The 57,535-nt window shown below is 63.9% G+C and carries 48 protein-coding genes and 4 pseudogenes (2 of these 52 running past the window's edge); 26 read left to right on the top strand and 26 right to left on the bottom strand.

Annotation, left to right across the window (positions count from 1 at the left end; genetic code table 11):
* Together ACG873_RS19065 and odc2 are read right to left on the bottom strand one after the other, a co-directional pair.
* A pseudogene (locus tag ACG873_RS19065) lies at positions 1–515 on the bottom strand (GNAT family N-acetyltransferase) (it extends 153 nt beyond the left edge of the window).
* 95 nt (positions 516–610) lie between these two features.
* Positions 611–1,744, bottom strand: coding sequence for an ornithine/lysine decarboxylase (gene odc2, locus ACG873_RS19070; RefSeq protein WP_394886723.1), 1,134 nt, complete (start codon positions 1,742–1,744; stop codon positions 611–613).
* A 544-nt stretch (positions 1,745–2,288) separates the two neighbouring features.
* On the opposite strand from odc2, the pseudogene ACG873_RS19075 reads away from it, so the two are divergent.
* The 4 genes and pseudogenes from ACG873_RS19075 to ACG873_RS19090 all read left to right on the top strand — a co-directional run bounded on the left by ACG873_RS19075 (position 2,289) and on the right by ACG873_RS19090 (position 6,405).
* A pseudogene (locus ACG873_RS19075) lies at positions 2,289–3,607 on the top strand (amidase family protein).
* A gap of 2 nt (positions 3,608–3,609) precedes the next feature.
* Complete coding sequence (locus tag ACG873_RS19080) at positions 3,610–4,509, top strand: LysR family transcriptional regulator (protein WP_394886725.1); 900 nt, start codon at positions 3,610–3,612, stop codon at positions 4,507–4,509.
* Positions 4,510–4,586: 77 nt separating this feature from the next.
* The gene (locus tag ACG873_RS19085; protein WP_394886726.1) at positions 4,587–5,252 is read left to right on the top strand and encodes a DUF1007 family protein; all 666 of its coding nucleotides are present in this window, start codon (positions 4,587–4,589) and stop codon (positions 5,250–5,252) included.
* Between the two features lie 4 nt (positions 5,253–5,256).
* A complete protein-coding gene (locus ACG873_RS19090; protein ID WP_394886727.1) occupies positions 5,257–6,405 on the top strand; it encodes a nickel/cobalt transporter in 1,149 nt (382 codons plus the stop codon).
* A gap of 656 nt (positions 6,406–7,061) precedes the next feature.
* Here the strand turns inward: ACG873_RS19090 and denD are convergent.
* From denD to ACG873_RS19110, 4 genes are read right to left on the bottom strand one after another with little or no spacing between them, the layout of a single operon-like run.
* Positions 7,062–8,027: a D-erythronate dehydrogenase gene (gene denD / locus ACG873_RS19095; protein WP_394886729.1), complete on the bottom strand. Its 966-nt coding sequence runs from the start codon at positions 8,025–8,027 to the stop codon at positions 7,062–7,064.
* Positions 8,028–8,234, bottom strand: a complete 207-nt coding sequence (locus tag ACG873_RS19100; RefSeq protein WP_394886731.1) for a hypothetical protein — start codon at positions 8,232–8,234, stop codon at positions 8,028–8,030.
* Positions 8,231–9,214: a cation diffusion facilitator family transporter gene (locus ACG873_RS19105; protein ID WP_394886732.1), complete on the bottom strand. Its 984-nt coding sequence runs from the start codon at positions 9,212–9,214 to the stop codon at positions 8,231–8,233. The genes ACG873_RS19100 and ACG873_RS19105 overlap by 4 nt, the downstream gene beginning before the upstream one ends.
* A 12-nt stretch (positions 9,215–9,226) precedes the next feature.
* Positions 9,227–9,925, bottom strand: coding sequence for a GNAT family N-acetyltransferase (locus ACG873_RS19110; protein ID WP_394886734.1), 699 nt, complete (start codon positions 9,923–9,925; stop codon positions 9,227–9,229).
* A gap of 70 nt (positions 9,926–9,995) precedes the next feature.
* On the opposite strand from ACG873_RS19110, the gene ACG873_RS19115 reads away from it, so the two are divergent.
* A complete protein-coding gene (locus tag ACG873_RS19115) occupies positions 9,996–11,195 on the top strand; it encodes a pyridoxal phosphate-dependent aminotransferase (RefSeq protein ID WP_394886736.1) in 1,200 nt (399 codons plus the stop codon).
* Between the two features lie 2 nt (positions 11,196–11,197).
* Here ACG873_RS19115 and ACG873_RS19120 read toward each other — a convergent pair whose 3' ends face one another.
* The 10 genes and pseudogenes from ACG873_RS19120 to ACG873_RS19165 all read right to left on the bottom strand — a co-directional run bounded on the left by ACG873_RS19120 (position 11,198) and on the right by ACG873_RS19165 (position 20,165).
* A complete protein-coding gene (locus ACG873_RS19120) occupies positions 11,198–11,608 on the bottom strand; it encodes a RidA family protein (RefSeq protein ID WP_394886737.1) in 411 nt (136 codons plus the stop codon).
* Between the two features lie 27 nt (positions 11,609–11,635).
* Positions 11,636–12,323, bottom strand: a pseudogene (locus tag ACG873_RS19125) (ABC transporter ATP-binding protein).
* Complete coding sequence (locus ACG873_RS19130) at positions 12,320–13,069, bottom strand: ABC transporter ATP-binding protein (RefSeq protein WP_394886739.1); 750 nt, start codon at positions 13,067–13,069, stop codon at positions 12,320–12,322. Before ACG873_RS19130 ends, ACG873_RS19125 begins: the two are co-directional and overlap by 4 nt.
* A complete protein-coding gene (locus ACG873_RS19135; RefSeq protein WP_394886741.1) occupies positions 13,062–14,042 on the bottom strand; it encodes a branched-chain amino acid ABC transporter permease in 981 nt (326 codons plus the stop codon). Before ACG873_RS19135 ends, ACG873_RS19130 begins: the two co-directional genes overlap by 8 nt.
* 8 nt (positions 14,043–14,050) lie before the next feature.
* Positions 14,051–14,971, bottom strand: a complete 921-nt coding sequence (locus tag ACG873_RS19140) for a branched-chain amino acid ABC transporter permease (protein ID WP_394886743.1) — start codon at positions 14,969–14,971, stop codon at positions 14,051–14,053.
* Between the two features lie 196 nt (positions 14,972–15,167).
* On the bottom strand, positions 15,168–16,307 hold the full coding sequence (locus ACG873_RS19145; RefSeq protein WP_394886744.1) for an ABC transporter substrate-binding protein: 1,140 nt from the start codon (positions 16,305–16,307) through the stop codon (positions 15,168–15,170).
* Positions 16,308–16,350: 43 nt separating this feature from the next.
* Positions 16,351–17,190, bottom strand: a complete 840-nt coding sequence (kynA, locus tag ACG873_RS19150; protein ID WP_394886746.1) for a tryptophan 2,3-dioxygenase — start codon at positions 17,188–17,190, stop codon at positions 16,351–16,353.
* Between the two features lie 267 nt (positions 17,191–17,457).
* A complete protein-coding gene (locus ACG873_RS19155) occupies positions 17,458–18,213 on the bottom strand; it encodes an SDR family oxidoreductase (protein ID WP_394886748.1) in 756 nt (251 codons plus the stop codon).
* 182 nt (positions 18,214–18,395) lie between these two features.
* Positions 18,396–19,130: a tellurite resistance TerB family protein gene (locus ACG873_RS19160; RefSeq protein ID WP_394886749.1), complete on the bottom strand. Its 735-nt coding sequence runs from the start codon at positions 19,128–19,130 to the stop codon at positions 18,396–18,398.
* 108 nt (positions 19,131–19,238) lie between these two features.
* Positions 19,239–20,165, bottom strand: coding sequence for a rhodanese-related sulfurtransferase (locus ACG873_RS19165; RefSeq protein ID WP_394886751.1), 927 nt, complete (start codon positions 20,163–20,165; stop codon positions 19,239–19,241).
* A gap of 165 nt (positions 20,166–20,330) precedes the next feature.
* On the opposite strand from ACG873_RS19165, the gene ACG873_RS19170 reads away from it, so the two are divergent.
* Complete coding sequence (locus tag ACG873_RS19170) at positions 20,331–21,092, top strand: N-acetylmuramidase family protein (RefSeq protein WP_394886752.1); 762 nt, start codon at positions 20,331–20,333, stop codon at positions 21,090–21,092.
* A gap of 72 nt (positions 21,093–21,164) precedes the next feature.
* Positions 21,165–21,806 carry a 2-dehydro-3-deoxy-phosphogluconate aldolase gene (locus ACG873_RS19175; RefSeq protein WP_394886754.1) on the top strand — a complete coding sequence of 214 codons (642 nt, stop codon included), beginning with the start codon at positions 21,165–21,167 and terminating at the stop codon, positions 21,804–21,806.
* Between the two features lie 66 nt (positions 21,807–21,872).
* Here ACG873_RS19175 and ACG873_RS19180 read toward each other — a convergent pair whose 3' ends face one another.
* Positions 21,873–23,627, bottom strand: coding sequence for a DUF882 domain-containing protein (locus ACG873_RS19180; RefSeq protein WP_394893613.1), 1,755 nt, complete (start codon positions 23,625–23,627; stop codon positions 21,873–21,875).
* 490 nt (positions 23,628–24,117) lie between these two features.
* Between ACG873_RS19180 and ACG873_RS19185 the strand changes: the two genes are divergently transcribed.
* Complete coding sequence (locus ACG873_RS19185; protein ID WP_394886756.1) at positions 24,118–24,348, top strand: hypothetical protein; 231 nt, start codon at positions 24,118–24,120, stop codon at positions 24,346–24,348.
* A 4-nt stretch (positions 24,349–24,352) separates the two neighbouring features.
* Positions 24,353–24,955, top strand: a complete 603-nt coding sequence (locus ACG873_RS19190; protein WP_394886758.1) for an alpha/beta fold hydrolase — start codon at positions 24,353–24,355, stop codon at positions 24,953–24,955.
* Between the two features lie 153 nt (positions 24,956–25,108).
* Here ACG873_RS19190 and ACG873_RS19195 read toward each other — a convergent pair whose 3' ends face one another.
* Complete coding sequence (locus ACG873_RS19195; RefSeq protein WP_394886759.1) at positions 25,109–25,663, bottom strand: TetR/AcrR family transcriptional regulator; 555 nt, start codon at positions 25,661–25,663, stop codon at positions 25,109–25,111.
* A 197-nt stretch (positions 25,664–25,860) separates the two neighbouring features.
* Here ACG873_RS19195 and ACG873_RS19200 point away from each other — a divergent pair, with 197 nt between their 5' ends.
* Positions 25,861–26,628 carry an oxidoreductase gene (locus tag ACG873_RS19200; protein WP_394886761.1) on the top strand — a complete coding sequence of 256 codons (768 nt, stop codon included), beginning with the start codon at positions 25,861–25,863 and terminating at the stop codon, positions 26,626–26,628.
* Positions 26,629–26,718: 90 nt separating this feature from the next.
* Here ACG873_RS19200 and ACG873_RS19205 read toward each other — a convergent pair whose 3' ends face one another.
* A complete protein-coding gene (locus ACG873_RS19205) occupies positions 26,719–28,239 on the bottom strand; it encodes a sigma-54-dependent transcriptional regulator (protein ID WP_394886762.1) in 1,521 nt (506 codons plus the stop codon).
* Between the two features lie 129 nt (positions 28,240–28,368).
* Between ACG873_RS19205 and ACG873_RS19210 the strand changes: the two genes are divergently transcribed.
* The 12 genes from ACG873_RS19210 to ACG873_RS19265 all read left to right on the top strand — a co-directional run bounded on the left by ACG873_RS19210 (position 28,369) and on the right by ACG873_RS19265 (position 41,975).
* Complete coding sequence (locus tag ACG873_RS19210; RefSeq protein ID WP_394886764.1) at positions 28,369–30,204, top strand: M3 family oligoendopeptidase; 1,836 nt, start codon at positions 28,369–28,371, stop codon at positions 30,202–30,204.
* A gap of 25 nt (positions 30,205–30,229) precedes the next feature.
* Positions 30,230–31,387 (top strand): aminodeoxychorismate synthase component I, encoded by a 1,158-nt coding sequence (locus ACG873_RS19215; protein ID WP_394886765.1) that lies wholly within the window; start codon positions 30,230–30,232, stop codon positions 31,385–31,387.
* Entirely contained in the window at positions 31,336–31,995 is a 660-nt protein-coding gene (locus ACG873_RS19220; RefSeq protein WP_394886767.1) for an aminotransferase class IV family protein, read from the top strand. The genes ACG873_RS19215 and ACG873_RS19220 overlap by 52 nt, the downstream gene beginning before the upstream one ends.
* A gap of 67 nt (positions 31,996–32,062) precedes the next feature.
* The gene (locus ACG873_RS19225; RefSeq protein ID WP_394886768.1) at positions 32,063–33,013 is read left to right on the top strand and encodes a heme-dependent oxidative N-demethylase family protein; all 951 of its coding nucleotides are present in this window, start codon (positions 32,063–32,065) and stop codon (positions 33,011–33,013) included.
* Between the two features lie 103 nt (positions 33,014–33,116).
* Positions 33,117–34,562 (top strand): homospermidine synthase, encoded by a 1,446-nt coding sequence (locus ACG873_RS19230; RefSeq protein ID WP_394886769.1) that lies wholly within the window; start codon positions 33,117–33,119, stop codon positions 34,560–34,562.
* Between the two features lie 91 nt (positions 34,563–34,653).
* Entirely contained in the window at positions 34,654–35,040 is a 387-nt protein-coding gene (locus tag ACG873_RS19235) for a hypothetical protein (protein WP_394886771.1), read from the top strand.
* Positions 35,041–35,067: 27 nt separating this feature from the next.
* Positions 35,068–35,745 (top strand): zinc metallopeptidase, encoded by a 678-nt coding sequence (locus ACG873_RS19240; protein ID WP_394886772.1) that lies wholly within the window; start codon positions 35,068–35,070, stop codon positions 35,743–35,745.
* A gap of 25 nt (positions 35,746–35,770) precedes the next feature.
* Entirely contained in the window at positions 35,771–37,024 is a 1,254-nt protein-coding gene (locus ACG873_RS19245; RefSeq protein ID WP_394886773.1) for a phenylacetate--CoA ligase family protein, read from the top strand.
* A gap of 143 nt (positions 37,025–37,167) precedes the next feature.
* A complete protein-coding gene (locus ACG873_RS19250) occupies positions 37,168–39,204 on the top strand; it encodes a 5'-nucleotidase C-terminal domain-containing protein (protein ID WP_394886774.1) in 2,037 nt (678 codons plus the stop codon).
* Between the two features lie 135 nt (positions 39,205–39,339).
* Positions 39,340–40,404: a ferrochelatase gene (gene hemH, locus ACG873_RS19255; RefSeq protein ID WP_394886776.1), complete on the top strand. Its 1,065-nt coding sequence runs from the start codon at positions 39,340–39,342 to the stop codon at positions 40,402–40,404.
* Positions 40,405–40,539: 135 nt separating this feature from the next.
* The gene (locus tag ACG873_RS19260) at positions 40,540–41,490 is read left to right on the top strand and encodes an SPFH domain-containing protein (protein WP_394886778.1); all 951 of its coding nucleotides are present in this window, start codon (positions 40,540–40,542) and stop codon (positions 41,488–41,490) included.
* A gap of 26 nt (positions 41,491–41,516) precedes the next feature.
* Complete coding sequence (locus ACG873_RS19265) at positions 41,517–41,975, top strand: NfeD family protein (RefSeq protein WP_394886780.1); 459 nt, start codon at positions 41,517–41,519, stop codon at positions 41,973–41,975.
* Positions 41,976–41,982: 7 nt separating this feature from the next.
* Here the strand turns inward: ACG873_RS19265 and ACG873_RS19270 are convergent, their stop codons facing one another.
* Complete coding sequence (locus ACG873_RS19270; RefSeq protein WP_394886782.1) at positions 41,983–42,981, bottom strand: KpsF/GutQ family sugar-phosphate isomerase; 999 nt, start codon at positions 42,979–42,981, stop codon at positions 41,983–41,985.
* 174 nt (positions 42,982–43,155) lie between these two features.
* Between ACG873_RS19270 and ACG873_RS19275 the strand changes: the two genes are divergently transcribed.
* A complete protein-coding gene (locus ACG873_RS19275) occupies positions 43,156–44,856 on the top strand; it encodes an outer membrane beta-barrel protein (RefSeq protein ID WP_394886783.1) in 1,701 nt (566 codons plus the stop codon).
* 22 nt (positions 44,857–44,878) lie between these two features.
* On the opposite strand, the gene galU is transcribed toward ACG873_RS19275, so the two are convergent.
* On the bottom strand, positions 44,879–45,784 hold the full coding sequence (galU, locus tag ACG873_RS19280; RefSeq protein WP_394886784.1) for a UTP--glucose-1-phosphate uridylyltransferase GalU: 906 nt from the start codon (positions 45,782–45,784) through the stop codon (positions 44,879–44,881).
* Positions 45,785–45,992: 208 nt separating this feature from the next.
* Here galU and ACG873_RS19285 point away from each other — a divergent pair, with 208 nt between their 5' ends.
* Positions 45,993–47,219, top strand: a complete 1,227-nt coding sequence (locus tag ACG873_RS19285; RefSeq protein WP_394886785.1) for a lytic murein transglycosylase — start codon at positions 45,993–45,995, stop codon at positions 47,217–47,219.
* Between the two features lie 126 nt (positions 47,220–47,345).
* Positions 47,346–48,623 (top strand): DUF459 domain-containing protein, encoded by a 1,278-nt coding sequence (locus tag ACG873_RS19290; RefSeq protein WP_394886787.1) that lies wholly within the window; start codon positions 47,346–47,348, stop codon positions 48,621–48,623.
* Positions 48,624–48,645: 22 nt separating this feature from the next.
* Here ACG873_RS19290 and ACG873_RS19295 read toward each other — a convergent pair whose 3' ends face one another.
* From ACG873_RS19295 to gltB, 4 genes and pseudogenes are all read right to left on the bottom strand, one after another.
* Positions 48,646–50,100 carry a glutamate synthase subunit beta gene (locus ACG873_RS19295; RefSeq protein WP_394886789.1) on the bottom strand — a complete coding sequence of 485 codons (1,455 nt, stop codon included), beginning with the start codon at positions 50,098–50,100 and terminating at the stop codon, positions 48,646–48,648.
* Between the two features lie 24 nt (positions 50,101–50,124).
* Positions 50,125–50,520, bottom strand: a complete 396-nt coding sequence (locus ACG873_RS19300; protein WP_394886790.1) for a type II toxin-antitoxin system VapC family toxin — start codon at positions 50,518–50,520, stop codon at positions 50,125–50,127.
* A complete protein-coding gene (locus tag ACG873_RS19305) occupies positions 50,517–50,798 on the bottom strand; it encodes an antitoxin (protein ID WP_394886791.1) in 282 nt (93 codons plus the stop codon). The genes ACG873_RS19300 and ACG873_RS19305 overlap by 4 nt, the downstream gene beginning before the upstream one ends.
* Before the next feature lie 65 nt (positions 50,799–50,863).
* Positions 50,864–55,566, bottom strand: a pseudogene (gene gltB, locus ACG873_RS19310) (glutamate synthase large subunit).
* A gap of 572 nt (positions 55,567–56,138) precedes the next feature.
* Here gltB and ACG873_RS19315 point away from each other — a divergent pair.
* Positions 56,139–57,188, top strand: a complete 1,050-nt coding sequence (locus ACG873_RS19315; protein WP_394886793.1) for a threonine aldolase family protein — start codon at positions 56,139–56,141, stop codon at positions 57,186–57,188.
* Between the two features lie 147 nt (positions 57,189–57,335).
* Here ACG873_RS19315 and ACG873_RS19320 read toward each other — a convergent pair whose 3' ends face one another.
* Positions 57,336–57,535, bottom strand: partial view of an Hsp20 family protein gene (locus tag ACG873_RS19320; RefSeq protein WP_394886794.1) — the end only. Its footprint extends 271 nt past the window's final position; only the last 200 of its 471 coding nucleotides appear in the window; its start codon lies beyond the right edge, outside the window; the stop codon is at positions 57,336–57,338.

Raw genomic sequence — 57,535 nt, forward strand, 5'->3', positions numbered from 1 at the left:
CGCCGAAAAGCCGAACCTTCCGTAATAAGGCGCGTCGCCGACCAGAAGGATGGCGCCATGACCGAGACGCCGGGCCTCGGCGATCGCGTGCCGCACCAGCGCCGAGCCGATTCCGGCGCTTTTTTGCGACGGATCGACCGCAAGCGGTCCGAGCAGCAGCGCGGAGGATTCCCTCCCCTTGGGGAGAGGGTGGCGGCGAAGCGGCCGCGTGAGATCGCCGCGGCAGTGCTCGGCACCGCCACATCCCACAGCCGGGCCGTGCCGACCACGGTTCCAGCCGCATCGCGCGCGACAAAGGCCAGCCCTTCCGACGGCCTGCGGCCGCGACGCAGCTTTTCTGACGATTTTTTCCGACGCTTCGGACCCATGGCGCGATCAAGCAGCGCCTCGCGCGCAGGGACGTCGACGGAGGTCTCGGCAATGATGGTGAAAGCCAAGGCGCCGCCAATCTCCTCCCTTGAGGGGGAGACTGGGAAATCGCCGAGACCGGCTTCAACAAAAGGAGAAAAGTCCATTTCCGTAATCCTTCACAAGCGGAAATCTGTTCCACAAGCAAACCGTTTCAGGCGTGTGTCGCCGTCTGGAACGGATGATCCGACGGCTGAAGCCGTCAGATCACGTAGGATCGGAGAGGCTCGAAGCCGTTGAAGGCGACCGAGGCGTAGGTCGTGGTGTATGCGCCCGTCCCCTCGATCAGCACCTCGTCGCCGATGGTCAGCGACAGCGGCAGCGGATAGGGCGTCTTCTCGTACATCACGTCGGCCGAATCGCAGGTCGGGCCGGCAAGCACGCAAGGCGCCGTCTCGCCGCCATCGTGCGCCGTCACGATTGGATAGCGGATCGCCTCATCCATCGTCTCGGCGAGGCCGCCGAACTTGCCGATGTCGAGAAACACCCAGCGCACATTGTCGTTGTCGGCCTTCTTCGAAATCAGCACGACTTCCGACTTGATGACGCCGGCATTGCCCACCATGCCGCGGCCCGGCTCGATGATGGTTTCCGGGATGTTGTTGCCGAAATGCTTGCGCAGCGCGGAAAAGATCGCTTCGCCATAGGCACGGGCGGCCGGCACGTCCTTCAGGTAACGGGTCGGGAAACCGCCGCCCATATTGACCATCTTCAAGACGATGCCTTCGGCGGCAAGCGTCGCGAACACTTGCTTGGCGTCGCCCAGCGCACGGTCCCAGGCCGACAGATCCGTCTGCTGCGAGCCGACATGGAACGACACGCCATAAGCGTCGAGTCCGAGCGACTTGGCGCGGCGCAGCACGTCGACAGCCATCGCCGGCACGCAGCCGAATTTTCGCGACAGCGGCCACTCGGCGCCTTCGCCGTCGGTCAGCACGCGGCAGAACACGCGCGCGCCAGGGGCGACGCGGGCGATCTTCTCGACCTCCTCGACGCAGTCCACGGCGAACAGCCGGATGCCCAGCTCATAGGCGCGCAGGATATCGCGCTCCTTCTTGATGGTGTTGCCGAAGGAGATGCGGTCCGCTGGAGCCCCCGCGTCCATGGCCATCTCGACCTCGGCAACTGACGCGGTGTCGAAGGACGAGCCCATCGAGGCAAGCAGGCGCAGGATCTCCGGCGCCGGGTTTGCCTTCACCGCGTAATAAATCTTGGAATCCGGAAGCGCCTTCTCGAAGGCGCGGAAATTGTCGCGCACGACGTCGAGGTCGACGACGAGGCAGGGGCCGTTCGGACGTCGGGTGGCGAGAAAGTCGAGGATGCGCTGCGTGGCCATAAGTCTCTCCAATCGCGCCTTCCGGCGCGTGCAAGGGCTGCGGGGACGCGGGCCGGCGGCCCAGCGAACACGCTGGTCAAACAAAGGCGGGACGGAAATTCATGGGACCAGCCGGTGGAGACCCCGGAACCATGAAGCGCCGTCTCGCGGCGGTGAACCTTGGCCTTGCCCGGCCTCGGTTCGCTTTGTCTGCCTTGGCTTGGATTGGGGAGACCCGTTCCGCACTGCCGGCAATGAAGGTGTGCCTCTTCAGTAACCCCGGTCTTTGGACAACCGGAAGAGAACCAGAAAGGCCCGCACCGTCGTTGCTTCAAGGTGTCCTCGGTTTGGCGGTTGGCCGCTGAACCGACTGGAGGGGTTAGCTCCAGTTACCTTACCGATATCCCTCGCCATTCGAGGATCGGCGGACACCCACAGGCACGTGCGACTTTGGGCAAGCGCGATATATGAAACGTGTCCGTCACAATCAATAAAAATCGTACCCCTGCTTGAAAAAATCGCTGTGTCGAACAATGCTGAACGGATTGTATTCCCACGGTGAACGATGTCTCTTCAGCACGATCCCTTCAACGCTTTCCTCGATTTGCCGCAAGTGCCTGTTCCGCATGCAAAATCCGGCCCCTTGGCGGGATTTCGGCTGGCGGTGAAGGATATTTTCGACGTCGCCGGCTACAGGACAGGCTGCGGCAACCCTCAGCGGTATCAGGAGGCGGCGCCGGCGGAAAAACCGCGCCCGCCGTGCAGGTGATTTTAGACGCCGGCGCGGAGTTCGTCGGCAAGACCCAGACCGACGAACTCGCCTTTTCACTGATGGGCCAGAATGCGCATTTTCCACATCCGGTGAACCCGGCCGCGCCCGATCGCGTCACCGGCGGCTCGTCCTCGGGCTCCGCGGCCGCGGTCGCCGGCGGCCTCGCCGACATCGCGACAGGCTCCGACACGGGCGGCTCGATCCGCGCGCCGGCGAGCTTTTGCGGGCTGGTCGGGCTGCGCACCACGCATGGACGGATTCCGCTTGAAGGCACGATGCCGCTGGCGCCGAGCCTCGACACGTTCGGCTGGTTCGCGCGCGACATCGGGATTTATGAGAAGGTGGCGGAGGTGGTGCTGGGCGCAGCGCCAATAAGTGACGCTGGCTCTGCCCCTCACCCTTACCCTCTCCCCGTGAAAAACGGGGAGAGGGAGTCGCCGACGTTGAAGCCCCCCTCTCCCCGTTTTTCACGGGGAGAGGGTAAGGGTGAGGGGCAATTTGCAGGGCTTATCCATCCCCTCCGCCTCTCCACCCTCGACGCTCTCCTCCTCGGCCCGGCCGAAGCCGCCGAATACCGTCGCATGGTCGGCGTCATCTCCACCGTCACCGGCGAGCCGGCAACCGCCCCTGTCCTCTCCCACTCCGTCGACGACCTCTACTGGTGCTTCCGCAAGCTGCAGGCTTATGAAGCCTGGGCCGTCCATGGAGACTGGATTTCGCAAAAGGATCGCGGTCTCGGTCCCGGCGTCAGGGACCGTTTCGAGTTCGGCGCAACGCTGGACGGCGAAGTCGCCGCTGCCGAGGCCCGGCGGCGAAATGCATTCAGCGCCGAACTGGCCAGCCTGCTCGGCAACGATGGCTTTCTGGTCATGCCCACCGTCCCCGGCGCGGCACCCCTCAAAACCTCCTCTCAGGAGGATTTGCAGGCTTATCGCGAACGCGCGCTGAGGCTGCTCTGCCTTTCCGGCCTGTCCGGCTTCCCGCAGATCACGCTGCCGCTGGGCGAGGTGCATGGCGCGCCGTTCGGCATTTCTCTGCTCGGGCCTGCAGGAAGCGACCTTGCGCTTATCAGGCTCGGCCGCGAAGTCCTCGCCGCCGCGGGAAAGGCCTGAGCATGGACACACTGACCCGTATGCGCGCCTTTATCGACGTCGTCGAGGCGGAAGGCTTTTCCGCCGCCGGCCGCAAGATCGGCCGCTCCAAGGCGCTGCTGTCGAAATATGTCCGCGAACTGGAAGACGAACTCGGCGCGCTGCTGCTCAACCGCACGACCAGGCAGTTTTCCCTGACCGAAGCCGGCCACACCTATTACAAGCGCGCCTCCGAAATCGTCCGCGAGATCGACAATCTGGCCGACGTGGTGCGCGAATCGTCCGGCGACGTGCGCGGCCGCATAAAGCTGTCCGCGCCCCGCTCCTTCGCCGATGCGCCGGTCGGCCAGTCGCTCATCGACTTCGCCAAAGAGCATCCGGACATCGTGCTGGATATCAATCTCGACGACCGTTTCGTCGATCTGGTGGAGGAAGGCTTCGACCTGGCGGTCCGCATCACGCGGCTGGAAAGCTCGTCACTGATCGCGCGCCGGCTCGCGCCTTTTTCAGTATGCCTGTGCGCCTCGCCCGAACTGATTGAAATGCATGGCGAGCCGAAACGGCCGCAGGATCTGGCCGGCCTGCCCTGCATCATCGACACCAACGGCCGCTGGCTATCGAACTGGCCGTTCCTGGGTGACGGCGGCGAGATGATCAGTGTCTCCGTCTCCGGTCCGATCGAGGTCAACAGCCCGATGGCCGCGCGCGCCGCGGCCGTCGCCGGGCTCGGTTTCGCGATCCTGCCCGACTTCATCGCCGCGCCCGACATCGCCGACGGCAAGCTGGTCGCCATGCTCGACGACCGGATCCTGCCCGGCGGCGGCATTTTCGCCGTCTATCCGCACCGCCGCTATCTCCCGGCCAAGGTCCGCGTCTTTGTCGATTTCCTGGTGCAGTGGTTCAAGGTAAGGGATCGCGACTGAGGATTGTGCCGGCGCCGGTCCCAATTTCGCCGGGTTTATGATAACTCTCCGTGGCTCTATCTTCACAGGAACCGGCAATGCATCTCACAAGGCGAGCAGCGATTCTGGCTTCGGCGCTTGCCATGGTTCTCGGCTCTTCAGCGCCCGTCCGCGTCCATCCTCATGTCCTGGCCGAAGCGCGGCTGGATGTAGTGGTCAACCCGGATCAGACGGTCAAGTCGCTGCGCCACCTCTGGCGCTTCGACGATCTGTTCTCCTCGACCGTGCTGATGGAGTTCGACAAGAACGCCGATCTGAAGCTCGATGATGCCGAGTTGCAGGATGTTTCCAACACCGTCTACGCCTCGCTGGCCGAATACGATTATTTTCAGCTCGTCACCGCCAACGGCAAGGACGTGTCGATGAAGCCGCCGCCGACGCTGATTGCCAATTACGAGGCCGATCAGCTCATTGTCCTTTTCGAATCCGAGCCGAAAGAGCCGCTTAAGCTAGCCGGCAAGGTCGATTTCGGGGTTTACGACCCGACCTTCTACACCGCGATCGACTTCGTCGAGGACGAGAACATGGCCGTGAAGGACCTACCCTCGACCTGCAAGCGAAGCGTCATCCGCCCCGACCCTGACGAGGCGATCGCGCAGAACCAAAGCAATCTAACCGACGCTTTCTTCAACGACCCTTCCGGCACCGATCTGAGCAAGATCTTCGCCACCCGGCTTGAACTCAATTGTCAGGCGCAAGGATGATCTCGTGAACAAAACCGCCACGCGCATCGTTTTCGCAATCCTCGCCATTACCTATGTTCTCACCCATTTCCTCGGCCATGCCCACGCACAAAGCTCGCTCGGCATCGGCGCCAACGAAGCAGTTGCGCCCTCCACCGGCCTGTTCGCCGGCTGGATGAACTGGATCAACGTCCAGCAGCAGGGCTTTTACCGCTCGCTGACCGGCGCGCTGAAGGGAATGCGCGAGGATGGCGGCCAGGTCTGGCTGCTTGTCGGGCTGTCCTTCGCCTACGGCATTTTTCACGCCGCCGGTCCCGGCCACGGCAAGGCGGTGATCTCGTCTTACATGCTGGCCAATGAAGTGGCGCTCAGGCGCGGCATCATGCTGTCCTTCGTGTCGGCCTTCCTGCAGGCGCTGACCGCCATCGTGGTGATGGCGCTGGTGTTTTTGGTGCTTCGCGGCACGGCGGTCTCGATGACCGACGCGACATGGTTCCTGGAGGTCGCCAGCTACGCGCTGATCACGCTCTTCGGCGCATGGCTCCTGTGGCGGAAAGCCGGGCCGCGGATTGTCGGCCTGTTCCGCGGCAATCCGGTGCGCAGCCTTTCGGCGGCGCAAGCGAATTCGCATGCCGGGCACGATCATCACGTCCACGATGACAATTGTTCGCACGACCATGCGCATCACGACCATGGTCACGCCCATTCCCACGCCGCCCATTCCCACGACCACGCCGCGCACGCGGCGCACACCCATGATCACGCTGCGCATTCGCATACCCATGCGGCGGGCGAGGTCTGCGCCACCTGCGGTCACTCGCACGCGCCCGACCCGGCGATGATCTCGGGCGACCGCTTCAACTGGAAAACCGCGTGGTCGGCAGTCGCAGCGGTCGGCCTGCGTCCCTGCTCTGGCGCTCTGATCGTGCTCTCCTTCGCCTTCCTGAACGGGCTATGGGCCGGCGGCGTGCTGTCGGTGTTCGCCATGGCGCTCGGCACGGCCATCACCGTCTCCGTGCTCGCCACCATCGCGGTCACCGCCAAGAACTGGGCTGTCGCCATCGCCGGAGACGGCCGCGCCGGAAATCGCGTCCACGCCACGATCGAAATCGCCGGCGCGGCCATGGTCTTCCTGCTCGGCCTTGCCCTGCTCGGCGCCAGCCTTAACGCTTGATTTTCCTCCCAATCGGCGCTTCGAACCTTCTTGGCGCTGAGGATTTGCAGCCGACGCCAGCAACCCTCGAATCTGGATTCGAAGTTCAGGAATGGGTCCCGGCTAAGATTGACGGTATCATCAACTAGTCCGGTCCAGACTGTGGATAGGATTCGCTTCCCTTTCGGCCCGATCGAAGAAATCCGCCTTTCAGATCAGGAAGATAAAAGATTTTCGAAGAAATCTGGAGCGGCGTTTTATCCACACATCCCCGCTCCTCGCGCATAATCTCCTCACCGTTCTGGCGGGACCTGGTGCGCACCGGGTATCAGGCAGAACGGCGGTGACCTCCCGCCATGGGATCGGAACCCATGGCTCCGAGGGCGTCCGACGGGCCGGCATTCCGAGCGAAGCGCCAATGCTTCGTGAACGGAAGGCGGATCATCCGCGCGTCATTGTCCATGGAAAGAACATGGAGCGGGGCGCGTGACCGGCCGACTGGGGCGACAGACACCGGCGGGGCGCGGAAGCTGCGCCACGTATATAAGTTTCGGTAGGCAAGGCCAAGCGCCCCGCTTCCCGATTTCTCCCTGCAAAGGGAGCGTTCTTTGACAATGGCCAGACGGTGAAAACCGGGCGTGGCGATGATGAAGCGCGCCAGCGACCCCACTTTGATCTCAGCCGCCCAGCTCGTCCTCGATATGCGCGCGGATGATCTCGTCGAAACTCTGCTCAGCCGTAAACCCAAGCTCGCGCGCACGCCGCGCCTCGAAGCGCGTCGGCCAGTTCTGGACGATCGCCCAGGTCGCCGCGTCCGGCACTTCGCGGATGAGCTTCACGACATCTGCACCGGCAATGCGCTCCAGCGCTTCGATCTGCTCGCCGACCGTCACGCCGACGCCCGGCATGGTTAGATTGCGGCGCGGGCCGACCAGCGCGCCGTCGATGCCGGCCGCGCGGATCAGGAAACCGACCGCCGAGCGCGGGCTGGCATGTGTATGCACGACCGAGCGCGGCACGGGCAACACCGCCTCCTGGCCGGCGAGCGGCTCGCGGATGATGCTGGAAAAGAAGCCGGAAGCGGCCTTGTTAGGCTTGCCCGGGCGTACGCAGATCGTCGGCAGCCGGATGCCGATGCCGTCGAAGAAGCCGCGCCGCGTATAGTCGGAGAGCAGCGCCTCGGCCATCAGCTTCTGCGTCCCGTAGGAGGTCATCGGCGTCGGGTGGAACTCGTCGGGAATCACCTCCGGGAACGGCGCGCCAAAAACCGCGATCGACGAGGTGAAGACCAGGCGCGGCTTGTAGCCGGCCAGCCGGACGGCGTCGAACAGGACCCGCGAGCCGTCCAGATTGACGCGGTAGCCGAGATCGAAATTCGTCTCCGCCTCGCCCGAAACGACGCCCGCCAGATGGAAGATCATGTCCGGACGGTCGGCGATCAAAGCCTCCGAGGCGCCTGCCGCAGCAAGGTCGCCAGTGAAGGCGCGGATGGAAATCCCGCCCGCTTGCGGCGTCTCCGGTGCAACGATGTCGTGAAGGTCGAGCGCGGTGATCGTCCGCCCCGCCAGTTGCCGGTCCTGCAGCAATCGCGCAACGAGCTTGCGTCCGACCATGCCGGCCGCTCCGGTAATCAGTATGCGCATTCAGTCCTCTTTTCCCTGCTGGCTGCGTGCGCGCAGCCAGAACACGATGAACAAAGCGGCGATGAAGAGCAGCGCGACGCCGCCTGCCGCGATCGGCGACACCTCGCCCACCGCCAGCATTATGGCCGGCAGGTAGAACGCCGTCAGGCCGAAGGCGAGCATGATGACTGCCGCTGCCGCCAGCGCGTTGCGGTCCTTGCGGATCATCGGACGGCCGTCTTGCCGGGGCGATGCTTGTGCCCAGCATGATCATGACCGTGGTCGTTGCCATGCTCGTGCGCATCGGCGCAGTGGCCGTATTCCGGCTCGACGGTCGCATGGCTGATGCCGTGGTTGGCGGCAAGGCGCTGCTTGACGGCGCTCACCGCGGCATGGGCGTCGACGCCGTCATCCAGGCAGGCGTGAAGCGTCGCCATGTTCTTCGAGCCGTCGAGCGACCATACATGCATATGATGGATTTCGCGGACCCCCGGGACATGCGCCGCGATATCCTTGGCGATGCCGTCCCGGTCGAGGCTCGCCGGAACGCCTTCGAGCAGCAGATGCCCGGCCTCGCGCACCAGCGACCCGGCGCTCCGGAACAGGATCAGCGCGACCAGAACCGAAAGGATCGGGTCGATCGTGTACCAGCCCGTGGTCAGGATGACGAGCGCGGCCACAAGTGCCGCTACCGAGCCGAGCAGGTCGCCGACAACATGCAGTATGGCGCCGCGCATATTGAGGCTTTCACGATCGCCGCCATGCAGCACGAAGAAAGCGGCGATGTTGACCGCCAGCCCGATCAGCGCGACCAGCAGCATCGGGCCGCCGAGCACAGGCGAGGGTTCGTTCAGCCGATGCCAGGCTTCGTAGACGATCCACAGCGCGATCACGAACACGGTCAGCCCGTTGGTATAAGCGACGAGCGTCTTCACCCGGTCGAAGCCGTAGGTCATGCGCGCGGTCGCGGCGCGGGTGGCGAGGTGGAAGGCGTACCAGGCCAGCACCAGCGACACCGAATCGGTGAGCATGTGGCCGGCATCGGCGAGCAGCGCCAACGAACCGGTGAGCACGCCGCCGATCGCTTCGGCCACCATGAAGCCGGCCGTCAGGATGGCGGCGATCAGCACCCGCGACTTGTTCGCGTCGTGCGCATGAGCGCCGGCGTGGCTGTGGCCGCCGTGGCCGTGATCGTGATTGCCGCTCATCTATTCCGTCTGCTATGCGACCGCTTTGGCGCGGAGCTCTTCGAGCCGCCGCTTCTGCCGGCCTTCGCTGTCGAAATTAGCCGGATCGAGCCATTCCCGATAGGCGCGTTTCAGCGCAGGCCATTCCTTGTCGATGATGGAATACCACGCCGTGTCCCGGTTCTGCCCTTTCACTACCAGATTCTGCCGGAAAACGCCCTCGAACTGGAAGCCGAAGCGTTTGGCCGCCCGCTTCGACGGCTCGTTGGCGTTGTTGCATTTCCATTCGTAGCGCCGATAGCCGAGGTCGTCGAACGCGTATTTCATGAACAGGAACTGCGCCTCCGTCGCTGCGGGTCTGCGCGAGATGAGCGGTCCCCAGTAGATGTTGCCGATCTCGATCACGCCATGGGCAGGCTCGATGCGCATCAGCGTTTGCCGCCCGGCGACCTTGCCGCTGGCCTTGTCGATGACTGCGAAGAACAGCGGATCCTCGCTCGCCGCCGCTTTTTCCAGCCAGGGCTGAAAGGCGGCGCGCCTTTCCGGCGGATAGTCGAACAGCCAGCGGAATCGATCTCCCGCATCCGGCACCGACGAAGCTTCGTAGAGGCCGTCGCCGTGCCTTGCCACGTCGAGCGGCTCAAGCCGGACATAGCGACCCTCCAACACCTTGCGCTCGGGACGCGGCCGCGGCTGCCAATTCTTCAGATCGTCCGACAAGCGTTGCTCCATTGCGTTGACATTTCCGGCGGGACGTTCACAAAAGCCCATTCGCGGCATAAGCACCAGATGGATGTGAAACATGCTCCAAACAATCGCGGCCTTCGACCGTCTCGGCGAAGAAAATGCATTTGCCGTATTGGCGCGAGCGACGGCGCTGGCGCAACAGGGCCGCGACATCGTCAATCTCGGCATCGGCCAGCCGGACTTCCGTACCCCGGAGCATATCGTCGAGGCGGCGATCAAGGCGTTGCGCGACGGGCATCACGGCTACACGCCCGCCAACGGGCTGCTGGCGACGCGCGAAGCCGTGGTTCGCCGCACCCTGGCGATGACCGGCGTCGAGGTCTCGCCGGAATCGGTGATGATCCTGCCCGGCGGCAAGCCGACCATGTTCGCGGCGATCATGATGTTCGGAGAACCGGGCGCCGACATTCTCTATCCGGATCCCGGATTTCCGATCTACCGCTCGATGATCGAATTCACCGGCGCGACCCCCATTCCGGTGCCGATGCGCGAAGCCAATGGTTTTGCATTCTCGGCCGAGGAGACGCTGGCGCTGATCACGCCGCGGACGCGGCTGCTGATCCTCAACTCGCCGGCCAACCCGACAGGCGGCGTGACGCCGCGCGCCGAGATCGAGAAGCTGGTCGCCGGGCTGGCCGCGCATCCGAACGTCGCCATCCTCTCCGACGAGATCTACGACGTCATGACCTATGACGGCGAGAAGCACTGCTCGCTGCTGCAATTTCCGGAAATCCGCGATCGGCTGATCGTGCTCAACGGCTGGTCGAAGACCTGGGCGATGACCGGTTGGCGCATGGGATGGTCGATCTGGCCGAATTCGGCCGAGAGCAATCATCTCTACGACAAGGTGCGCAAGCTCGCGGTGAATTGTTGGTCCTGCGTCAACGCGCCGAGCCAGTATGCCGGCATCGCCGCGATCGACGGCCCGCAGGACGAGGTCGATAACATGATGCGCGCCTTCGACCGGCGGCGAAAGGTCGTCGTCGAAGGGCTGAACCTGCTGCCTGGCGTCTCGTGCATCACGCCGAAAGGCGCGTTCTATGCGTTTCCGAATATCTCGGCGACCGGCTGGAAGGCCAAGAAGCTCGCCTCGGCGCTGCTCGATGAAGCCGGCGTGGCGCTGATCGGCGGGCCGGATTTCGGCGTGCTCGGCGAAGGCTATGTCCGCTTGTCCTACGCCAATTCGGAAGAGAACATCCTGCGCGCTCTGGACAGGATGGCGGATTTCCTGAAGGCGCGGCCAGCGGCAGCTTAGAGCTATTTGGGCAGAACCGCCGTCGCCTCGATCTCAACCTTGGCGGCGTCTTCCATCAGCGCCACTACCTGCACCATCGCCATCGCCGGATAGTGCTTGCCCATCACCGAGCGATAAGCCTCGCCGATCTCGCGCAGATTGGCGAGATATTCCGTCTTGCTGGTCACGTACCAGGTCATCTTGACGATGTGCTCCGGCCGCCCACCGGCCTCCGCGACGATGTCGACGATGTTTTGCAGCGTCTGCCGCGTCTGGCCGGCGAGATCATGGGCCTCGAATATCTGGTAGCCGGTCCAGCCGATCTGGCCGCCGAGATAGACGGTGCGGCCCTCGGCGACGATGCCGTTTGCATAGCCCTTGGCGGTTTTCCAGTTCGCCGGGTGCAGCACCTGGTGGACGGGATCGGCGGTCATTTTTCTTCTCCAACATCAGCTCGGGCGTCAGACGCCGAGATACCGGTCCTGCAGTTCCGGCGTAAGCTCGTCCGGCTTGCCGGAAAACACGGTCCGGCCCTTTTCCAGCACGAAGCAGCGGTCGGCCACGGGCAAAAGTTCGGCGAGCGTCTTGTCGACAACCAGGATCGACTGGCCATCCGCCTTCAGCCGCCGGATCGCCGCCCAGATGTCCTGCCGAATGACCGGCGCCAGGCCTTCCGTGGCTTCGTCGAGGATGAGCAGTTGCGGATTGGTCATCAGCGCACGGCCGATCGCCAGCATCTGCTGCTCGCCTCCGGAAAGCGAATGCGCATACTGGTCCTGCCGTTCCTCGAGCTCGCGGGAAAAGGGCGTTGATGCGCGCCAGCGTCCACGGTCCCCGCCGAGCCGCCGCGACCAGGTTCTCGCGCACCGTCAGGTTGGGAAAGCAGCGCCGCCCCTCCGGCACTAGTCCGATCCCGAGCCGCGCGATCCGATAGGACTGCATGCCGGCAATGTCCTTGCCGATGAAGCGGATTCTTCCGCCGCGCGGGCGGATTAGTCCGAGCACCGAACTGATCGCCGTGGTCTTGCCCATGCCGTTGCGCCCCATCAGCGCGACGACCTCGCTCTGGCCGACCGAAAACTCGACGCCGAACAGCGCCTGCGACGCGCCGTAAAAACTTTCCAGCCCGCTGACCTGAAGCAACGTCACGGCCGCTCTCCGAGATAGGCGCGGCGTACTTCGGCATCGCCGCGGATTTCGTCGACCGTGCCGGTGGCAATGATGCGGCCATAGACCAGCACCGAGATGCGGTCGGCGAGCGCGAAGACCGCATCCATGTCGTGCTCGACCAGAAGGATCGGCGCCTCGTGCCGCAGTCCGTTAAGAAAACCCGTTAGCGCACGGGAGCCTTCCGGTCCCATGCCGGCCATCGGCTCGTCGAGCAGGAACGCCCTCGGCCCGAGCGCAAGCGCGATGGCGATCTCCAACTGCCGGCGCTCGCCATGCGAAAGCTCGGCCGCAGGCACATTGGCGCGGGCCGTCAGGCCGGTGCGCTCCAGCATCGCCATTGCCGGCTCGGTCAAGCTCCGGTCGTTCATCACCGGGCGGAAGAAGCGGAAGCTCGATCCTTGCCGCGACTGGACAGCGAGCATGACATTGCGCAGCGCCGAAAATTCCGGCGCCAGCGAGGAAATCTGGAAGCTGCGGCCGAGGCCGCGGCGGGCGCGGGCTGCGACGCCCAGCGCGCCGATATTTTCGCCGAGGAAAATGATCTCGCCGCTGTCGGGCGTAATGCCGCCCGCGATCTGATGGATCAGCGTCGTCTTGCCGGCGCCGTTGGGGCCGATCAGCGCGTGGATCTCGCCCGGCCGCAGATCCAGGCCGACGCCGTCGGTCGCCTTCAGCGCGCCGAAGGATTTCCTGAGATCGCGTATGGACAGGACCGGCTCAACCATGGCGAGCCTTTCCGGCGAGCACGCCGATCAAGCCGCCGCGCGCGAACAGCACCACGCCGAGCAGGATGAGACCTAGGAAGAACTGCCAGCGCTCAGTCAACCCGCCGAGCACGAATTCGAACAGCACGAACAGCATCGCGCCGGCGACGGGTCCGAACAGGCGCCCCGTGCCGCCTAGGATGATCAGCACGATCAGTTCGCCCGACATCTGCCAGGACAGCATTGACGGGCTGACGAAGCGGTTCAAATCGGCCAGCAGCGCGCCGGCAAGCCCGGTAATCGCAGCCGAGATGGTGAAGGCCGCGAGCCTTATCCGGAACGGCGCGATGCCGACGGCGGCCAGCCGAACCTCGTTCTGCCGCCCCGCCTGCAGCGCCGCACCGAAGCGCGAGTCGCGTACGACCGCGAACAGCGCGAGCGCCGCCAGCAGAAGGATATAGCAGATCAGGAAGAAGGTCAGCGGAACGGCGGTATTCACGCCCGGAAAGCCGTTGCGGACAACGATCGAAAGCCCGTCCTCGCCGCCATAGGCCGGCCAGGAGATCGCGAAATAGTAGATCATCTGCGCGAAGGCGAGCGTGATCATGATGAAATAGACGCCGGCGGTCCGGAGGCTGATCGCGCCGATCGGCAGCGCTATCAGCGCGGAAACCAGCATCGCCGCTAGCCAGATTATGGGCATCTGATCGCTGCCGAAAAACTCGAACGGCCAGGAGAAAAGCGGCGTCTGGTTGAAGGCGTGGCTGGAAAATATGCCGGCGACATAGCCGCCGATGCCGAAAAATGCGGCGTGGCCGAACGAGACCAGGCCGCCGAGGCCGAGCGCGAAATTGAGGCCGACGGCGGCGAGCGCCAGTATCGCCATGCGGGTCGCGAGCGTGATGTAGAACGGCTCGCCAATCGCCATCGCAACCAGCGGTGCGGCGTGCAGGAGCACTGCCAGCAGCAGATTGATCGCCCGTTCGCGGCTCATCCGGCTGCTCATGCTGTCGCCGGGAACAGGCCCTTCGGCCTGAACGCCAGGATGAGCGCCATGACGATATAGATCAGCATCGAGGCAAGCGCCGCGCCCACCGTCGCGCCCTCGGAGGGACCGAGAAAGGCCGCGAAAAGTTTGGGCAGCAGAAACCGCCCGAGTGTGTCGGTCAGGCCGACCAGCACCGCGCCGACCAGCGCACCCTTGATCGAGCCGATGCCGCCGATGACGATGACCACGAAGGCGAGGATCAGCACGGGTTCGCCCATGCCGACCTGCACCGACTGGAGCGCGCCGACCAGCGCGCCAGCGAGACCCGCAAGGGCTGCGCCGAGCGCGAAAACCACCGTGTAGAGCGTACCGATGTCGACGCCGAGCGCGGCGATCATCTCGCGGTCCGACTGGCCGGCGCGGATGCGCATGCCGAGCCGGGTCCGGGCGATCAGGTAATAAAGCCCAACCGCCACCAGCACGCCGACGCCGATGATCGCCAGCCGGTACAGTTGGTAGCGCGCGCCGCCGGGCAGATCGACCGCGCCTGAAAGCGCCGGCGGAATATCGAGATAGAGCGGGAACGACCCGAACAGCCAGCGCGTGCCTTCCGAGAAGATCAGGATCAGCGCGAAGGTGGCGAGCACCTGGTCGAGATGGTCGCGATCGTAGAGCCGCCGGATGACGACGAGTTCGGCCAGCGCTCCGGCGGCAGCGGCGGCAGCGAGGCTGGCGGCCAGCCCAAGCCAGAAGGAGCCGGTCGCCGCGGCCACCGCCGCGCAGGCGAAGGCGCCGATCATGTAGAACGAGCCGTGCGCCAGATTGATCAGCCCCATCACGCCGAAGATAAGCGTCAGCCCCGCCGCCATCAGGAACAGCATCACGCCGAACTGAAGTCCGTTCAGCAGTTGCTCGATGATGAGTGCCGTGGACAAGGAGACGTTGGTCCTGTTCAGCTTTTCACTGGGAAATTCCGCAATGCCGATCCCTCCTTCATCCGCCTGCCGGCACCTTCTCCCCGCAAGTGACGGGGAGAAGAGAGAGAGCGGCTGCGTTGACGCCCCCCTCTCCCCGTCCTGAGCCTGTCGAAGGATCGCGGGGAGAGGGTAAGGGTGAGGGGCAGCGCCCGCCTTACATCTTGCAGTCTTTGGCGTAGGCGTCCTGATGGTCCTCGAGGCTGATGCCGATGATCTTGTTGGTCAGCACGTCACCTTCCTTCACCACTTCGCGGACGTAGATGTCCTGGATCGGATGGTTGTTGTTGCCGAACTTGAAGTCGCCGCGGGTCGATCTGAACTTGGCGGCCTTGAGCGCCGCACGGAACGCGTCAGCGTCCTTGACGCTTGCCGTCGTCGCCGCCGACAGGATCAGGTTCGCCGTATCGTAGCCCTGGCTGGCATAGAGCGAGGGCAGCCGGTTGTACTCGGCCTGGAAGCCCTCGACGAACTTCTTGTTCGCCGCATTGTCGAGTTCCTTCGACCATTGCGAGGTGTTCTTGACGCCGAGCGCCGCGTCGCCGATTGCGCCGAGAACATCCTGGTCGAAGGAAAAGCCAGGACCGGTGACCGGGATCTCGATGCCCGATTGGGCATACTGCTTCATGAAGGCGATGCCCATGCCGCCGGGCAGGAAGATGTAGACGGAATCCGCTCCGGAATCGCGGATTTGGGCGATCTCAGCGGCATAATCGGTCTGGCCGAGCTTGGTGTAGATCTCGCCCGCGAGTTCGCCCTTGTAGAAGCGCTTGTAGCCGGTGAGCGCGTCGGTGCCGGCCGGATAATTCGGCGCGAGGATGAAGGCATTCTTGTAGCCGGCGGTATTGGCGTAGTTGCCCATTGCTTCATGCAGATTGTCGTTCTGCCAGGCGACGTTGAAGTAGTTCTTGTCGCACTTCGCGCCCGCGAGCGCCGACGGCCCAGCGTTTGGCGAAAGATAGAATTTGCCCTGCGCGACCGCGTTCGGCACCACAGCCATTGCGAGGTTGGAGAAGATGATGCCGGTCAGGATATCGACCTTGTCGCTCTGGATCATCTTGTCGGCGATCTGCACCGCCGTCTCCGGCTTCTGCGCATCGTCCTCGACGACGACGTCGATCTCGGTGTTGCCGGCCTGCTTCAGCGCCAGCATAAAGCCGTCGCGCACGTCGACGCCGAGACCTGCTCCCCCGCCTGAAAGCGTCGTAATCATGCCGATCTTGATCGGCTCGGCGTAAGCAAGGCCGGAGGTTGCGAGCGACAAGCCCAAGACACCGGATGCGATAATCTTCTTCATTCTCTTCTCCCGTTGATTGTTGTTTTCGTTCCCAGATTTTCGATCAAAGCTCGGTGCGAACTTTCCAGAGTTCCGGAAACAGTTCAACCTCCAGCATCTTGCGCAGGTAGGAAACGCCCAACGTTCCGCCTGTCCCGCGTTTCAACCCGATGATCCGCTCCACCGTGGTGACGTGGTTGAAGCGCCAGCGACGGAAATAGTCCTCGAAATCGACCAGTTTCTCGGCCAGTTCGTAGAGCATCCAATGCTTCTCGGGCGCGAGATAGACCTGCCGCCAGGCGGCAAGGACGGCATCGTTCGGCTTCCGGGTCGCGCGCCAGTCGGTCCTGCCGGCGTCGTCGCCAATGTCGAAGCCCTGCCGCGAAAGCAGGAGCAGCGCCTCGTCGTAGAGGCTCGGGGTGGCGAGGATTTCCTCGAGTTCGGCGATCACCTCCGGCCGGTGCGCATGCGGCTTGAGCATCGCCTCGTTGCGGTTTCCGGCCAGGAATTCGATCGCCCGGTACTGATATGACTGAAAGCCCGACGACTGCCCCAGCGAACCGCGAAACTGCGTGTATTCGGACGGCGTCATGGTCCTGAGCACATCCCAGGCGCCGGTCAGCTGCTCGAATATCCGCGCCACGCGCGACAGCATCTTGAAGGCAGGCTGCAGCCTGTCCTCATGGATCGCCCTGGACGCCGAGCGTATCTCGTGGATGGCAAGCTTCATCCACAGTTCCGAGGTCTGGTGCTGGATGATGAACAGCAACTCGTCATGCGCGGCGGAAAGCGGCGACTGCGCATCGAGTATCTTTTCGAGGTGAAGATAGTCGCCGTAGGACATGCGCCCACGGAACTCCATCTGGGCGCCTTCGGCGGGATGGGGAGAGCCAGTCTGCGTCATGCGACGTGTCCCAAATCGGCGGGCGGCGTCAGCCCTGCGTCAGTCCTCCGCCGCAGAATTGCAGAACCACCAGGAAGTTTCAAGCATGAAATTTTATGATTAAAATATCTCGGTAGCTTTATGGAAGGTGTGTTGAGATTCAGGTCAGGCCGAGGCGAGAATGGTGGCTTTCGAGAAGCGGAACGGAGCCGTCCATTCAGGTACGCTAGTACCGGAAGCGCAGAAAGCCGCCATTCGCAGGCCGGCATCACCTGAATATCGACACGCCTAGCCGCGGCCGATATACGGCATCTTGGTCGCCATCACGGTCATGAACAGCACATTGGCGTCGAGCGGCAGGCTGGCCATGTGAACGACCGCGTCCGCGACGCGGTCCACATCCATCACCGGTTCCGGCGCCATGGTGCCGTTCGCCTGCGGCACGCCGACCGTCATCGGCCTGGCCATGTCGGTCAGCGCGTTGCCGATGTCGATCTGTCCGCAGGCTATGTCGAATGGTCTGCCGTCCAGCGCGAGCGTCTTCGTCAGTCCGGTGATGGCGTGCTTGGTCGCCGTATAGGGGACCGAACCGGGGCGCGGCGCATAAGCCGAGACGGATCCGTTGTTGATGATGCGCCCGCCCATCGGCCGCTGCCGGCGCATCGCGCCGAAGGCCGCCCGGGCGCAGAGGAACGAGCCGGTCAGATTGACGCCGACGACATCATTCCACACCTCGACCGGGATCTCGTCGATGGTCGTCGATTTGTAGCCCATTCCGGCATTGTTGAAGAGCAGGTCGACCCGACCGAAGGTCTTGGTGACCATCGCGAACAATTGATCGACCTGTTCCGGCACGGCGATGTCGCAGGAGACGGCGAGCGCCTTTGCCTCTGTCGGACCCGCGTCCGCCACGGCCGCATCGAGTACGTCCTTGCGGCGGCCGCAAAATACCGTGTTCCAGCCGTTCTTGAGCAGCGCCGTCGCTACCGATTTGCCGATGCCGGTGCCTGCACCGGTGACGATCGCGGTCTTGCCGTTCTGCATACGATGATCCTCCCTGAGAGAGAACACGGAATCGCAGATGGAAGTGGATGTGGCAAGCCGCGCGGCAAAAAAGGGCGGCCATTGGCGACCGCCCCGGTTCGAACCGAGCTTGGGAGGAGGAGAAGCCGGTCCGACTGTCTAAAATGATGCGCTTGATCGGTTAACGAAAAGTTAACGCCGAATCATGCACCCCAGATGGCTCCGGTCGCTGGCTTGGCCGGAGTTTCGCTCACCGCTGTAACAGTGGCTTCGACATGGTCGACCAGCGCGTCCGGGAGCTTCATGCGGCCGGCAAGCATGTCGAGATAGCCGCGTTCCGCGCGCGAATCCGGATCGATCGCGAGGCGCGAGGCGGTGTAGATCTCGACCTTCTGCGCGTCCGTCTTGGCGGCTTCCACCAGCGCGTCGAGGTCGAGCGGCGCATCGAGTTCGGCGAGCAGGAACTGCTCGGCCTCGCTGCCGATGCCCGACAGGCTTAGCTTGTCGGCGATTTTCTTGCGCTCTTCGTCATCGATATGGCCATCGGATTTCGCCGCCGCGATCATGGCGCGCACCAGTGTGAGGGCGAATTCCTGCTCGCCCTGCGGCGCCTGCGAGGGATGGAAGCTCGTATCCTCGGGCGGCGGCAGCAGTTCGGGTTCGGCGGCCGCTTCCGCGGGCTGCTTGCCCTTCTGGTAGTTCTGATAGGCTTTGTAGGCGAGCCCGCCGATCGCCGCGAGGCCGCCGAGCTTGAGTGCCGATCCCGTCACCGCGCGGCCTGTACCCGTGCCGAGCAGCACCGCCACCAGCGCGCCGGCCGCCAGCGGATTGTCCTTGGCCATTTGCGTCGCCCTGCCGGCATGGTCGCGGACGGTGGATTCCGTACCCGGAACTTTCGAGCCGAGCAGATCGTCGAGCAGCTTCTTGGGATCGAACATCAAGGCCTCCAGCAAAGAGATTTCCGGCGCATGTCCGGGCCGGTTTCCGGTGCGGCGGAAGTAGGCAGCAGAACGCGACATTACAATGACGCGGCGTGCGACCGCCCCTCAACTGCCTATGTGCCGAACGCCGCGCTTCTCGGCAATTTCCACCTGGCGCTGGCGCTCGGCATAGCGGGCGCGGTCCTCGTCGGAACGCTGGTCGTAACAATGCGGACAGGAGACGCCGGCGATGAATTTCGGCGAGAGACATTCCTCGGCGGTCAGCGGATGGCGGCAGGCGCGGCAGAGTTCCGACTGCCCTTCCGCCAGCCCATGCGAAACCGAAACGCGCTCGTCGAAGACGAAGCACTCGCCTTGCCAGAGGCTCTCCTCCGCCGGAACCTCTTCGAGGTATTTCAGGATACCACCCTTGAGGTGAAAAACATCGTCGAGGCCGAGCGATTTCACATAGGCGGTGGCCTTCTCGCAGCGTATGCCGCCGGTGCAGAACATGGCTATCTTGCGGCCTTCGAGCTGGTCGCGATGGCTGGCAACCCATTGAGGAAACTCGCGAAAGCTCTTCGTCTGAGGATCGACCGCGCCTTGAAAAGTTCCGATCGACACTTCGTAATCGTTGCGCGTGTCGATGACGATCGTCTCGGGATCGGCGATCAGCGCGTTCCACTCGGCGGGCGCGACATAGGCCCCTGCCCCGTGCCGCGGGTCGATACCCTCGACGCCCATGGTGACGATCTCGCGCTTCAGCCTGACTTTCATGCGGTGGAACGGCATTTCGGCCGCAGCGCTGTATTTCACTTCGAGCCCGGCGAGTTCGGGCATCGCCTCCAGCCACGCGAGGAGTTCGGCGATCGCCTGTTCCCTGCCCGCCACGGTGCCGTTGATGCCTTCCGAGGCAAGCAGCAGCGTGCCCTTGATGCCGCGGCCGCAGCAGAAAGCGGCGAGCGGCGCGCGCAGTTCCTCGTATCGCTCAAGCCGGCAGAACCGGTAGAGGGCGGCGACGCGGAAGCCGGTAGTTGCAGGCGAAGTGTCCATGGGTGTGGATAAATCTCCGGTACGGGTAATTCAAGGCACGGATTTATTCGTATGAAATCAGCGATTTGGCTTTGGCGCACGAGCGCAACGCCGCACAAAGTGTTCACACGCGCACGTGCTCGGCGAAAATCAGGCGGATTGAAGCCAAACCAAAGGACACCGCGTATGTTCACTGCTGAAACCAGGCTCGAAATCATCGCCATCGCCAACGACCTCGAACTTGAGCCGGAAGCGCTGCTGGCGATCGCCGAAGTGGAAAGCGGCGGCAAGGGACGCGCCATTGTCGGCGGCAGACCCGAACCGCTGATCCGTTTCGAGGGCCACTATTTCGACCGGCGGCTTTCGGCGGCGAACCGGATGCGGGCGCGGGCGGAGGGGCTCGCCTCGCCGGCCGCCGGCGCGGTTGCCAATCCGGGGACGCAAGCCGGCCGATGGTCGCTTCTCGCCAGAGCCTGCGCGATCGACGCCAAGGCGGCCAATGAAAGCGTGTCCTGGGGCGTCGGCCAGGTCATGGGCGCGCATTGGGCATGGCTGGGTTATGCCGATGTCGACGCGCTCGTTGCGGAAGCGAGGGGCGGCATCGCCGGCCAGGTCCGGCTGATGGCGCGCTATATCGACAAGGCCGGGCTTGCGGCTGCGATCCGGCGCTGCGACTGGGAGGCTTTCGCCCGCGGCTACAACGGACCCCAATTCCGGCGGCACGGCTATCATGTGAAGATAGCGGCGGCTTACCACCGCTTCCGGGCTGAATCCGGGGAGCCCTTGCCGGAGAAAAGAAATCCAGCAGCCGGGATCGCGAAAAGACCGGTCAGGAAAGCGTTTCCTGCGACGGCGATTCCGACGAAAGCGCCAGCGGTCCGGCCGATTAAAACGCCCTTCTGGAGCAGCCTTGCAGCCAAGCTGTCCGGCTTCCTCGGGCGACGCTGATCGGAGCGCCTTCGTGGACTTGGCCGGAGGCTTCTGCTAATCGGCTGAAATCCCAACCGCCGAGAGACGCTCATGCCCAGCAAGACCGAAAAACTCCTGTCGCTCCTCGATGGCCAGCCGGTGATTCCGGTGCTGAAGATCGACAGGGTGGCGGATGCGGTCCCCCTTGCGCGCGCGCTCGCCCGAGGCGGCCTGCGCGTCATCGAGATCACCCTGCGGACCGCCGACGCGCTGGAATGCATACGCAGGGCCGCGGGCGAGGTCGAGGAGGCCATCGTCGGGTCCGGCACGATCCTTGATGCCCGCCAGTTCGAGGACGCGGCCGCGGCCGGCTCGAAATTCATCGTCAGCCCGGGCGTGACGCGCGAATTGCTGGCTGCGGCGGCCGACAGCGAGACGCCGCTGCTGCCCGGAGCGATCACGCCGGGCGAAATCATGACGGCGCGCGAAGCCGGCCTCGACTTCCTGAAATTCTTCCCGGCCGAGCAGGCCGGCGGCGCCGCGTTCCTGAAATCGCTGGCCTCGCCCTTCGGCGGCATAAAGTTCTGCCCGACGGGCGGGGTGACGGCCAAGAACGCGAACGACTATCTCGGCCTGCCGAACGTGATCTGCGTCGGCGGCTCCTGGGTCGCACCCGACGATCTGGTGAAAGCCGGCCAATGGGACGCCATCGAGGCTTTGGCGCGGGAAGCCGCGACGCTGCGGGCGCGCTGAACACCTGCAAACAGGCCAACAAAAAAGCGCCGGTCTCCGGCGCTTTTTTTGCAGCTTGCGTTGCCGCTACTGGAAGCGCGCCACCGACAGGAATTCTACGGCCTTGCCGGAGAAGCGGTTGGCGTCGGCCGTCTGGTCGTCCTGCTGGAAGCCGGCGGTATAGACGGCGCGCGGGGCGGTGCGCACGATGTTGTAGGCGAATGACGGAGCGGTCGTGTTCTGCCCGGCCGTGGTGACATAGTCACCGTGCAGCACCCAGCGCGCGGCCTGCGGCTGCGCGGCCACCACAACCGGTTTCGGATCGGGCTTGGTGTCGCGGGCGCTCGGCCGCGAGGCCTTGCGCGTCGTCTTGACGCCGGAATCCATCGCGGAGGCGGGATCGGTCCCGGCCGGACGTCCGGCGACCGCCGCGCGCGGCGTCACTGTCGTGGCGAGCGCAGCAACCCGTTCGCCATTGGATTTTATGACGGCCTCCAAGGCGGCTTTCGGATCGGTCTCGACCGCTCCTGTGCTGGCGGGCTCGGGACGCGCGGGCGGAACCGCGGCGAGATCGAATACGGCGTCGGCATCGCTTGGACGGCTGGACGGCAGCGGCGCGAATGCGTCGGTGGCGCTCATCGGGCCCTCATCGGCCGCCGCCATGGCCAGCAGGATCGGATCGGTCGCGCTGGCAGTCGCGAGCACAGCCGGCGGAGCGTAGTCCGGACGGCGCGTCGGCAGCGGAATGCCAAGCGCAAGCTCAGCCTTCTCGGCGAGCAGTTCGTCCGGCAGGGGCTGTTCGGCTGCTCCGAACGGAACCTGCTCAGCTTGCGCCAACGCCGCGACGGTCGGGCCGACCTCGGCCTCAGGACGCGGCGCAAGGGCCGGAACCGGGACGCTGCGGGCCGGCAGCGCGGCGATGATGGTTTCGGGCGTCTCTTCGCGCGGCTCCCCTGCCTCGGCGACCTGGGGAATTTCGGCGCGCTGCGCCTGATCGGGCGGGACAATTTGGATGCCGGGCAGTTGCTTGTTGGCGTCCTGCTGCTGCGGCTGCGGCTGTTCGGCCACGGCCTTGCTGGCGGCTTGGGGCTTTTCGGCCCTCGAGCTTGCGGCCGCAACGACGGCGACTTCGCCGCTGCTCTCTTCTTCCTCGTCGGCGCCGCCGCCGAAAATGGCCGCAAAGAGATTGGTGCGCCTGCCGCTGCTGGAGTTGGAACTGGCGAGCGCCAGGGCGGTGGCCCCGCTCTTGCTGCGCGCCTTGTAGGAAGCGAGCGCCGTCTCGAAGCCGGGCAGCGGCTTGCCGTCGGTCGGCACGTGCAACGTCTTGCCGTTCGGGAAGACGGAGGCGAGCTCGCCACGGCTCATGCGCGGCCAATGGCGCACATTACCGACATCCAGATGCACGAAGGGCGAACCCGAACGCGGATAATAGCCGACGCCGCCGCCCTGCGCCCTGAGGGCGGTGTTGCGCAGTTGTTTCAGGCCGACGCCGGGGATGTAGAAATCCATCGCCTTGCCCAGCATGTGCTGGCTCTTGTTGGCGACGCCCTTGCTCCGGCTGCGAAGCATTGAATTTGTGGCCGGCGAGCGATACGCGGACACGACGTGGATGTAGTCGCGCGCTCCGACAGACTTGTAGGTCTCCCAGACTAGGTCGAGCAGGCGGGGGTCCATCCTGGTCGGTTCGTTGCGGCGCCAGTCGCGCAGGAACCTGTTGATCTTCTTGAGGCCGGACTGATCGTAGCGCCCGTTGCGCTTGAAGGTGATCTCGGCCTTTTCCTTGGTATGGATGAAGTAGAGCTTGAGCGTCCGCGTTTCAGCGCTGGCGACGGGCGTTGCCATCAAGAGGAAGCTGAGGGCGAGGATGAAAGCCGCAAGCCATTTCGGCAAGCCGGTCGTTTCGAGTCGCCGGTTCGTGTGTCGCTCGATTCTGTTCAAATCAAAAGGCCTTGCAGGCTGCCATTTGTCCCCGGATTTGAAGCCCGGACGCGGAAAAGTTGCGTCCGAATATCGATCCTAATGGTTAATCACAGCTTATTGAAGTCGAAATGCGGTAAGACCATGGCGATATCCCGGCAAAAATATCGATCGAAGTTCATGGTAAACGGCATCCTATGGAATGAAGCTTACGCGGTGCTGGCCGGGCAACACCCGTCCCCTTTGCAAGGTGCAGGGCGATTGAGTCCACACCCCAAGATCAAGTATCCTCGTCGGTCAGCGGAGTGAACGCGATGGCCGACACGGCGTCCATCAACTCAACGACGGTCGCAAAGAATGCCACGGCCAAGCGGATCGCCCGATCCGCTTCTGCTCGTCTTCAAAGGAGGTCCCATTGAATTGGAACATGTGGATTCGGCAGATCCATCGCTGGCTGTCGATCATTTTTACGACGGTCGTCGCCGCGATCTTTATCAGCTTGGGCGTAGGTGTGGAGCCCGCTTACTGGGTGTACCTCATGCCGCTGATCCCGCTCCCCTTGCTCATGCTCAGCGGTCTGTACCTGTTCGCGCTGCCGTATGCCACCAGGTGGCGCAGCGGGCGGCGCGTCGGCGAAGAGGCGTGAACACATGGCCGACAAGGCGCCCAAGGCCAGCCAAATACCCGGCATGACGAAGCAGGTTTTGTTCGTGCAAGGCGGCGGCGAGGGCACTCACGACGATTGGGATGACAAGCTTGTCGCGAGCCTCGCGCGCGAGCTGGGTCCCGGCTATTCGATCCTCTACCCGCGCATGCCCGATGAAGCCGATCCCAGTTACGCCGCCTGGAAGCCTGCGCTTGTGGAGGAGATCGCCGGACTTGATGACGGCGCAATCGTCGTCGGCCATTCGATTGGCGGCACGGTCCTGATCAATGTCCTTGCCGAGTTGCCGACCGCGCACAAGCTATCCGCCATCTTGTTGATCGCGCCACCCTTTGTCGGCGAGGGCGGCTGGCTCAGCAACGACGTCGCGCCGATGGACGATGCGGGCGCGCGACTGCCTCCGGCAACGCCGGTCTATCTCTTCCAGGGCACCGATGACGACACGACCCCCGCGGTTCATTTCGACCTGTACGCGAGAGCAATCCCACAGGCTCATGTTCGGAGACTTGACGGCCGCGACCACCAGCTCAACAACGACATGACGGAAGTCGCCGAGGAGATCTGCGCGCTGGCGCGAGCTTCGTCCTAACCGGATCACCGCCGCAAAAATGCCGGGCTATTGAGCCTACATCTAGAAGACGAACGACAGTTTCGTGATCCGGATCGCGTGAGGGGATGGCTGGTTGAGGTAGCCGGCAGCGCGTGAAGCCACAAATTCGGATCGGTTTGGCGCGGCGCTCCGTTATTCATCCCGATCTGTCAGGATCGCACTGGAGATGACGTCAACGAGATGATCGGCGCGCGGTGCGAACGAGGGTTGGTCGCCAACCCAGCCGAGCGCCCCGATCAGGGCGAACAGGTCGGTCCCATCAATATCGGCTCGCGCCATTCCCTCGGCCTGAGCACGGAGAAGCAGTCGCGCGCCTGCCGAACGCACGGTGGTGCATGAAGCATGAAGAGCGGAATCCGGGTCCGCGATGGCGGCCGCCATCAAATCTACAATGCCGCTATAACTATGCGTGAATGCAACCGCCTCGCGAAACCACGATACGAGAGCTTCATCAGGTGAACTCGACGTTTCGAGCTTGCCTGCCCTTTGCGTTAGTTCGTCGAGGGTCGCGCGGAGCAACGCCTCAAGCAGCGCCTCCCGCGTGGGAAAGTGACGATACAGAGTGCCCAGCCCGACATCAGCTCTGCGAGCGATATCGCGCAGCGATGCGTCAGCACCGTGCTCGGTTATGACATCACGCGCGACCGCGAGCAGGTGGCTGTAGTTCTTCCTGGCGTCGGCTCGCATAGGCTCTCTTTGGCAATTGGATCAATGCTCCGCGTATATGGAGCGGCGCTCCATTAGATCACTCATTGGCGATGAGGGATACAGAGAGGCCGGCCAACACGATGAAAGTTCAGCAGGTCACGCTGCTCCGTTGACAATCGGAGCGGTGCTCCATATATACGGATCACTGCTCCGTTATGTAAACCCAAAGGAACATCATGCCCAGCAAGCTCGATCTCTCGAAGGAGTTCATCGGCCGCCGTGCCCTCGTCACTGGCGGCACGCGCGGCATCGGTGCGGCGATCGCGCAGCGCCTTCTCGATGGCGGCGCCAAGGTCGTGGTCGCGGCGCGCTCGCGCAGCGACTTCACACCCGCGACGGCGACATTCATCGCCGGCGACGTCAGTACGAGCGAAGGGGTGAAGGCGATCGCCGCAGAGGCGCTCGCGGCGCTCGGCGGCCTCGACATCCTTGTCAACAATGCGGGCGGTGCGGGCGGTACGCGCATGTTTCCGGAAGGCTCGCCGACGATTCCCGACGAGGAGTGGCAAGACGCCATCGATCTCAACCTCTTCGCCTCTATCCGCCTCACGAACGCGCTCCTGCCGGCGCTCCGCGCGTCGAAAGCCGCTGCGGTCGTGAACATCTCGTCGACGGCTGCGACTATGCCGTTCGGTCCCACTGCGCACTACGGCGTCGCGAAGGCGGCGCTCGACTTCTACTCGCGCACGCTCGCCGTCGAACTCGCGCCGAGCGGCGTCCGCGTGAACGTCGTGTCGCCCGGTCCCATCTCGACGCCGAGCGCCGACGAGATGCGAAAGTCGTTCCCAGGGATTTCGAGCGATGAGTGGCTCCGGTATGTGCCGCTCGGTCGCATTGGCACCACTGACGACATCGCGGAGGTCGTCGCGTTGCTCGCGTCGGATCGCGGGAAGTGGCTGACCGGCATGAACTACCGGGTCGATGGTGGAATGACGGCGCGCTGACGGTCGATCGTCAGGCGATTCGGATGGATTGGGCCGACAACGAGGATCCTAAGGTCAGGATCTATTAGGATAGGTCCTGGCCATAGCAGGTCAGGAAGCGAGCTTTTCGGCACGTCCCGTTTCGGGGTCGATGCCGTGCTCCTTCAGTTTTCGGTAAAGGGTTGAACGGCCGATCCCCAGCCTGCGCGCCACTTCGCTCATCTGGCCGCTGTAGTGATCGATGGCCATCTTGATCATCTCGAGTTCGACCTCCGCCAGCGAGCGGACATTGCCGCGCTCGTCGAGCGCCTTGAGGATGCCGAACCGTATTTCCGCTGGCGCCGGCCGCAACGGCGTGGTCCTGTCTTCAGTTGGAGCGCGCTGGGCCTCTGGCGGGGCGGTAGCGGGTTCGGGCTCGCCGCGGTCCAAATTGACCGTCCCCTCGACTTGCGCCCTTATCTGCGGAAATTCTTCCTCCGTGAGCGTGTCGCCTTCGCAGAGCACCGTCGCCCGGAAGATCGCGTTTTCGAGCTGCCTGATGTTGCCCGGCCAGTCATAGGCTTCGAGCATCGACAACGCTCGCGCGGAAATATCGGTGATGCGGCCGCGGGTTTCGGCGGGCGCGATGCGCGACATGAAATGGCGCACCAGATGAGGGATGTCGTCGCGGCGGTCGCGCAGCGGCGGGACGAAGATCGGATAGACGTTCAGTCGGTAGAACAGGTCCTCGCGGAACTTTCCGTCCTTCACCTGCTGCAGGAGGTTGCGGTGGGTGGCCGAGATCAGGCGGATATTGACCTTGACGGTCGAGCGCCCGCCGACCGGATCGACCTCGCCATCCTGCACGGCGCGCAGGAGCTTTACCTGGACGTCGAGCGGCAGATCGCCGATCTCGTCGAGAAACAGCGTTCCCGTATGCGCCTCGACGAATTTTCCGGTGTGCTTCTCGGTCGCGCCGGTGAACGAACCCTTCTCGTGGCCAAACAGGATGCTTTCGACAAGGTTGTCCGGGATGGCGCCGCAATTGACCGTGACGAAGGGCTTGCCGCGACGGTCGCCCGAACCCTGGATGGCCCGCGCGACAAGTTCCTTGCCGACGCCCGATTCGCCCTCGATGAGGATCGGTATGTTAGAGGCGGCGGCCTTCTGCGCCAGGCGCAGCACCCGGTCCATGGCCGGGCTTCGGGTGACGATGTCCTTGAACGAAAGCGTGCCGCCGCCGCCGCGTTTGGAGGAGCGCTTTGCCTCCATCCCGCGCGCTTCCACCTTGAGCGCGTTATCGATGGCCGTGCGCAGCCGCTCCGGCGAGGCCGGCTTGACCACGAAATCGAATGCGCCGTTGCGCATCGCCAGCACCACGGTTTCGATCCCGCCCTGCGCCGTCTGGACGATGACCGGAAGCTGGATGCCGCGCTCGGCCAGCGCCTTGAGCACGCCGATGCCGTCCATGCCCGGCATTGAGAGGTCGAGTATGACGACGGCGACAGGGCGCGCCTCCGGTCCGTCGAGCACCTTGAGGGCCGCCTCGCCGCCATCGGCGACAATAGCGGCATGACCGAATTTGGTCACCGCGGCTTCGAGCAGCCGGCGCTGTACAGGATCGTCGTCGACTATGAGGATGCAGGCTGCCATGACATATTCTATACGGCCTAATTGCCGTCTGGATCATCCTGGCACAGGGTTCTAAATAAGCCTTCAAAAAAGCCGGTGAATGAAGTCTTTAGCCTGCACGGGCGGTTGTCGAATCGGAAGGTTGTCACGATGGATCTGAATCCCGGCGGAAAGGTCGCTGCCATGGCTGCGAGCCAGACACTTTCGATTCTCGGCGACCTGCCGGAATGGGATCTCGGCGACCTCTATCCAGGCATGGACGCGCCCGAACTGAAGAGCGATCTCGCCAGGGCGGCTCTCGAGGCGGTTGGCTTCGAGCGGCGCTGGAAGGGCACGCTGGCCGAGGAGGCCGGCAGGGGCGGCGCCGGCCGGCTGGGCGAAGCGCTGCAGCAATACGAGGCGATCGAGGAGCTGATCGGCAAGATCGCCTCCTATGCGGGGCTGATCTATGCCGGCAACACGGCCGACCCGCAGCGCGCCAAGCTCTACGGCGATGTGCAGGAGAAGATGACCGACGCCAGCGCGCACCTGTTGTTCTTCGCGCTCGAACTGAACCTCATCGCCGACGAGCTGATTTCGAGCGCACTCGAAACCGACCCGGCGTTCGGCCATTACCGGCCGTGGGTGCTGGACCTCAGGAAGGACAAACCCTACCAGCTCGAGGACCGCATCGAGCAATTGTTCCATGAAAAATCGATAACCGGGCGCGGCGCCTGGAACCGCCTGTTCGACGAGACGATGACTGACCTGCGCTTCGAGGTCGGCGGCGAAGAGCTGACGCTGGAGCCGACGCTGAACAAGCTGCAGGACGCCGACGGCGAGGTGCGCCGCGCGGCCGCCGAGGCCCTGGCGAAGACCTTCAAGGAGAATCTGCGCACCTTCACGCTGATCACCAACACACTGTCCAAGGACAAGGAAATCTCCGACCGCTGGCGCGGCTTCGAGGACATCGCCGACTCGCGGCATCTCGCCAACCGCGTCGAGCGCAGCGTCGTGGACGCGCTGGCATCCGCCGTTCGCGAGGCCTATCCGCGGCTTTCGCACCGCTACTATGCGATGAAGGCGCGCTGGCTCGGCATGGATGCGATGAACCACTGGGACCGCAATGCGCCGCTGCCCGAGACACCGCAGGCGACGATCGGATGGGACGAAGCAAAAAACACGGTTCTGTCGGCCTATCACCGCTTTTCGCCGGACATGGCCGACATTGCGCGGACCTTCTTCGACCGCCGCTGGATCGACGCGCCGGTGCGGCCCGGAAAGGCCCCAGGCGCCTTCGCGCACCCGACGGTGCCGTCGGCCCATCCCTACGTGCTCCTGAACTACATGGGCAAGCCGCGCGACGTGATGACGCTGGCGCACGAACTCGGCCACGGCGTGCACCAGGTGCTGGCCGGCGGCCAGGGCGCGCTGATGGCCTCGACGCCGCTGACGCTAGCCGAAACCGCCTCGGTGTTCGGCGAGATGCTGACCTTCCGCTCGCTGCTCGACAACACCACCGACCGGCGCGAGCGCAAGGCCATGCTCGCCCAGAAGGTCGAGGACATGATCAACACGGTGGTGCGCCAGATCGCCTTCTACGAGTTCGAACGCAAGGTGCACACCGAGCGCCGCAACGGCGAGCTGACCTCGGACCGGCTCGGCCAGTTCTGGCTGGAGGTGCAGGCCGACAGCCTGGGCCCGGCGATCAGGCTGCGAGAGGGTTACGAGACCTTCTGGACCTACATCCCGCATTTCATCCACTCGCCGTTCTACGTCTATGCCTATGCGTTCGGCGACTGCCTGGTGAACTCGCTCTACGCCGTCTACCAGAATGCCGAGCGCGGCTTTCAGGAGAAGTATTTCGACATGCTGCGGGCCGGCGGAACCAAGCATCATTCCGAAATCCTGGCTCCGTTCGGGCTCGACGCCTCCGACCCCGCCTTCTGGCAGATCGGCCTCGGCGTTATCGGCGACCTGATCGACGAACTGGAAGCGCTGGAGTGAGGCGGGCAGACGCGGCTCCCGCGAGTTGACGAATATGCCCACTTCACCATTCGTCCTTTTCCGCAACGACCCCGCCGGCAGCGAGCTTCTGTTCGACCGGCCGCACGAAATCATCGCCCCCGACACGGCGGAGAGCTTCTTTCCGGCGCTGGACGCAGCACAGGCCGCCCATGAATCGGGAAAGTGGCTTGCCGGCTATTTCTCCTACGAAGCAGGCTATCTGTTCGAGCCGAAGCTCAGGCCGCTTCTGCCTGAAGGGCGGCGCGCGCCGCTGTTTTGCCTGGGCGTCTTCGACGGGCCTTCCGAGACGCCCCTGCCCGCCTTGCGGCCGCCGGATACCAACGGACCGATCTTCGACGCGCGGGCAAGCTGGTCGTTCGGCGACTACGAGCCGCGCTTCGCGCGGCTGCACCGGCATCTGCGCGAGGGCGACTGCTACCAGGCCAATCTGACTTTTCCGGTCAACGCGCAGTGGTCGGGCGAGGCGCTGTCGGCCTTCGACGCGCTGACCGCGCGCCAGCCGGTGAAATATGGAGCCCTGGTTGATCTCGGCGAGCCAACGGTGCTGTCGCGCTCGCCGGAACTGTTCTTCGAGATCGACCGCGAAGGCTGGATCGAGACGCACCCGATGAAGGGCACCGCCCCGCGCGGCGCGACCAGGGAGGAGGACGAGGCGCAACGGGAGTTCCTGCGCAACGACCCGAAGAACCAGGCCGAGAACCGGATGATCGTCGACCTGCTGCGCAACGATATCTCGCTGATCAGCGAGGTTGGCACGCTCGACGTACCAGAGCTTTTCCGCATCGAGACCTACCCGACCGTGCACCAGATGGTGAGCCGGGTGCGCGCGAAGCTTTTGCCCGATTTGACTATTGCCCAAATCTTCGCCGCGCTGTTTCCATGCGGGTCGATCACGGGCGCGCCAAAAATTCGCGCCATGGAGATCCTGCATGCGCTGGAGGGCAAGCCGCGCGACGTCTATTGCGGCGCCATCGGCTGGATCGCGCCGGACGGCACGATGCGGTTCTCGGTGGCGATCCGCACCATCTCGCTCTTTCCGGGCGGCGAAGCCGTCTACAATATCGGCGGCGGCATAGTGTTCGATTCCACCGCCGAGGAGGAGTATGCGGAATGTCTCCTGAAGGCCCGGTTCGCGACGGGAACGGTTCCGACTTCGAGCTGATCGAGACACTGCGCTGGGAGCCGGCCCGTGGCTTCGTGCGGCTGGAGCGGCACATGGCGCGGCTTGCCACATCTGCGCGGGAGCTTGGCTTCGAACTGTCGCCGGCCGGGATCGATCGTGCGCTGCGAGACGCCGTGGGTGGCGACGCGCCGCTGCGCGTCCGCTTGACGCTGGCGCAAGACGGTAAGGCGGAGGTTACGACCCTGGCATACGCGCCGCTCGCGCCGGACGCCTTCTGGACGCTCAAAATTGCCGAAACCCGATTGGACGCGAACGATCCGCTGCTGCGCCACAAGACGACACAGCGCGCCGTCTATGATGCGGCGCGCGTGGAATTTTCGCGCGGGGAGGCGGACGAGGTGATCCTGCTCAACCAGCATGGGCAGGTCTGCGAAGGCACGATCACCAATCTCTTTGCCGACAGGGGCGATGGTGTCCTGCTGACGCCGTCGTTGCGATGCGGGCTGCTGCCCGGCGTGCTGCGCGGCGAGTTGCTGGAAGGCGGCAGGGCCAGGGAGGCGGCGCTGACCGAGGACGATCTGCGCCGCACGAAGGCGCTCTTCGTCGGCAATTCGCTGCGTGGGCTGATCAGGGTACGACTGGCCTAGTCGCGTTTTCTTGCAGCAGCCTTGAACTACCGGCTATTGCAGACCCGATCATCCGGATTGGACTATCTTGAGCGCAGCCCCGAGACACACCCCCTATGACGGCTCGTCAAAGCCGTTCACCATCGGCCTGAAGCCGCTCGACCTCGCCGAATGGATCGAGGTCGGCGACGACCTGGACATGTATCTGGCCGAGAAGCGCCGGCTCTACGCGACGGTTCCCGACAAGGTTTTCGTCGAGGACCTGGATACGCGGGTAGCGCAACGCGAAGTGCTCGATCTCATCGAGGCGCATCTGGCCCGGCACGATACGCAACTGCTTGGGCGGTTGAAGGCCTCGGCCGGATCACATTCTGCGGAGGTTGGTGGCGAGGCGCGGAATGATAAGGCGCAAAACGGCGATGACGCGACAGACGCTCCGCCACTCCTCACAGCATCGCTGCTCGTCCAGGAAGACCTGATCCTGATGCGCAGGGGCGAGGACGGCTGGCGGCTGGCGGCGGGGGCGCTGTGTTTTCCGTCATCCTGGTCGCTGGTCGAAAAATTCGGGCGGCCGCTGCATGAAATCCACGCGCCGGTGCCGGGTTTCGGCGGCGGCACCCGCAACGCCGATCTGATAAGCCGGATGTTCGACAGCCTTCAGGGCCAGGCGGTGCTGCGCTGGAACTGGTCGCTGCAGGCCGGCAACGATCTTTACCTGCCATTCTCACACCAGGAGCGCGTCGACCGGGCGACGAACCGGCCGTCGCGATTTTCAACTGGCGAGATTGCAGCGCAGGCCTTCATCCGTGTCGAGCGCCAGACCCTGCGCAAGCTGCCCGTGTCCGGCGACATCCTGTTCACCATCGGCATCCATCTCGATCCGCTATCGGTGCTCGAAAAGCACCCGGACCGGCAGCGGCTCGCCTCTTCCTTCGCCGATCAGCTTGCCGCGCTTGACGAGGCGCAGCTCGACTACAAGGGGCTGACCGCCGACCGCGACCGGCTGCTGGCAGTCATGCTGGGCTTGGCTCAGCGCTAACCAGCTTGGTGGTTTTCTCTTTATTGTGACGAGGAACTATGGTCTTCAACTCGACCACCCGTCGAGATGCACGCATAACGCGCGAACCAGGAGTGTCTAAAGAATGGCGAAAGAAAAATGGCCCGTCCACGGTGAAATAACCGGCCCGGTGGTGATGATCGGCTTCGGGTCGATCGGCCGCGGTACGCTTCCCCTCATCGAGCGCCATTTCAAATTCGACAAATCCCGCGTGACCGTCATCGATCCGCGCGACGACGACCGCAAGCTGCTCGACGAACGTGGCATCGCCTTCCTGCAGGAGGCGGTGACGAAGAAGAACTACAAGAAGCTGCTGACGCCGCTTCTGACCGCGGGCGGCGGCCAGGGTTTTTGCGTCAACCTTTCGGTCGACACCTCCTCGCTCGAACTCATGAAGCTCTGCCGCAAGCTCGGCGTGCTCTATATCGACACTGTCGTCGAACCCTGGCTCGGCTTCTATTTCGATACCAAGGCCGACAACGCTTCGCGCACCAACTATGCGCTGCGCGAAACCGTACGCGAGGAAATCCGCAAGAATCCCGGCGGCGCCACCGCCATCTCCTGCTGCGGCGCCAACCCCGGCATGGTGTCGTGGTTCGTCAAGCAGGCGCTGGTCAATCTCGCCAACGACCTCGGGCTCGAATTCGCCGAGCCGGCGGAAGGCGACCGGGAAGGCTGGGCGCGGCTGATGAAGGACGCCGGCGTGAAGGGCATCCACATCGCCGAGCGCGATACGCAGCGCACCAAGAACCCCAAGCCGATGAACGTGTTCTGGAACACCTGGTCGGTCGAGGGCTTCATTTCCGAGGGGCTGCAGCCGGCCGAACTCGGCTGGGGCACGCACGAGAAATGGATGCCGAAAAACGCCCGCAAGCAGAAAAAGGGTTCGAAGGCCGCGATCTTCCTCGAACAGCCGGGCGCCAACACGCGGGTGCGGACCTGGTGCCCGACGCCCGGGCCGCAATACGGCTTTCTCGTCACTCACAATGAGGCGATCTCGATCGCCGATTTCTTCACCCTGCGCGACAAGAAGGACAAGGTCTCCTACCGTCCGACCTGTCACTACGCTTATCATCCCTGCAACGACGCCATACTGTCGCTGCACGAGATGTTCGGGTCGGGCGGCAACGCGCAGCCGGTTCATCACGTGCTCGACGAGGACGAACTTGTCGACGGCGTGGACGAACTCGGCGTGCTGCTCTACGGCCACGCGAAGAACGCCTACTGGTACGGCTCGCAGCTCTCGCTTGCCGAGGCGCGCAAGCTGGCGCCCTACCAGAACGCAACCGGCCTGCAGGTGACTTCGGCGGTGCTGGCCGGCATGGTCTGGGCGCTGGAAAACCCGCAGGCAGGCATCGTCGAGGCCGACGAGATGGACTACCGGCGCTGCCTGGAGGTGCAATCGCCCTATCTCGGGCCGGTCAGGGGCTATTACACCGACTGGACGCCGCTGGAGGGCCGCCCGGGACTGTTCGCGGAAGACCTCGACACGAAGGACCCCTGGCAGTTCCGCAACATACTGGTTCGCTAGGTCGTAGACCTAGGGGACTTTCATCGCGGCTTCTTGCAATCGCCCAGAAATCGGGCGATTGCTACGCATGCGGACTGAGGAGAGGATGAACATGACGATAGCGCGCAAACTGTTTTCCGCGGCTGCGCTCGCCGCGATGTCGGCGGGCCTGGTTGGCTGCATGACCGGTGGCGGCCCCGGTGGAGGCCCGCTGGCCGCCGCGTCCGGCGTGGAAGGCGAATGGCTGAGCACCGACGGCGTCGCTGTATCGCGCTTCTCGGGTGGGGTATTCCAGACGACGGCTCTCGACACCGGCAACAAGCTGGCCGACGGCAGCTATCAGATGGTGGACGATCGAACGGTCGCGATCAGCGTCAAATCGCTGATTCGCCAGACGACCAGCAGCGTCAACTGCGCGCTGGCCGCTCCCACCCAGCTCAACTGCACGAGTTCGACCGGCCAGCAATTCGTGCTGACGAGACGCCCGAACGTCGGCTGAGAAGGGCGGCGCTGGAGGCCGCAGGGAATGGCGATCGTCATTCTTTTCGCCCTTATTTGCGTCCTCGTGCTTCCGCAGGTCTGGGTGCGGTTCACTATAGACCGGCACGGGATCGACCGTCCCGATCTGCAGGGCACGGGCGCGGAACTTGCACGCCACCTTCTCGACCGCTTCGACCTCGCCGACGTCAAAGTTGAAACGACGGATCGCGGCGACCACTACGATCCGGATGCCAAGGCGGTGAGGCTGCTGGCCAAGCATCATGACGGCCGCTCTCTGTCCGCCGTTGCGATTGCGGCGCACGAAGTTTCGCATGCGCTTCAGGATGCGCGCGGCGAGCGCCTGTTGGCGTTGCGCCAACGCCTTGCCAAGTTTACCGCTATCACTGATCGGATTGCCGGCGTGTTTTTCATAGCGGCTCCAGTGCTGGCCGCCCTTGCGCGAACACCCGTGGCCTTCTTTGCAGTGCTCGGAATTGGCATAGCTCTGCTGGCAGTTCGTGTTCTCGTCAACCTTGTCACATTGCCCGTCGAGACGGACGCCAGCTTCTCCAAGGCGCTGCCTATTCTGGAGGATGGCCGCTATGTCGACGCTGCCCACATGCCGGCCATTCGAAGCGTGCTGCGCGCCGCCGCGTTTACCTATCTCGCGGGCGCACTGATATCTTTGATCAACCTTGCGCGCTGGATAAGGCTGCTGCGATAACGACAACTGGCAACGGACGGAGCTAATGGCCCTCCATTTCGACCACCTCGAAACCCGAGACCCCGCCGAACGCGAAGCGGCGCTGTTTGCGGCGCTTCCCGGCTTTCTGCGCAAGGCGGTTTCGGCAGCACCCGGCCTTGCGCGCTGGCTCGCGGGTGTCGATCCGGATGCGATAACCGATCGCACTGCCCTTGCCCGGCTCCCGGTGCTCAGGAAATCCGAACTGCTGGAGTTCCAGCAGGCCGATCCGCCCTTCGGCGGCTTCGCCGACCCGGCCGCCCTGCGGGCAAACCGCGTGTTCTTGTCGCCCGGCCCGCTGTGGGAGCCGGAGCTCGGCGACGATGTGGCCACGGCGACCGCCCGCGCCTTTTTCGCCGCCGGCATCCGCGCCGGAGACATCGTTCACAACGCCTTCGCCTACCACATGACGCCGGGCGGTTTTATCCTTGATGCCGGAGCGCGCGCGCTGGGCTGCACGGTGTTCCCGGCAGGAACCGGCAACACCGACTTGCAAGTCGACGCGGCGGCTGCGCTGAAGCCCTCGGTCTATTGCGGCACGCCGGATTTCCTGAAGGTCATGCTCGACCGCGCCACCGAAACCGGCAAGGACCTGTCCTCTTTCAAGCTGGCGTTGGTTTCGGGAGGGGCGCTGTTTCCGTCGCTGAGGGCCGAATACAAGGCGCGCGGCATCGACGTGCTGCAATGCTATGCGACGGCCGAGTTCGGCGTCATCGCCTATGAAAGCGCAGCCAGCGACGGCTCGCCCAATCCAGGCATGATCCTCAACGAGAAGCTGATCGTCGAGATCGTCCGCCCTGGCACCGGCGATCCTGTCGCCGAGGGCGAGGTTGGCGAGATCGTCGTCACCGGCTTCAACGACGGCTATCCGCTGGTGCGGCTCGGAACCGGCGACCTCTCGGCGATCCTCCCGGGCACGTCGCCCTGCGGCCGCACCAACGCCCGCATCAAGGGCTGGATGGGCCGCGCCGACCAGCGCACCAAGGTCAAGGGGATGTTCGTCGATCCGGCCCAGATCGCGACGGTGGTCAAGCGGCATCCCGAAATAGCCAAGGCGCGCCTAGTCGTCGTCCGCGATGGCGACCGCGACGCGATGGTTCTGCATGTCGAGGCGGCGGGCGGCGCTGCGCCCGATCTCGCCGCGGTCGAGGCTTCGCTGCGCGAGGTGACAAAACTTGGCGGCGCGGTCCTCCTGGCGGCGCCCGGCTCGCTCGCCAATGACGGCAAGGTCATTTCCGATGAGCGCAACTACAGCGCATGAAGCCCTGAAGAGGCCGGTTCGGGGCCGGGATTCCTCTTGCATCCGTCAAACCGCAATGTGAACATGGATCGGGGACCGTCTCGCATGGGCGGTCAGGAGTCGCGCAAAGCGCTCCGAAGGGATCACTCGGGGAGACGACAAAGATGAAGAAGATCGCCGCCATAGCCGCCCTGTCCGCATCGGCATTCGCAATGTCGGCGGGCGCATCGTTTGCCGACTACACATTGAACATCCTGCACATCAACGACTGGCACAGCCGCATCGAATCCAACAACAAATTCGAATCGACCTGCTCGGCCGAAGAGGAAGGCAAGGGCGAATGCATCGGCGGCGCGGCCCGCCTCGTCACGGCAATCGCAGACCGGCGCAAGGCGCTCGAAGGCCAGAATGTGCTGCTGCTCAATGGCGGCGACAATTTCCAGGGATCGCTGTTCTACACGACCTTCAAGGGCGCGGTGGAAGCCGAGTTCCTGAACCTGATGAAGTTCGACGCCATGACCGTCGGCAACCATGAGTTCGACGATGGCGAAGATGCACTGGCGCCGTTCCTCGACGTGATCAAGTTTCCCGTGCTCTCCGCCAACGTAAAGGCCAACGCGCAGTCGAAGGTCGGCGACCGCATCAAGCCGTCGATCGTGCTCGATGTCGGCGGCCAGAAGATCGGCATCATCGGCGCCGTCACCAACGACACGCCCGAACTCGCCTCGCCCGGACCCAACATCGCCATCGAGGAAGACATCAAGACGATCACTGCCGAGGTCGAGAAGCTGAAGGGCCAGGGCGTCAACAAGATCATCGCGCTGACGCATATCGGTTATCCCCGCGAGAAGGAGATGATCGCGAAAATTCCAGGCGTCGACGTGGTGGTCGGCGGGCATTCGCACTCGCTGCTTTCGAACACCGACGCCAAGGCAGAGGGTCCCTACCCGACGATGATCGACAATCCCGAGGGCTACAAGGTTCCGGTAACGCAGGCTGCGTCCTACTCGAAATATCTCGGCGAATTCATGGTGACCTTCGACGACAATGGCGTCGTCAAGGAGGCCAAGGGCGATCCGCTCTATCTCGACAAGTCGATCAAGCCGGATGAAACGGTTCTTGCCCGCATCAAGGAACTTGGCGCACCGATCGAGGAGCTGAAGAACAAGGAAGTCTCGGAAACGACAGCCCCGATCGACGGCAGCCGCGAGACCTGCCGCGCCAAGGAATGCGAGATGGGCAATCTGATCACCGACGCGATCCTCGACCGCGTCAAGGATCAGGGCGTGACGATCGCGATCCAGAACGGTGGCGGCATCCGCGCTTCCATCGATGGCGGCACGGTTACCATGGGCGAAGTGCTGACCGTGCTGCCGTTCCAGAACACGCTGGCGACCTTCCAGCTGACCGGCAAGGACATCGTGGCGTCGCTGGAAGGCGGCGTGAGCGAGATCGAGGAAGGCAAAGGCAAGTTCCCGCAGGTCGGCGGACTGAAATATTCCTTCGACAAATCGGTCAAGCCGAACGAAGGCCGCATCAAGTCGGTCGAAGTCATGGAGGGCGGCGCCTGGAAGGCGATCGAGCCTGAAAAGGTCTACACCGTCGCCACCAACAACTTCGTGCGCGGCGGCGGCGACGGCTACAAGCTGTTCGCCGAGAATGCGCAGAACCCCTATGATTTCGGTCCGAGCCTCGAACAGGTCGTTGCCGATTACCTGACCGCGAACCGGCCCTATACGCCGAAGCTCGAGGGCCGCATCACCGAGGTTGGGGCTGCAGTAGCAGCCGCGCCGGCCGAAGCAGCGCCGGCGGCAGAGCCGGCCCCGGCGGTCGCCGCCGCCGAACCTGCTCCGGCGCCGGAAGCCGAAATCAAGATGCCGGACCTGCCTGCGGCCTCGGGCGAAATCGCCGCAGCAGCGCCGACGGTCGATACGCCGCAAACCACGGAGGCGCCGGCGGCAAAGCCTGCCCAACCGGAAGTGGCCGCTGCCCCGGCGACCACCACGGAGCCCGCTGCCCAGCCGGCGGCCGGAGCCGTTCCGGACAGCCATGTGGTCGTTGCCGGCGACAATTATTGGGACATCGCCGAGAAAATCTATGGTGACGGTTTCAAGTGGAAGGCGATCGCCGACGCCAATCCGGAATATACGCCCTTGAAGCTCCCGGTCGGCGCGACGCTGAAGGTGCCGCCGGCAAGCTGAAGGTTTACGCCCGATAAGAAAGCGCCCGTCCGGAGCCATCCGGGCGGGCTTTTTTCGTGGCGAGGTGCGGCCAGACGCTCCATTGTATTCCAGGAGCGTACGGATAGTTTCCCGGCCGTTACCGGAGTGCGCCGAATGGATGCCGCGAAAACCAGCAAGACAACGAAAGCCGAGGCAGGCCGCTCCCCTCCGGCCGGCGGTACGGCGCTGAAATCGCAGAAGATCGGCGTCATGTTGGTCAATCTCGGCACGCCGGACGGCACTGATTTCGGCTCCATGTGGCGCTATCTGCGGGAGTTCCTCTCCGACCCGCGCGTGATCGAGCTGCCGCGCATCGCCTGGTACCCGATCCTCTACGGCATCGTTTTGAACACGAGGCCGCAAAAATCCGGCGCGAACTACCGCAAGATCTGGAACCGGGAACGCGATGAATCTCCGCTCCGCACCTACACGCGGGCGCAGAGCGAGAAGCTCGCCGAGGCCTTGCGCGGCGAGCCGGAAATCGTCGTCGACTGGGCCATGCGCTACGGCAACCCGTCCACTGAAAGCGTGGCGCAGCGGCTGGTGGCGCAGGGCTGCGACCGCCTGCTGATCCTGCCACTCTATCCGCAATACTCGGCAACGACGACTGCGACCGCGAACGACAAGCTGTTTGCCGCGCTGGCGAAGATGCGCCGTCAGCCGGCTATCCGCAGTGTGCCGGCCTATTATGACGACCCGGTCTATGTCGACGCGATCGCGCGATCGATCGAAACCCACCTCGCCTCTCTTGATTTCCAGCCGGAGGTGGTCATCGCCTCCTATCACGGCATCCCGAAACCCTATTCCGACAAGGGCGATCCCTATTATTGGCACTGCCTCGAGACGACGCGGCTGGTGCGCGAGCGGCTGGGCTGGGGAGAAGAAAAGCTGATCACCACCTTCCAGTCGCGCTTCGGCTCGCAGGAATGGCTGCAGCCTTACACCGACAAGACGGTGGAAAGGCTCGCGCAGGAAAGCGTGAAGTCGATAGCGATCGTTAATCCCGGTTTTTCGTCGGATTGCATCGAGACGCTGGAAGAGATCGCGGTGGAAGCGCGCGAGATTTTCCTCCACGCCGGCGGGGCCAGCTTCGCCCACATCCCCTGCCTCAACGACAGCGCGGAGGGGATGGCCGTGATCGAGGGCTTGGTGCGCCGCGAGTTGTCCGGCTGGATTTGAGTGCCGCCTAGCGCGATTCAACCAACAATTGACGGCAGCGCGATTGTAACCGCGCAATTTCCCGCTTAGATGTTTGCGGGACGATGGCCCTGCGCTGTTGCGAAGGCCGGGCCGGGCAATAAAGGGGGAAGCTTCATGCCGTTCACCGGCCTCGACATCATCATTCCGGTCCTCGTTATCCTCGTCCTGCTTGTGCTGTTCACCGGCATCAAGACGGTCGGCCAGGGCTACAACTATACGGTCGAGCGTTTCGGGCGCTACACGAAGACGCTGACGCCCGGCCTCAACCTGATCATCCCGTTCATCGACCGCATCGGCGCCAAGATGAACATGATGGAGCAGGTTCTGGACGTGCCGACCCAAGAGGTCATCACGCGCGACAACGCCATCGTCGCCGTCGACGGCGTGGCCTTCTTCCAGGTACTCAACGCGCCTCAGGCGGCCTATCAGATAACGAACCTCCAGAACGCGATCCTCAATCTCACCATGACCAATATCCGCTCGGTCATGGGTTCGATGGATCTGGACGAGTTGCTGTCCAACCGCGACACGATCAACGACCGCCTGCTGCGCATCGTCGACGAGGCGGCGAGCCCGTGGGGCATCAAGATGACCCGCGTCGAGATCAAGGATATCAACCCGCCGGCCAATCTGGTCGATTCCATGGCCCGGCAGATGATGGCCGAGCGCACTAAGCGCGCCCAGATCCTCGAGGCCGAAGGCTTGAAGCAGGCGCAGGTGCTGGAAGCCGAGGGCCGCAAGGAAGCAGCCTTCCGCGACGCCGAGGCACGCGAGCGTTCGGCCGAAGCCGAAGCGCGCGCCACCCAGGTCGTCTCCGAGGCAATCGCCAAGGGCGACGTGCAGGCGCTCAACTATTTCGTCGCGCTCAAATACACCGAGGCAATGGCCAAGATCGGCTCGGCAAACAACAGCAAGGTCGTGCTGCTGCCGATCGAGGCCGCTTCGCTGATCGGCTCGCTGGGCGGCATCGGCGCCATAGCGCAGGAGGTCTTCCGTAACGAAGGCACCGCGGGCGCGCAGCGCCAGGCGGCGCGGCCGCCGGTCGTGCGGCCCGATCAGGGTTGACCAGTTCAGGTGGGGAGTGACCGGCAATGCTCGAAACCATCTTTGCGGAACTTGGGCCATGGAACTGGATGGTTCTGGGCTTCGCGCTGCTCGCCATGGAAATCCTGGTTCCCGGCGTCTTCCTGCTGTGGATCGGCGTCGCCGCGCTGATCATCGGCGCGATATCGCTGGTGATCTGGGATGCCGGCTTCTGGATCTGGCAAGTGCAGGTCATCGCCTTCCTCGCACTGGCGCTGGTCTCGGCTTACGCCGGCAACAGATTGATGGGCGGCACGAACGCCGAAAGCGACCAGCCGCTGCTCAACCTTCGCGGCGAACAGCTGATCGGACGCACCGCGACGCTAACCGAGCCCATCCGCGAAGGCCGCGGGCGCATTCAGCTCGGCGACACGCTGTGGCGGGTGTCCGGCCCCGACCTGCCGCCCGGCGCCCGGGTGCGGGTCACCTCCGCAACGGATTCCGAACTGACCGTCGAAGCGATTTGAGAGCTTTCTAAGCGGCGCCGATGCGCAACAGATCGTGCAGATGCACGAGGCCGATCGTGCGACCGTCCTCCACCACCATCAGGCTGGTGATCGACGAAGAATTGATCGTCTGGAGCGCGGAAGCGACCAGCGTTTCGGGCCGGACCGACTTCGGCTCCTTCGTCATCACCTCTTCCACCGTCATCGCCAGGACGTTGCCGCCGAGATGCCGTCTTATGTCGCCGTCGGTGATGACGCCCTCGAGCGCCCCGTCGGCGGCCACCACGCCGACGCAGCCGAAGCCTTTGCGCGAAATCTCCCGAACGGCCTCCTGCATGCCGGAACCCAGCCGGACGAGCGGCAGTTCGTCGCCGGTGTGCATGATCTCGCGCACCTGCGTGAGATTGGCGCCGAGTTGGCCTCCCGGATGGAAGGTGCGGAAATGGTCGGGCGTGAAGCCCCGCGCCTCGAGCAGCGCGATCGCCAGCGCATCGCCGACAACGAGTTGAAGCAGCGTCGAAGTCGTCGGGGCCAGCCCGTGCGGACAGGCTTCCACGGCGCGCGGCAGGGAAAGCACCACGTCCGCCTGGCGGGCGAGCGCCGAGGCGTGTCCGGCGGTAACCGCGATCAACGGAATCAGGAAGCGGCGCGAATAGGCGATGATGCCCTTCAGCTCCGCCGTTTCGCCGGACCACGAGATGGCGACGATCGCATCGTCGCGCGCGATCATGCCGAGATCGCCGTGATTGGCTTCGGATGGGTGTACGAAGAAGGCGGGTGTGCCCGTGGATGCGAGCGTGGCCGCGATTTTCGAGCCGATATGGCCGCTCTTGCCGACGCCGGTGACGATCACCCGGCCGCTGATCTGCGACACCAGCTCGACAGCCTCCGCGAATGGCTCGGCCATGCCGGTCTCAAGCGCGGCGGCAAGGGCCGCCACGCCGGCCTGCTCGGTGCCGACTGTCCTCAGCGCCGAGGCTATCGACGCTTGCCGGTCCGGCTTCTTCTTCAAGCTTCCTGCGTGCATGGCCGATGCGATTAGCGCGTTGCCGAGCGGCTGTCCAATATTATTGCCGCCCGCGCACAGGCTAAGCGCGCCGCTCTCAACCCTCCATTAACCATCGCCATTTACGGTTCGGTAAGCATGGCGCTGGCGCGCCGTCGAGCAAACAAGGTGACGATGCCGCGGGTTCGCCGAGTATTGACAGCAAGCGCGCGTCGCCCGGCATCCGGCATCTGGCTGCTGACGGCGGCGGCGGCGGCGGCATTGCTGTGCGCGTCTCCGCTTCGTGCCCAGGAGAGCGCGGATCTTCGCGGGTCCGTAGCCGAATCGGAAATCACCGGTTCGCTCCAGCGAAGCAGCCGGAGCCAGCGGGCGCCCGTTCAGGACCAGCCCCTTCCCCAGTACATTCCGGTCAGCCCCGGCGCCGTGCCCGACGAGACGGACGCCGCACAGGACGACAGCATTTTCGCGCCGGCCGATGTCCCCGACGACACTTTCGCTGGCGATCCACCTGTTCCTACGAGGATACCGACGACCGCACGCCGGCGCGCCGAGGAAGCGCGGATGCGCCGATCGGCGGAGCCGGAAACTGCGGCCGAACGGCTGGAAGCCGAAACCGAGGAAGACCGGCCCGAACCCGACGGCGAGGAGACCGGCGGGATCGAGCGCGTCGACACGGTGGATTCGGAAATTGACCTGACGCTCGACGAAGGCGCCCGGCGCGTGGAAGCTATCGAGGCGATCGACCGAGCGGAAGCGGAGGAAGACCCCTTCGCCCCGATCGGCATCCGCGTCGGCTCCTTCATCATGCGCCCGACGTTCGAACAAGGCATAACCGCGACTGACAATGCCGATTCGAGCAACGGCGGCGAGCCGGCGCTGCTTTCGGAAACCACGCTCCGCCTGAACGCCGTGTCGGACTGGAGCCGCCACTTCGCGACCATCGACGCCTACGGCAACTACCGGAAGACGATTTCAGGCGACGAGATCGATGAGACGCGAGGCGGGATCGACGCCGCGCTGGACCTGGATCTCGCCAACGACTACAGGGCCCGGGCCGAACTCGGCTACGAGGCCGGGCCGGAATCGGCTTCATCGCCGGTGGTGATCGAGGGAACGGCGTCGCAGCCGCTCCGCCAGACTTTCAATGCAAGCCTCGGTCTCGAAAAGGACCTCGGCAAGGCGCGTTTCGGCGTCACCGGCCTCGTCGAACACAACGCGTATGGCGACGCCGACCTGTCCGGCGGCGGAACGCTTTCGCAGGAAGACCGCGATTTCACCTTGGCTGCCGTCGTGCTGCGTGGCGGCTACGAGATTTCCCCGGCGATCACCCCATTCGTCGAGGCCGAGTTCGGCCGCCGCGAATATACGCTGGAAGAGGACGCCAGCGGGTTCCAGAGATCCTCCGACCGCATCGGCGCGCGCGCCGGGCTGGAACTCGACATGACCGAAAAGCTGACCGGCGAATTCTCCGCCGGATGGATCCGGGAGACGTTCGACGACGACCGGCTGGACCCGATCTCGGGGCCGACGCTGAACGCCGACCTGGCCTGGTCGCCCGAGCGCGGTACGATCGTCGATCTTGCGGCGGCGACGTCCGTGGAAGGCACCACGACGGCGGGCGAAAGCGGCTCCATCCTGCATGCGGCGCGCCTGGGTGTGGAGCGCGAGCTCCGCGCCAATCTGACGGCCAACGCCTCGATCGGCGCCGGCTACCGCGACTACGCCGAATCCGACGGCCGCGATCTGATCCTGACGGCCGAAGCCGGCGCGACATGGTGGCTGAACCGCAATGCCGGCCTCAGCGGGCGATTGCGCCACGAGACCCTGGACAGCAACCTGCCCGACCGGGAGTACGAGGCCAACAGCGTCTTCCTCGGCCTGAAGCTGCAGCGCTGACGAAGCGGAGGGCGGGCGGGGCTCAACGCGCAGCCGCGCGACGCTCCAGTGGCTGGATTTCGTCTAAAAGCGCCTCGATGGTGGCCGACATGCTCTCGTGCAGGTCGGCGCGCCACAGCGCGAAAGCCACATTCGCCTCGATGAAGCCTTCCGGCGAACCGCAGTCGAAGGTGCGGCCCTGATAATGGTAACCGAAGAAGGGCTGCTGCTTTTCCAGCTTCAGCATGGCGTCGGTGAGCTGGATTTCGTTGCCGGCTCCCCGTTCCTGCCCTTCCAGCACCTTGAATATCTCGGGCTGGAGAATGTAGCGGCCGTTGATATAGAGGTTCGACGGCGCTGTGCCGGCCTCGGGCTTCTCGACCATGCCGGTGATCTCGAAGCCGGTATGGACGTCCTTGCCGCGGCCGACGATGCCGTATTTGTGGCTCTCGGCCGGATCGCATTCCTGGACGGCGATGATGTTGTTGCCGGTTTCGGCGTAGAGATCGACCATCGCCTTCAGGCAGCTCTTGTCGGCCTGCATGATCATGTCGGGCAGCAGCAGCGCGAACGGCTCGTCCCCGACCAGGTCGCGCGCGCACCATACCGCGTGGCCAAGGCCGAGCGGAACCTGCTGGCGCGTGAAGCTGGTCTGGCCCGGGCCCGGCTGCAGACGCTGGAGGTGCGCGAGCTGGTCATCCTTGCCGCGCTGCGCCAGCGTATCATAAAGCTCGAACTGCAGATCGAAGTGATCCTCGATGACGCCCTTGTTGCGGCCGGTTACGAAGATGAAGTGCTCGATCCCGGCTTCGCGGGCCTCGTCCACCACATATTGGATCACCGGCTTGTCGACCACGGTGAGCATTTCCTTGGGGATGGCCTTGGTAGCCGGAAGAAAACGCGTGCCGAGGCCGGCGACGGGGAAGACCGCTTTGCGAACTTTTTTCATGCCGCAATTATTCCTTCGAAAGGCCGGTCTGCAATCACAAAAAATGACATGTTGATGCCGGAATTGAATATTAGTGAGAAAAATCCAATTTCAGTGTGTGGGGTCAACCATTCCAACCGATTTTTGTTCTCGTCGAGCTATGGTAAACCGATTGATAACCGGCTTCGGCGAAGAATGAGTCTTCCGCACGTTTTAAAGGAGGAAACAGATGCTCGTTAGCAAGACCGCAACACGCATGGGGAGCGTCTTGACGGCTGCCGGGTTGTCGCTCGCTCTTCTCTTCTCGGCCGGCCCCGCTTCGGCCGACGCCGGCTTCCAGAACTGGGTCGCAAGCTTCCGGTCCACGGCCGCCAATAACGGCGTCTCCGGCGCGACCTACGACCGCGCTTTCCGGGGGGTCACCGACATCGATCCCGAGGTTCTCGAGAAGGCCCGCTACCAGCCTGAATTCACCGCGCCGGTTTGGGACTATTTCGACAACCGCGTGCACGAGCATTCGGTCGCGGTCGGCCGGCAGATGGCGCGCCAATGGAAGCCGTGGCTCGACAAGATCGAGGCGAGGTACGGCGTTGATCGCTACATCCTGCTCGCCATCTGGTCGATGGAATCAAATTACGGCGAGATCCTGAAGAACGACAAGGTGATGCGCAATGTCGTGCGGTCGCTCGCCACGCTGGCCTATGCCGACAAGAGGCGCGCCAAGTTCGCCCGCACGCAGTTGATTGCGGCGCTGAAGATCCTGCAGAGCGGCGACATCGATGTCAGCCACCTGACCGGCTCCTGGGCCGGCGCGATGGGCCACACGCAGTTCATCCCGACCTCCTATCAGGCCTACGCGGTCGACGCCGACGGGAACGGCCGGCGCGACATCTGGACCTCTATCCCGGACGCGCTTGCGACCGCCGCCAATCTCCTGCGCAAGAACGGCTGGCAGGCCGACAAGACCTGGGGTTACGAAGTCACCCTGCCCGCCGGCCGCAAGTTCCCCAACGGCTCGATGTCGCTCGCCAAATGGCAGAGCATCGGAGTAGCTCGCGCCACCGGCAAGCCGTTCCGCAACGGCTCCGACAAGGCGGAACTCAAGGTGCCTGACGGCCGCGGCGGGCCGGCATTCCTGATGACGAAAAACTTCTCGGTCATCAAGCGCTACAACAACGCCGACAAATATGCGCTGGCGGTCGGCCTGCTCGCTGACGAAATCGCCGGTTATGGCGGGCTCGTGCAGGATTGGAAGCGGCCGTTCACCAAACTCTCCTTCGAGGAAAGGCAGGAACTGCAGCAAAGGCTGTCCGCGCACGGCTATTATGACGGCAAGTTCGACGGCAAGATCGGCGAGGGCTCGCGCACGGCGATCAAGGCGTTTCAGGCGCAACTGGGCCTGGCGCCAGACGGCCACCCGAGCATGGAAGTGTTGTCTACGCTGAGGAAGCGCTAGCGCACGATTCCATTCCGGGTGGAACCGGAATGGGCTCTGACCTATTTTGACTTGAGAAAATTGCCGAAGAGGCCGCGACTTCTCTGAGCGGAGCCTTCGGATCGATCATGGCCGCAGGAGAAGGCATTGCCATCGCACCAGCGCTTCTGGTCCGCCGTCTGGCGCCTCTCGGCACAGATGCTGGCGCTCGCGATGCTGGTCACCGGCTTTTCGACTGCCGCGCCGTTCCATGCCATGGCCCAGGATGGCGTATACCGCCCTTGGCTGCGCGGTCTGTTCTATTCACCGCGCAGGGAGCGGCGGGTGATACGGCGGGCGGTGCCGCAGCGCGAGGTACCCGGCGCGAGACGGAACGCTATACGCAGGAGCACTGGCAAAGCGACCCGCAAGACGGTTTCACGACGAAGCGTCGAGCGAGCCGCCCGGGTGGCCGAGCCGGAAATCGAAGCCGTCGAGAAGTTGCCCGACGCCAAGATTGTGCTGGTGGTTGGCGACTTTCTCGGAAGCGGACTGGCCGAGGGGCTGGCGGAGGCCTATGCCGAAAACCCGCGTGTGAAGGTGGTCGACAGGTCCAACGGTTCGTCGGGATTCGTGCGCGATGACTTTTTCGACTGGCCGGGCGAAGTCGCCGGAATGGTTGAAGCCGAAAAGCCGGCGGCGATCGTGGCCATGCTCGGCTCCAACGACCGCCAGCAGATGAAGGTCGTGGGCGTTCGCGAGACGGTCAGATCCGAAAGCTGGACCAAGGAATATACGCTGCGCGTGACGGAGTTCGGCAAGGCGGCGGCGGAAAGCAAGATCCCATTCGTCTGGGTAGGCATGCCGGCCTTCAAATCATCGAAGATGACCTCGGACATGCTGGCCTTCAACGACATATACCGGGCCGCGGCCGAGAGCGTTGGCGCGGAATTCGTCGACATCTGGGAAGGCTTTGTGGATGAGAACGGCGCCTTTGTTACGACCGGGCCGGACGTGAACGGACAGCCGGTGCGGCTGCGCGCCGGCGACGGGATCAACATGACGGCGGCGGGCAAGCGCAAGATCGCCTTCTACGCCGAAAAGCCGCTGAACAAGATATTGGGCGAAACCAGCGGCTCGGAGCCGGTCGCATTGGCGCCGGCGGGCATGCCGGCCATCGCGCCAGATGCGCCGAACGCAGCGCCGGTCGACCGCACGGTTCCGATATCGCTCGCCGATCCGGCGCTTGACGGCGCAACCGAACTCCTCGGCGCGCAGGCGCAATCGAAGCGCGACCCCCGCTCCGCCGGCGAGAAACTTACGATCGAGGGCGTAGCCCCCGAACCCGCGCCGGGGCGGGCAGACGATTTCTCCCGCCGGCCGAAGCCGCCGGTTCCTCCTAGCGCACCTGGGGCCGCGGAGACCACGACCGCCATCGGCCGTTAGGGCTCGGGCGGGCAGTCCTCACTTATCGAGGCAGAACACTGGCGCCCATAAGCGCCTCGTCGATAGCGCGCGCGGCCTGCCTCCCTTCGCGGATCGCCCAGACCACGAGGGACTGGCCCCGTCGCACGTCGCCGGCGGCGTAGAGTCGGTCGACACTGGTCTTGTAATCGCGATCGTTGGCCTGGACATTGGTAGAGCGACGGCTGTCGGTGCCGATCGCAAGCTGTCCTTCCAGCTCCTTCACCACGCCACCCGCGATCGGACCGGCAAAGCCGATGGCGATGAAGGCGAGATCGGCGCGGATGACGAATTCCGTTCCGGCGACCGGCTTGCGCTTTTCGTCGACTTCACAGCATTTCACGCCCGTAAGCTGGCCTTCTTCGCCGATGAATTCGAGCGTGGCGACTTGGAACTCGCGTTCGGCGCCTTCGGCCTGCGACGATGAGGTCCGCATCTTTGTGGCCCAATAGGGCCAGACCGCGAGCTTGTTTTCCTTTTCGGGCGGTTGCGGCCTGATATCGAGCTGCGTGACGCGCACAGCGCCTTGACGGAAGGCGGTGCCTACGCAGTCCGACGCGGTATCGCCGCCGCCGACCACGACGACATGCTGGCCCGCCGCCACGATCGGCTTTTCCGCCCATGCCACCGACTGGATGTTCTCGCCGCCGACGCGCTTGTTCTGCTGGACGAGATACGGCATCGCATCGTGCACGCCGTCGAGATCGTCGCCGGGAATTCCAGCCGCCCGCGGCGTTTCGGAGCCGCCGCAATAAAGCACCGCGTCAGATTCGGCGAGAAGTTCGGAGACCTTCTTGTCGACGCCGACATTAACGCCGCAATGGAAGGTGACGCCCTCGCCCTGCATTTGCTCGACGCGGCGGTCGATGTAGTGTTTTTCGATCTTGAAATCGGGAATGCCGAAGCGCATCAGCCCGCCTGGCCGGCTCTCGCGCTCATAGACATGGACGTCGTGCCCGACCCGGCCAAGCTGCTGGGCCGCCGCCATGCCCGCAGGACCCGATCCGATGATCGCAACCCGCTTTCCAGTCTTCTTCTCGGGTGGATGCGGGCGGATTTGGCCAAGCTCGTAGGCCTTGTCGGCAATTGCCTGCTCGATCGTCTTGATGGCGACGGGAATGTCTTCCAGGTTGAGAACGCAAGCTTCCTCGCAAGGCGCCGGGCAGATGCGGCCCGTCCACTCGGGAAAATTGTTGGTCGAATGGAGGTTGCGGATCGCGTTGTCCCAGTCGCCATTATAGACGAGGTCGTTCCAGTCCGGAATCTGGTTGTGGATCGGACAGCCGGTCGGGCCATGGCAGTAGGGCACGCCGCAATCCATGCAGCGCGCCGCCTGTTTCTCGACCTCCTTGTCCGACATCGGCAGCGTGAATTCGCGAAAATGCCGGATGCGGTCGGAAGCCGGCTGGTACTTGTGCACCTGCCGGTCGATCTCGAGAAAACCTGTTACCTTGCCCATCTACGTTCCGTTCATTTTGCGGACTCACCGCAACCAGTTTTCCACTCTTACGCCAGGCATTTGCGAAAAGGCCCGGTCATCCGTCACCACGATCGCGTCAAGGCTCAATGCGTGCGCGGCAATCAGTAGGTCGTTCTGGCCGATTGTCCAACCGCGCTGCTCCGTCACGACGCGTACCCTTGCATAGTGCTTCTCGGCGGGCTGCGTCAGCGGAAGAATGGTCAGACTCGGCCGAATGCCTTCCAGTTGTTCGCGCAATCTCCGCGATTGCTTCTTCTCGATCCCGTATTCCACCTCAGCAATCACGATTACACTCGTGAAGACAGAGGCCTCACCGACCTTGCGAATCCAGCCAGTGATCACCCCGGCGGGGTGTTTCATCAAATCTGAAATGATGTTGGTATCGAGAAGATACTTCACTTCTCGCCGCCGAAACCAAGATCAACCGGTTCAGGCGGGTAGTCGTGGATTTCAGGCAGCCAGTCTTCCTCCGGCAAGGGCTCAAGCTTCGAGAGCGCCTCAAGCAATGACACCTTCCGCTTTACCGGTTCCAGAATCAGCCTTCCGTCCTCATCCCTTTCGATCAGCACCTCATCACCTTCGAACTCAAATTCCTTCGGTATCCTGACCGCCTGACTGCGGCCGTTGCGAAATAGCCGCGCTGTCCGCTTTTCAAGCTGATTGTCATGCGCGTTCATGCGTGCCTCCATCTGGCATATGCCAAGAGATATGCCAGATGTTCAAAACTTTCAATACACAGCCCCTATTCCGCCGCCACGCTCATCCGCAGGCGCTCCATCTCCTGGAGCGCGCGGCGATATTCGACCGGCATCACTTTGCGGAATTTCGGCCGGTAGCTCGCCCAGTTCTCCAGGATCTCCTTGCCGCGCGTCGAACCGGTGTAGTGCACGTGGTTCGAGATGAGCAGATGAAGACGCTCTTCGTCGTGGCTCGTCATGTCGCCGGAGACGTCGACGCGGCCCTTGTGGTCGAGGTCGCCGCCATGGTGGTGCAGCTTCTCCAGCATGTCGTCTTCTTCTGGCACCGGCTCGAGTTCGACCATCGCCATGTTGCAGCGCTTCGCGAAATCGCCCGCCTCGTCGAGCACATAGGCGACGCCGCCCGACATGCCGGCGGCAAAGTTGCGTCCGGTTTGGCCGATGACCACCACCACGCCGCCGGTCATGTATTCGCAGCCATGATCACCGACACCTTCCACGACCGCGACGGCGCCCGAGTTGCGCACGGCGAAGCGTTCGCCGGCCACGCCGCGGAAATAGCATTCGCCCTCGGTAGCGCCGTAAAGCACTGTATTGCCGACGATGATCGACTCTTCGGCGACAATCCTGGCGTCGGCCGGCGGACGGATGACGATGCGTCCGCCGGAAAGGCCCTTGCCGACATAGTCGTTGCCGTCGCCGATCAGTTCGAACGAGATGCCGCGCGCCAGGAAGGCACCGAACGACTGGCCGGCCGTGCCCGTCAGCTTCACCGAGATCGTGTCGTCGCGCAGCCCCTTGTGCTTGTAACGCTTGGCGACTTCGCCCGACAGCATGGCACCGGTCGATCGATCGACGTTGCGGATCTCGACCTCGATCTTCACCGGAAGCTTCGATTCCAGCGCCGGCGCGGCGAGTTCGATCAGCTTGCGGTCGAGCACGTCGTCGATCGGATGCTTCTGGCGTTCCGTCCAATGCGTCGCGTCGCGCGGCGCCTCGGGCTTGTAGAACACGCGGCTGAAATCGAGGCCCTGCGCCTTCCAGTGCTCGATCACGGCCCGCTTTTCCAGGAGGTCGGTGTCGCCGACGATCTGGTCGATATGGGTGAAGCCCATTTCGGCCAGCAGCGCGCGCACCTCTTCCGCGACATAGAAGAAGAAGTTGATGATGTGCTCGGGCGTGCCCTTGAAGCGCTTGCGCAGCACCGGATCCTGCGTCGCGACGCCGACCGGGCAGGTGTTCAGATGACACTTGCGCATCATGATGCAGCCGGCGGCGATCAACGGCGCGGTCGAGAAGCCGAACTCGTCGGCGCCGAGCAGCGCGCCTATGATGACATCCCGCCCGGTTCTGAGACCGCCATCGACCTGAAGCGCCACGCGCGAGCGCAGCCCGTTCAGTACCAGCGTCTGGTGCGTTTCGGCGAGGCCCATCTCCCAGGGCGAACCGGCATGCTTGAGCGACGTAAGCGGAGACGCACCGGTGCCGCCATCGTAGCCGGAAATGGTGATATGGTCGGCGCGCGCCTTGGCGACGCCCGCGGCGACAGTGCCGACGCCGACCTCCGAGACCAGCTTGACCGACACGTCGGCCGCCGGGTTGACGTTCTTCAGGTCGAAGATCAGCTGCGCCAGATCCTCGATCGAATAGATGTCGTGGTGCGGCGGCGGCGAGATCAGGCCGACGCCCGGTGTCGAATGACGGACCTTGGCGATCGTCGCATCGACCTTGTGGCCCGGAAGCTGTCCGCCCTCGCCGGGCTTTGCGCCCTGCGCGACCTTTATCTGCATGACATCGGAGTTGACCAGGTATTCGGCAGTCACGCCGAACCGTCCCGAGGCGACCTGCTTGATTGCCGAGCGTTCCGGATCCTGCCGCCGCCGGGCAATGGCAGGTAGCGGTCCGGCTCCTCGCCGCCCTCGCCGGTGTTCGATTTGCCGCCGATCTGGTTCATGGCGCGGGCCAGCGTGGTGTGTGCCTCCCTGGAGATCGAGCCGAACGACATGGCGCCGGTCGAGAAGCGCTTGACGATATCGGCAGCCGTCATGACCTCCTCGATCGGAACCGGCTTGCGCCCGGTCTCCTCGGCGTTCTTGATCTTGAACAGGCCGCGAATGGTCTGGGCGCACGCCGTATGGCTGTCGATCTGAGCGGAATACTCCTTGAACGTATCCCACGAACCCTGGCGCACGGCGTGCTGCAGCGAGGCGACGGCGTCGGGCGACCAGATATGGGCCTCGCCGCGCATCCTGAACAGATATTCGCCGCCGACCTCCAGCGCGTTGCGCAGCACCGGATCGTCGCTGAACGCCGCGCTGTGGCGGTCGACGGTCTCGGCCGCGATCTCTTCGAGGCCGACGCCTTCGATCATCGTCGCCGTGCCGGTGAAATATTTGTCGACGAAATCGCTTCTCAGGCCGACGGCATCGAATATCTGCGCGCCGCAATAGGACTGATAGGTCGAGATGCCCATCTTGGACATGACCTTGAGAATGCCCTTGCCGATCGACTTGATGTAGCGCGTGACGACCTCGCCCGCGTCGACCTCCGCCGGCATCTCGCCGCGCCTGTGCATGTCGAGCAGCGTGTCGAAGGCGAGATAGGGGTTGATGGCTTCCGCGCCGTAGCCGGCGAGGCAGCAGAAATGATGGATCTCACGCGGCTCGCCGGATTCGACCACGAGGCCGACGGAGGTGCGCAGACCCTTGCGGATAAGGTGATGATGGACCGCCGCCGTCGCCAGCAGCGCGGGTATCGCGATCCGGTCGGGGCCTATCTGCCGGTCCGACAGGATGATGATGTTATAGCCGCCGGCGACCGCCGCCTCGGCCCGCTCGCATAGCCGCTCGACAGCACCCTGCATGCCGGCGGCGCCTTCCGCCGTTGCATAGGTGACGTCGATCGTTTTGGTGTCAAACCGGTCCTCGGTGTGGCCGATCGAGCGGATCTTTTCGAGATCGGCATTGGTAAGGATCGGCTGACGCACCTCGAGCCGCTTGCGCTTGGAACTGCCGATCAGATCGAAGATGTTGGGCCGCGGCCCGATGAAGGAGACGAGGCTCATGACCAGTTCTTCGCGGATCGGGTCGATCGGCGGATTGGTGACCTGCGCGAAGTTCTGCTTGAAATAGGTATAGAGCAGCTTCGACCTGTCCGACATCGCCGAGATCGGCGTGTCGGTTCCCATCGAGCCGACGGCTTCCTGTCCCGTCGTGGCCATCGGCGACATCAGGAGCTTGGTGTCTTCCTGGGTGTAGCCGAAGGCTTGCTGGCGATCGAGCAGGCTGACATCCTTGCGCAGCGCGCGCGGCTCAACCGGCTTCAAATCTTCCAGAATGAGCTGCGTGTTGGAAAGCCAGGTCTTGTACGGATGCTTGGTCGCAATCTCGGACTTGAGCTCCTCGTCCGAAATGATCCGGCCCTTTTCGAGGTCGATCAAAAGCATCTTACCGGGCTGCAGCCGCCACTTCTTGACGATCTTCTGCTCCGGCACGGTGAACGCGCCGGCTTCCGACGCCATGATGACCCGGTCGTCGTCGGTCACGATATAACGCGCCGGACGCAAGCCGTTGCGATCAAGCGTCGCGCCGATCTGGCGGCCGTCGGTGAAGGCGACAGCGGCCGGTCCGTCCCATGGTTCCATCAGGGCCGCATGATGCTCGTAGAACGCCTTGCGGTCGGCATCCATCAGCTTGTTGCCGGCCCAGGCCTCGGGGATCAGCATCATCATGGAATGCACCAGCGAGTAGCCGCCCTGGAACAGGAATTCGAGTGCGTTGTCGAAGCAGGCCGTGTCCGACTGCCCCTCGTAGGAGATCGGCCACAGCTTCGAGATGTTGTTGCCGAACAGCTCCGAATCCACCGACGCCTGCCGCGCCGCCATCCAATTGTTGTTGCCGCGCACCGTGTTGATTTCGCCATTGTGCGCGACCATGCGGTATGGATGCGCCAGCTTCCATGACGGGAAGGTGTTGGTCGAAAATCGCTGGTGGACGAGGATCAGCGCCGTCTCGAAGCGCGGGTCATTGAGGTCCTTGTAGTAGGAGCTGACCTGATAGGCCAGGAACATGCCCTTGTAGACGATGGTGCGCGCCGACAGCGACACGCAATAGGCGCCGATATCGCGGTTGTCGTTCTCGGCGTAGATGCGGCCGGAGATCACCTTGCGCAGGAGATAGAGCCGCGCCTCGTACTCCTCGTCATCGTCGATGTCAGGCGTGCGCCCGATAAAGACCTGGCGGTGGTGCGGCTCGGCGGCAGCAATTTCGGGCGCCTTGGACAGGGAGGAGTTGTCGACCGGCACGTCGCGAAAGCCGATCAGCGGCAGGCCTTCAGACTGCGCCGACTCAGCGATGACCTCGTCTATGTGCGCGCGCAGCGCCGCGTCCTGCGGCATGAACCAGTGGCCGACGCCGTATTGTCCGGCCGGCGGCAGTTCGATGTCCTGCCTGGCCATCTCCTCCCGAAAGAAACGGTCGGGAATCTGGACCAGCACGCCGGCTCCGTCGCCCATCAGCGGGTCCGAGCCGACCGCGCCGCGATGCGTAAGGTTCTGAAGCATCGCCAGACCGTCCTTGACAATCTGGTGCGACTTCACGCCTTTCATCTGCGCGATGAAGCCCACACCGCATGCGTCATGTTCGTTGCGCGGATTGTAGAGGCCGTGCTCGATGGCGCGTTTGACGGCAACGGCTTTCGTCTGCGCGGGGGCGGTCTGCTCCGTCGTCACAGATGAAATGTCCATCATCGTCCCTTCCTCCGTTCATGCCTCGCGCGCCGCTTCATCGCAGTGCCTCGCGGCGCCCGACAAGCGGAAATGTTGCGAAATTCGCCGGAAGCGTCCGGATCATCCAGACGGTTTCCGCCATGTCGGGCTTGGCCATTCCGGTTTATTCGGAACAAGCTTCAGCCACATTGTTCTTGGTGCATGATCTTGCCCGAAAAGTCTGCTTCTTTTCGGGGACCATGCCCTGGTTGCCGGCGGTCGCCGCACGGCATTTTCCGACGCCACCCGCAGCGCAGCCGGATCGACGTGATCATACGCCAAACCAGCACACATTGCGAAGATAAATAAGACAGCACTACTGTCCTAAATTTCTTATGTCAGAATTTTTGCGGCGAAACAAGACCGTTTTGAAAACATCTTGACGCATGGGCGAAATAAAACTGCGGCGAACAGGCATCTGGCGCAACTTTGTACCACCCCGGCATGAGCGGCCGCGCGGCTGTCGCGAAAGCAGCGGCACGGCTCTTGAACTCGAAGCGCAAAACCGGTGAATGTCCCGTCGCGGTAGAACTCCCACGCTTTCGGAAAGAAAAATGATTTTCGCATCAGACAATTGGGCCGGCGCGCACCCGAAAATCGCCGCCGGGCTTTTAAGGCATGCTTCCGGATTCGACACCGCCTATGGCGGCGGCGCCCTCGACCAGGCGGTGGCGGAGCGGTTCAACGAGATATTCGAGCGCGAGGTCGCCGTATTCTTCGTCGGCACCGGCACGGCAGCCAACTCGCTGTCGCTGGCTTCCTTCAACCGGCCGGGCGGCGTCTCCTTCTGCCACCGCGAGGCGCACATGCTGGAGGACGAGTGCGGAGCCCCGGAACATTTCACCGGCGGCTCAAGGCTGCAAGCGGTCGACGGCCCTCTCGGCCGGATGACGCCCGAGACGCTGGAGCGGGCTATCGGCCGGTTCGTGCCGGAATTCGTCCATGCGGGGCGGCCGATGGCGGTTTCGCTCACGCAGGCGACGGAAGTGGGCACCATCTACAGCCTCGACGCGATCGAGGCGATTTCGGCGGTGGCCAAAAGGCACAACCTGCCGCTGCATATCGACGGCGCGCGTTTCGCCAACGCGCTCGTGGCGCTGGAGACGACGCCGGCCGAAATGACCTGGAAACGCGGCGTCGACATCGTGTCGTTCGGCGGCACGAAGAATGGCTGCTGGTGCGCCGAGGCGGTGGTGCTGTTCGACACCGGGCGCGCCAACGAATTCGCTTTCCTGCGCAAGCGCGCCGCCCAACTCTTCTCGAAGTCGCGCTTCATCGCCGCGCAGTTCGACGCCTATTTCACGGACGGGCTCTGGCTGGAAACCGCACGGCACGCAAATGCGACGGCCAGGCTTCTGGCCTCGCACATCGAAGCATCGTCCAGGGTCTGGCTCGCCTGGGAGCCGCAGGCCAACGAACTCTTCGCGATCATGAGCAGGGAATTGATGGAGGGTCTGACGGCGGCGGGCGCGGTGTTCTATCCCTGGAACACGCCGCACGGATACACCGGCGCTATCGGCGAGGAAGAGACGATATGCCGGTTCGTCACCAGCTTCGCCACGACGGCCGAGGATGTCGACCGCTTCGGCGAACTCATCGTCTAGAGCGAGATGCCCGATTTCGGAATCGGCCATCTCGCTCCAGCTTTTCGTTTTCGCATCGTTTTTGCCGAAAACCGGCATCCACTTTTCGGCGCGATGCTCTAAAAAAAGCGGCGCCCGGAGGCGCCGCCATTCACTTGGGAGGAGCGATCAGTTGGTGGTCGTGGCTTCGATCTGCTTGGCGGCCTTGGCAGGCGCCGTAGCGATCGCGATCTTGCGCGGCTTCATCTCCTCGGGAACGTTGCGCTTCAGGTCGATGTGAAGCAGGCCGTTCTTGAGGAACGCGCCGCTGACCTCGACATGGTCGGCAAGCTGGAAGCGACGCTCGAAGGCGCGAGAGGCAATGCCGC

Origin of the sequence: Allomesorhizobium aridi, assembly GCF_043769475.1 — a bacterium.
GTDB lineage: Bacteria > Pseudomonadota > Alphaproteobacteria > Rhizobiales > Rhizobiaceae > Allomesorhizobium.

What these genes read in the sequence shown, in the direction of transcription:
- ACG873_RS19260 (WP_394886778.1), top strand. Translation starts at nt 40,540, where the DNA reads ATGCCGTTCACCGGCCTCGACATCATCATTCCGGTCCTCGTTATCCTC.
- ACG873_RS19115 (WP_394886736.1), top strand. Translation starts at nt 9,996, where the DNA reads ATGCTCCAAACAATCGCGGCCTTCGACCGTCTCGGCGAAGAAAATGCA.
- ACG873_RS19110 (WP_394886734.1), bottom strand. Translation starts at nt 9,925, where the DNA reads ATGGAGCAACGCTTGTCGGACGATCTGAAGAATTGGCAGCCGCGGCCG.
- ACG873_RS19165 (WP_394886751.1), bottom strand. Translation starts at nt 20,165, where the DNA reads ATGGACACTTCGCCTGCAACTACCGGCTTCCGCGTCGCCGCCCTCTAC.
- ACG873_RS19160 (WP_394886749.1), bottom strand. Translation starts at nt 19,130, where the DNA reads ATGTTCGATCCCAAGAAGCTGCTCGACGATCTGCTCGGCTCGAAAGTT.
- ACG873_RS19305 (WP_394886791.1), bottom strand. Translation starts at nt 50,798, where the DNA reads ATGAACGCGCATGACAATCAGCTTGAAAAGCGGACAGCGCGGCTATTT.
- ACG873_RS19100 (WP_394886731.1), bottom strand. Translation starts at nt 8,234, where the DNA reads ATGATCCGCAAGGACCGCAACGCGCTGGCGGCAGCGGCAGTCATCATG.
- ACG873_RS19080 (WP_394886725.1), top strand. Translation starts at nt 3,610, where the DNA reads ATGGACACACTGACCCGTATGCGCGCCTTTATCGACGTCGTCGAGGCG.
- ACG873_RS19220 (WP_394886767.1), top strand. Translation starts at nt 31,336, where the DNA reads ATGTCTCCTGAAGGCCCGGTTCGCGACGGGAACGGTTCCGACTTCGAG.
- ACG873_RS19145 (WP_394886744.1), bottom strand. Translation starts at nt 16,307, where the DNA reads ATGAAGAAGATTATCGCATCCGGTGTCTTGGGCTTGTCGCTCGCAACC.
- odc2 (WP_394886723.1), bottom strand. Translation starts at nt 1,744, where the DNA reads ATGGCCACGCAGCGCATCCTCGACTTTCTCGCCACCCGACGTCCGAAC.
- ACG873_RS19270 (WP_394886782.1), bottom strand. Translation starts at nt 42,981, where the DNA reads ATGCACGCAGGAAGCTTGAAGAAGAAGCCGGACCGGCAAGCGTCGATA.
- ACG873_RS19130 (WP_394886739.1), bottom strand. Translation starts at nt 13,069, where the DNA reads ATGGTTGAGCCGGTCCTGTCCATACGCGATCTCAGGAAATCCTTCGGC.
- ACG873_RS19240 (WP_394886772.1), top strand. Translation starts at nt 35,068, where the DNA reads ATGGCGATCGTCATTCTTTTCGCCCTTATTTGCGTCCTCGTGCTTCCG.
- ACG873_RS19230 (WP_394886769.1), top strand. Translation starts at nt 33,117, where the DNA reads ATGGCGAAAGAAAAATGGCCCGTCCACGGTGAAATAACCGGCCCGGTG.
- ACG873_RS19120 (WP_394886737.1), bottom strand. Translation starts at nt 11,608, where the DNA reads ATGACCGCCGATCCCGTCCACCAGGTGCTGCACCCGGCGAACTGGAAA.
- hemH (WP_394886776.1), top strand. Translation starts at nt 39,340, where the DNA reads ATGGATGCCGCGAAAACCAGCAAGACAACGAAAGCCGAGGCAGGCCGC.
- ACG873_RS19295 (WP_394886789.1), bottom strand. Translation starts at nt 50,100, where the DNA reads ATGGGCAAGGTAACAGGTTTTCTCGAGATCGACCGGCAGGTGCACAAG.
- ACG873_RS19250 (WP_394886774.1), top strand. Translation starts at nt 37,168, where the DNA reads ATGAAGAAGATCGCCGCCATAGCCGCCCTGTCCGCATCGGCATTCGCA.
- kynA (WP_394886746.1), bottom strand. Translation starts at nt 17,190, where the DNA reads ATGACGCAGACTGGCTCTCCCCATCCCGCCGAAGGCGCCCAGATGGAG.
- ACG873_RS19175 (WP_394886754.1), top strand. Translation starts at nt 21,165, where the DNA reads ATGCCCAGCAAGACCGAAAAACTCCTGTCGCTCCTCGATGGCCAGCCG.
- ACG873_RS19170 (WP_394886752.1), top strand. Translation starts at nt 20,331, where the DNA reads ATGTTCACTGCTGAAACCAGGCTCGAAATCATCGCCATCGCCAACGAC.
- ACG873_RS19155 (WP_394886748.1), bottom strand. Translation starts at nt 18,213, where the DNA reads ATGCAGAACGGCAAGACCGCGATCGTCACCGGTGCAGGCACCGGCATC.
- ACG873_RS19105 (WP_394886732.1), bottom strand. Translation starts at nt 9,214, where the DNA reads ATGAGCGGCAATCACGATCACGGCCACGGCGGCCACAGCCACGCCGGC.
- denD (WP_394886729.1), bottom strand. Translation starts at nt 8,027, where the DNA reads ATGCGCATACTGATTACCGGAGCGGCCGGCATGGTCGGACGCAAGCTC.
- ACG873_RS19205 (WP_394886762.1), bottom strand. Translation starts at nt 28,239, where the DNA reads ATGGCAGCCTGCATCCTCATAGTCGACGACGATCCTGTACAGCGCCGG.
- ACG873_RS19315 (WP_394886793.1), top strand. Translation starts at nt 56,139, where the DNA reads ATGATTTTCGCATCAGACAATTGGGCCGGCGCGCACCCGAAAATCGCC.
- ACG873_RS19195 (WP_394886759.1), bottom strand. Translation starts at nt 25,663, where the DNA reads ATGCGAGCCGACGCCAGGAAGAACTACAGCCACCTGCTCGCGGTCGCG.
- ACG873_RS19265 (WP_394886780.1), top strand. Translation starts at nt 41,517, where the DNA reads ATGCTCGAAACCATCTTTGCGGAACTTGGGCCATGGAACTGGATGGTT.
- ACG873_RS19190 (WP_394886758.1), top strand. Translation starts at nt 24,353, where the DNA reads ATGGCCGACAAGGCGCCCAAGGCCAGCCAAATACCCGGCATGACGAAG.
- ACG873_RS19085 (WP_394886726.1), top strand. Translation starts at nt 4,587, where the DNA reads ATGCATCTCACAAGGCGAGCAGCGATTCTGGCTTCGGCGCTTGCCATG.
- ACG873_RS19210 (WP_394886764.1), top strand. Translation starts at nt 28,369, where the DNA reads ATGGATCTGAATCCCGGCGGAAAGGTCGCTGCCATGGCTGCGAGCCAG.
- ACG873_RS19235 (WP_394886771.1), top strand. Translation starts at nt 34,654, where the DNA reads ATGACGATAGCGCGCAAACTGTTTTCCGCGGCTGCGCTCGCCGCGATG.
- ACG873_RS19180 (WP_394893613.1), bottom strand. Translation starts at nt 23,627, where the DNA reads ATGGCAACGCCCGTCGCCAGCGCTGAAACGCGGACGCTCAAGCTCTAC.
- ACG873_RS19200 (WP_394886761.1), top strand. Translation starts at nt 25,861, where the DNA reads ATGCCCAGCAAGCTCGATCTCTCGAAGGAGTTCATCGGCCGCCGTGCC.
- ACG873_RS19245 (WP_394886773.1), top strand. Translation starts at nt 35,771, where the DNA reads ATGGCCCTCCATTTCGACCACCTCGAAACCCGAGACCCCGCCGAACGC.
- ACG873_RS19285 (WP_394886785.1), top strand. Translation starts at nt 45,993, where the DNA reads ATGCTCGTTAGCAAGACCGCAACACGCATGGGGAGCGTCTTGACGGCT.
- galU (WP_394886784.1), bottom strand. Translation starts at nt 45,784, where the DNA reads ATGAAAAAAGTTCGCAAAGCGGTCTTCCCCGTCGCCGGCCTCGGCACG.
- ACG873_RS19135 (WP_394886741.1), bottom strand. Translation starts at nt 14,042, where the DNA reads ATGAGCCGCGAACGGGCGATCAATCTGCTGCTGGCAGTGCTCCTGCAC.